54 protein-coding genes (1 of these 54 only partly in view) are annotated in these 55,837 nt (G+C 68.3%); 24 read left to right on the top strand and 30 right to left on the bottom strand.

The genetic code is table 11. From position 1 onward, the window contains the following. Positions 1-2,600: the 3' portion of a hypothetical protein gene (locus V5F61_RS10810; RefSeq protein WP_393990358.1), read on the top strand. 715 nt of this gene lie to the left of the window's left edge; the window shows 2,600 of its 3,315 coding nt (coding positions 716-3,315); the start codon falls outside the window, past its left edge; its stop codon occupies positions 2,598-2,600. Positions 2,601-2,652: 52 nt separating this feature from the next. On the opposite strand, the gene V5F61_RS10805 is transcribed toward V5F61_RS10810, so the two are convergent. Next, the gene (locus V5F61_RS10805; protein WP_393990359.1) at positions 2,653-3,402 is read right to left on the bottom strand and encodes a sulfite exporter TauE/SafE family protein; all 750 of its coding nucleotides are present in this window, start codon (positions 3,400-3,402) and stop codon (positions 2,653-2,655) included. A gap of 200 nt (positions 3,403-3,602) precedes the next feature. Between V5F61_RS10805 and V5F61_RS10800 the strand changes: the two genes are divergently transcribed. After that, a complete protein-coding gene (locus tag V5F61_RS10800; RefSeq protein WP_393990360.1) occupies positions 3,603-4,490 on the top strand; it encodes a LysR family transcriptional regulator in 888 nt (295 codons plus the stop codon). 56 nt (positions 4,491-4,546) lie between these two features. After that, positions 4,547-5,380 carry an aldo/keto reductase gene (locus tag V5F61_RS10795; protein ID WP_393990361.1) on the top strand — a complete coding sequence of 278 codons (834 nt, stop codon included), beginning with the start codon at positions 4,547-4,549 and terminating at the stop codon, positions 5,378-5,380. Positions 5,381-5,404: 24 nt separating this feature from the next. Here the strand turns inward: V5F61_RS10795 and V5F61_RS10790 are convergent, their stop codons facing one another. Continuing rightward, complete coding sequence (locus tag V5F61_RS10790; protein WP_393990362.1) at positions 5,405-6,133, bottom strand: retropepsin-like aspartic protease family protein; 729 nt, start codon at positions 6,131-6,133, stop codon at positions 5,405-5,407. A 167-nt stretch (positions 6,134-6,300) separates the two neighbouring features. Continuing rightward, the gene (locus V5F61_RS10785; RefSeq protein WP_393990363.1) at positions 6,301-7,092 is read right to left on the bottom strand and encodes an adenosylcobinamide-GDP ribazoletransferase; all 792 of its coding nucleotides are present in this window, start codon (positions 7,090-7,092) and stop codon (positions 6,301-6,303) included. Positions 7,093-7,319: 227 nt separating this feature from the next. On the opposite strand from V5F61_RS10785, the gene V5F61_RS10780 reads away from it, so the two are divergent. The 9 genes from V5F61_RS10780 to surE all read left to right on the top strand — a co-directional run bounded on the left by V5F61_RS10780 (position 7,320) and on the right by surE (position 15,457). Next, a complete protein-coding gene (locus tag V5F61_RS10780) occupies positions 7,320-8,552 on the top strand; it encodes a peptidoglycan DD-metalloendopeptidase family protein (RefSeq protein ID WP_393990364.1) in 1,233 nt (410 codons plus the stop codon). 101 nt (positions 8,553-8,653) lie between these two features. After that, positions 8,654-9,664 (top strand): beta-N-acetylhexosaminidase, encoded by a 1,011-nt coding sequence (gene nagZ, locus V5F61_RS10775; protein ID WP_393990365.1) that lies wholly within the window; start codon positions 8,654-8,656, stop codon positions 9,662-9,664. 1 nt (position 9,665) lies between these two features. Beyond that, positions 9,666-10,496 carry a segregation and condensation protein A gene (locus V5F61_RS10770; RefSeq protein ID WP_393990366.1) on the top strand — a complete coding sequence of 277 codons (831 nt, stop codon included), beginning with the start codon at positions 9,666-9,668 and terminating at the stop codon, positions 10,494-10,496. After that, positions 10,493-11,200, top strand: a complete 708-nt coding sequence (gene scpB / locus V5F61_RS10765) for an SMC-Scp complex subunit ScpB (protein WP_393990367.1) — start codon at positions 10,493-10,495, stop codon at positions 11,198-11,200. Before V5F61_RS10770 ends, scpB begins: the two co-directional genes overlap by 4 nt. A 124-nt stretch (positions 11,201-11,324) precedes the next feature. Further along, on the top strand, positions 11,325-11,558 hold the full coding sequence (locus V5F61_RS10760) for a twin-arginine translocase TatA/TatE family subunit (RefSeq protein WP_393990368.1): 234 nt from the start codon (positions 11,325-11,327) through the stop codon (positions 11,556-11,558). A gap of 62 nt (positions 11,559-11,620) precedes the next feature. After that, on the top strand, positions 11,621-12,145 hold the full coding sequence (gene tatB, locus V5F61_RS10755; protein WP_393990369.1) for a Sec-independent protein translocase protein TatB: 525 nt from the start codon (positions 11,621-11,623) through the stop codon (positions 12,143-12,145). Continuing rightward, positions 12,142-12,948, top strand: a complete 807-nt coding sequence (gene tatC / locus V5F61_RS10750; RefSeq protein ID WP_393990370.1) for a twin-arginine translocase subunit TatC — start codon at positions 12,142-12,144, stop codon at positions 12,946-12,948. Before tatB ends, tatC begins: the two co-directional genes overlap by 4 nt. Before the next feature lie 198 nt (positions 12,949-13,146). Beyond that, positions 13,147-14,616 carry a serine--tRNA ligase gene (serS, locus tag V5F61_RS10745; RefSeq protein ID WP_393990371.1) on the top strand — a complete coding sequence of 490 codons (1,470 nt, stop codon included), beginning with the start codon at positions 13,147-13,149 and terminating at the stop codon, positions 14,614-14,616. A 73-nt stretch (positions 14,617-14,689) separates the two neighbouring features. Then, on the top strand, positions 14,690-15,457 hold the full coding sequence (gene surE / locus V5F61_RS10740; RefSeq protein ID WP_393990372.1) for a 5'/3'-nucleotidase SurE: 768 nt from the start codon (positions 14,690-14,692) through the stop codon (positions 15,455-15,457). Between the two features lie 44 nt (positions 15,458-15,501). Here the strand turns inward: surE and V5F61_RS10735 are convergent, their stop codons facing one another. Further along, complete coding sequence (locus V5F61_RS10735; protein ID WP_393990373.1) at positions 15,502-16,230, bottom strand: SDR family oxidoreductase; 729 nt, start codon at positions 16,228-16,230, stop codon at positions 15,502-15,504. Between the two features lie 155 nt (positions 16,231-16,385). Between V5F61_RS10735 and soxR the strand changes: the two genes are divergently transcribed. The 3 genes from soxR (at position 16,386) to mfd (ending at position 20,873) form a co-directional block, all read left to right on the top strand. Then, entirely contained in the window at positions 16,386-16,853 is a 468-nt protein-coding gene (gene soxR, locus V5F61_RS10730) for a redox-sensitive transcriptional activator SoxR (protein ID WP_393990374.1), read from the top strand. Positions 16,854-17,009: 156 nt separating this feature from the next. Then, complete coding sequence (locus V5F61_RS10725; protein WP_393990375.1) at positions 17,010-17,306, top strand: FAD assembly factor SdhE; 297 nt, start codon at positions 17,010-17,012, stop codon at positions 17,304-17,306. A 54-nt stretch (positions 17,307-17,360) separates the two neighbouring features. Next, the gene (gene mfd, locus V5F61_RS10720) at positions 17,361-20,873 is read left to right on the top strand and encodes a transcription-repair coupling factor (protein ID WP_393990376.1); all 3,513 of its coding nucleotides are present in this window, start codon (positions 17,361-17,363) and stop codon (positions 20,871-20,873) included. Positions 20,874-21,034: 161 nt separating this feature from the next. On the opposite strand, the gene V5F61_RS10715 is transcribed toward mfd, so the two are convergent. From V5F61_RS10715 to V5F61_RS10705, 3 genes are all read right to left on the bottom strand, one after another. Beyond that, a complete protein-coding gene (locus V5F61_RS10715) occupies positions 21,035-21,388 on the bottom strand; it encodes a hypothetical protein (protein ID WP_393990377.1) in 354 nt (117 codons plus the stop codon). 84 nt (positions 21,389-21,472) lie between these two features. Beyond that, positions 21,473-22,216 carry an SH3 domain-containing protein gene (locus tag V5F61_RS10710; protein WP_393990378.1) on the bottom strand — a complete coding sequence of 248 codons (744 nt, stop codon included), beginning with the start codon at positions 22,214-22,216 and terminating at the stop codon, positions 21,473-21,475. A gap of 196 nt (positions 22,217-22,412) precedes the next feature. After that, positions 22,413-24,251, bottom strand: a complete 1,839-nt coding sequence (locus tag V5F61_RS10705; protein ID WP_393990379.1) for an extracellular solute-binding protein — start codon at positions 24,249-24,251, stop codon at positions 22,413-22,415. Positions 24,252-24,487: 236 nt separating this feature from the next. Here V5F61_RS10705 and V5F61_RS10700 point away from each other — a divergent pair, with 236 nt between their 5' ends. Then, positions 24,488-25,234, top strand: coding sequence for an invasion associated locus B family protein (locus V5F61_RS10700; protein WP_393990380.1), 747 nt, complete (start codon positions 24,488-24,490; stop codon positions 25,232-25,234). Between the two features lie 255 nt (positions 25,235-25,489). Here the strand turns inward: V5F61_RS10700 and hspQ are convergent, their stop codons facing one another. From hspQ to gltX, 4 genes are all read right to left on the bottom strand, one after another. Next, positions 25,490-25,813 (bottom strand): heat shock protein HspQ, encoded by a 324-nt coding sequence (hspQ, locus tag V5F61_RS10695; RefSeq protein WP_393990386.1) that lies wholly within the window; start codon positions 25,811-25,813, stop codon positions 25,490-25,492. A 139-nt stretch (positions 25,814-25,952) separates the two neighbouring features. Next, positions 25,953-26,993, bottom strand: coding sequence for an HpcH/HpaI aldolase/citrate lyase family protein (locus tag V5F61_RS10690; protein ID WP_393990381.1), 1,041 nt, complete (start codon positions 26,991-26,993; stop codon positions 25,953-25,955). Between the two features lie 146 nt (positions 26,994-27,139). Further along, positions 27,140-27,397: a sulfurtransferase TusA family protein gene (locus V5F61_RS10685; RefSeq protein ID WP_393990382.1), complete on the bottom strand. Its 258-nt coding sequence runs from the start codon at positions 27,395-27,397 to the stop codon at positions 27,140-27,142. After that, complete coding sequence (gene gltX, locus V5F61_RS10680; protein WP_393990383.1) at positions 27,394-28,809, bottom strand: glutamate--tRNA ligase; 1,416 nt, start codon at positions 28,807-28,809, stop codon at positions 27,394-27,396. Before gltX ends, V5F61_RS10685 begins: the two co-directional genes overlap by 4 nt. Positions 28,810-29,024: 215 nt before the next feature. On the opposite strand from gltX, the gene V5F61_RS10675 reads away from it, so the two are divergent. Continuing rightward, entirely contained in the window at positions 29,025-31,250 is a 2,226-nt protein-coding gene (locus V5F61_RS10675; protein WP_394104036.1) for a ComEC/Rec2 family competence protein, read from the top strand. A gap of 143 nt (positions 31,251-31,393) precedes the next feature. Here the strand turns inward: V5F61_RS10675 and lexA are convergent, their stop codons facing one another. The 8 genes from lexA to V5F61_RS10635 form a co-directional block, all read right to left on the bottom strand. Further along, positions 31,394-32,107 carry a transcriptional repressor LexA gene (gene lexA, locus V5F61_RS10670; RefSeq protein ID WP_393988405.1) on the bottom strand — a complete coding sequence of 238 codons (714 nt, stop codon included), beginning with the start codon at positions 32,105-32,107 and terminating at the stop codon, positions 31,394-31,396. A gap of 169 nt (positions 32,108-32,276) precedes the next feature. Next, complete coding sequence (locus tag V5F61_RS10665) at positions 32,277-33,491, bottom strand: molybdopterin molybdotransferase MoeA (RefSeq protein ID WP_393988404.1); 1,215 nt, start codon at positions 33,489-33,491, stop codon at positions 32,277-32,279. Between the two features lie 32 nt (positions 33,492-33,523). Then, entirely contained in the window at positions 33,524-34,003 is a 480-nt protein-coding gene (gene moaC / locus V5F61_RS10660; protein WP_393988403.1) for a cyclic pyranopterin monophosphate synthase MoaC, read from the bottom strand. Positions 34,004-34,121: 118 nt separating this feature from the next. After that, a complete protein-coding gene (locus V5F61_RS10655; protein ID WP_393988402.1) occupies positions 34,122-34,544 on the bottom strand; it encodes a DUF2147 domain-containing protein in 423 nt (140 codons plus the stop codon). A 79-nt stretch (positions 34,545-34,623) separates the two neighbouring features. Beyond that, positions 34,624-35,415 (bottom strand): indole-3-glycerol phosphate synthase TrpC, encoded by a 792-nt coding sequence (gene trpC, locus V5F61_RS10650; RefSeq protein WP_393988401.1) that lies wholly within the window; start codon positions 35,413-35,415, stop codon positions 34,624-34,626. After that, entirely contained in the window at positions 35,415-36,446 is a 1,032-nt protein-coding gene (gene trpD, locus V5F61_RS10645; RefSeq protein WP_393988400.1) for an anthranilate phosphoribosyltransferase, read from the bottom strand. The genes trpC and trpD overlap by 1 nt, the downstream gene beginning before the upstream one ends. Positions 36,447-36,455: 9 nt before the next feature. Further along, entirely contained in the window at positions 36,456-37,073 is a 618-nt protein-coding gene (locus tag V5F61_RS10640; RefSeq protein WP_393988399.1) for an anthranilate synthase component II, read from the bottom strand. A 390-nt stretch (positions 37,074-37,463) separates the two neighbouring features. After that, positions 37,464-38,465, bottom strand: coding sequence for a 2-hydroxyacid dehydrogenase (locus V5F61_RS10635; protein WP_393988416.1), 1,002 nt, complete (start codon positions 38,463-38,465; stop codon positions 37,464-37,466). Positions 38,466-38,619: 154 nt separating this feature from the next. Between V5F61_RS10635 and V5F61_RS10630 the strand changes: the two genes are divergently transcribed. After that, positions 38,620-39,168: an SH3 domain-containing protein gene (locus V5F61_RS10630; protein WP_393988398.1), complete on the top strand. Its 549-nt coding sequence runs from the start codon at positions 38,620-38,622 to the stop codon at positions 39,166-39,168. Between the two features lie 124 nt (positions 39,169-39,292). Then, a complete protein-coding gene (locus V5F61_RS10625; RefSeq protein ID WP_393988397.1) occupies positions 39,293-40,588 on the top strand; it encodes an NCS2 family permease in 1,296 nt (431 codons plus the stop codon). Between the two features lie 38 nt (positions 40,589-40,626). Here the strand turns inward: V5F61_RS10625 and V5F61_RS10620 are convergent, their stop codons facing one another. Continuing rightward, positions 40,627-41,367 carry a hypothetical protein gene (locus V5F61_RS10620; protein WP_393988396.1) on the bottom strand — a complete coding sequence of 247 codons (741 nt, stop codon included), beginning with the start codon at positions 41,365-41,367 and terminating at the stop codon, positions 40,627-40,629. Between the two features lie 329 nt (positions 41,368-41,696). Here V5F61_RS10620 and secG point away from each other — a divergent pair, with 329 nt between their 5' ends. The 4 genes from secG (at position 41,697) to V5F61_RS10600 (ending at position 45,568) form a co-directional block, all read left to right on the top strand. After that, positions 41,697-42,101, top strand: a complete 405-nt coding sequence (secG, locus tag V5F61_RS10615; RefSeq protein ID WP_393988415.1) for a preprotein translocase subunit SecG — start codon at positions 41,697-41,699, stop codon at positions 42,099-42,101. Between the two features lie 111 nt (positions 42,102-42,212). Beyond that, a complete protein-coding gene (locus V5F61_RS10610; RefSeq protein WP_393988395.1) occupies positions 42,213-43,841 on the top strand; it encodes a CTP synthase in 1,629 nt (542 codons plus the stop codon). Between the two features lie 376 nt (positions 43,842-44,217). Beyond that, positions 44,218-45,099, top strand: a complete 882-nt coding sequence (locus tag V5F61_RS10605) for a VOC family protein (RefSeq protein ID WP_393988394.1) — start codon at positions 44,218-44,220, stop codon at positions 45,097-45,099. Between the two features lie 151 nt (positions 45,100-45,250). After that, positions 45,251-45,568 carry a DMT family transporter gene (locus V5F61_RS10600; protein ID WP_393988393.1) on the top strand — a complete coding sequence of 106 codons (318 nt, stop codon included), beginning with the start codon at positions 45,251-45,253 and terminating at the stop codon, positions 45,566-45,568. Between the two features lie 23 nt (positions 45,569-45,591). Here the strand turns inward: V5F61_RS10600 and V5F61_RS10595 are convergent, their stop codons facing one another. The 5 genes from V5F61_RS10595 to V5F61_RS10575 all read right to left on the bottom strand — a co-directional run bounded on the left by V5F61_RS10595 (position 45,592) and on the right by V5F61_RS10575 (position 49,238). After that, positions 45,592-46,602 (bottom strand): hypothetical protein, encoded by a 1,011-nt coding sequence (locus tag V5F61_RS10595; RefSeq protein WP_393988392.1) that lies wholly within the window; start codon positions 46,600-46,602, stop codon positions 45,592-45,594. 45 nt (positions 46,603-46,647) lie between these two features. Further along, positions 46,648-47,097, bottom strand: coding sequence for a preQ(1) synthase (queF, locus tag V5F61_RS10590; protein ID WP_393988391.1), 450 nt, complete (start codon positions 47,095-47,097; stop codon positions 46,648-46,650). 101 nt (positions 47,098-47,198) lie between these two features. Beyond that, on the bottom strand, positions 47,199-47,720 hold the full coding sequence (locus V5F61_RS10585; protein WP_393988390.1) for a chromate transporter: 522 nt from the start codon (positions 47,718-47,720) through the stop codon (positions 47,199-47,201). Further along, complete coding sequence (locus V5F61_RS10580) at positions 47,717-48,331, bottom strand: chromate transporter (RefSeq protein ID WP_393988389.1); 615 nt, start codon at positions 48,329-48,331, stop codon at positions 47,717-47,719. Before V5F61_RS10580 ends, V5F61_RS10585 begins: the two co-directional genes overlap by 4 nt. Next, positions 48,324-49,238: a hypothetical protein gene (locus V5F61_RS10575; RefSeq protein ID WP_393988388.1), complete on the bottom strand. Its 915-nt coding sequence runs from the start codon at positions 49,236-49,238 to the stop codon at positions 48,324-48,326. The genes V5F61_RS10580 and V5F61_RS10575 overlap by 8 nt, the downstream gene beginning before the upstream one ends. A gap of 342 nt (positions 49,239-49,580) precedes the next feature. On the opposite strand from V5F61_RS10575, the gene eno reads away from it, so the two are divergent. Continuing rightward, positions 49,581-50,864 carry a phosphopyruvate hydratase gene (eno, locus tag V5F61_RS10570; protein ID WP_393988387.1) on the top strand — a complete coding sequence of 428 codons (1,284 nt, stop codon included), beginning with the start codon at positions 49,581-49,583 and terminating at the stop codon, positions 50,862-50,864. A gap of 92 nt (positions 50,865-50,956) precedes the next feature. Here the strand turns inward: eno and V5F61_RS10565 are convergent, their stop codons facing one another. From V5F61_RS10565 to hemB, 5 genes are all read right to left on the bottom strand, one after another. After that, a complete protein-coding gene (locus tag V5F61_RS10565; protein WP_393988386.1) occupies positions 50,957-51,640 on the bottom strand; it encodes a MarC family protein in 684 nt (227 codons plus the stop codon). A 139-nt stretch (positions 51,641-51,779) separates the two neighbouring features. Further along, the gene (locus tag V5F61_RS10560; protein WP_393988385.1) at positions 51,780-52,529 is read right to left on the bottom strand and encodes an arginyltransferase; all 750 of its coding nucleotides are present in this window, start codon (positions 52,527-52,529) and stop codon (positions 51,780-51,782) included. Between the two features lie 79 nt (positions 52,530-52,608). Further along, positions 52,609-53,163 carry an RDD family protein gene (locus V5F61_RS10555; protein ID WP_393988384.1) on the bottom strand — a complete coding sequence of 185 codons (555 nt, stop codon included), beginning with the start codon at positions 53,161-53,163 and terminating at the stop codon, positions 52,609-52,611. 66 nt (positions 53,164-53,229) lie between these two features. After that, positions 53,230-54,483: a threonine ammonia-lyase gene (locus V5F61_RS10550; protein WP_393988383.1), complete on the bottom strand. Its 1,254-nt coding sequence runs from the start codon at positions 54,481-54,483 to the stop codon at positions 53,230-53,232. Between the two features lie 126 nt (positions 54,484-54,609). After that, a complete protein-coding gene (gene hemB, locus V5F61_RS10545) occupies positions 54,610-55,650 on the bottom strand; it encodes a porphobilinogen synthase (protein WP_393988382.1) in 1,041 nt (346 codons plus the stop codon). Positions 55,651-55,837: the final 187 nt, after the last annotated feature.

The raw sequence follows: 55,837 nt of genomic DNA, 5'->3' as shown, positions 1-55,837 counted from the left end.
CCTACTACGCGTACACGCTGAGCTGGGACCCGACCCACCAGAATATCGACGGCACCACTGGAACCTTCTGGCTTTCTCCCACTGAGGAAAGCCAGGTCAAGGGCTATATCCAGATCTCGCCCGAGCAGCTCGCCAACAGCATCTACTCGACCCTCGGGGACGCGTACGTCTATTCAAGCCCTGACGCTCAGACGCCTTACACCATCCTGCACTCCGGCTCTGAGGCTATGAACACGGGAGCCAACAACCAGTGGGGGACGGTCTTTACGCAATTCCTTACTGGGTTTTCCGCGGGATATTACAATGTAGAGGGTGCATCTCCCAATAGTTCCGTCACAACAGCGATTAATCTCAACACGAACATTAATTGGGATCCGACCTATGCCTTCGGTCGATCCTTGGCGGGAACTGCTACCCCGCTATATATGGATCATTATTCGGAAGTATTTTTCCTCAACTCGAATTCCTATGGCTCGAATTATTCCGACAATTTGATGAGCCACTATAGCCAGGGCGGGCCCCTGGTGTCGCTTTATGACGGCTCCGGCAATGTCGGAAACGTCAATCTCACCATCTATGACGATAGCGAGACGCCCAGCGGTTACACCACGCCGAGTATCGCGAACTACATTTCCGGAGCGACTTTCTCGCCTGTGGTCGCGAATACCAACGGTCTGAACATCGCGCTCTCCCTCGCGAACCAGACCATGGTGCTCGACGAGACGGAAGCCAGCATCACCTTCCGCTTCCAGACCGCAACGGGTGTGTGGTCGCAGGTCGAGCTCTCGGCGGAGGGCAACACCGCGAACGGTTCGCTCTGGGATGTGTGGACCATCACGCAGAATGCCGACGGCACCTATTCGGCGAGCGCGGCAGGCGTGGATGAACCGGCCGGCACGCTGTTGATCAACAACATGCCGACACCGGCCTCTGGCACTGCATGGTACCAGCTGGTGGTGCACGACGTGAATGACCCCGCGGGCACTGCGGCCTCCGCGAAGACCTACAATCTCTACACCACCACCACCGACACGGGGAGCGGCGCGCAGTTCGTGAACCCTGAGAGCAGCGCCGGCTCCCTCGCGGTGGATGGCCTTGCGCTCATCAGCGTTCCCACTGGAGAAGGCGCGACACTGCCGACCTTTTCGCTCTCCTTCCTCTACAGCGGCACGTCCACCATCGATTCTTCGCTGCTGACCACGAATGTTTCTTCCTCGCTGCTGCAGGGCGCGGCGCAACCCACCTCGCCTTTGGTCGGGGACATGTCCACCGGGGTGTTCACGCTGCTGAGCGGCCAGACCACGACGACAAACGTCTCCGCGACCGCTACCGCCTCGGGGGTGCTTGCCTTCGGTTGGACCGGCGAAAATCCCGCCTTCTGGTGGTCGGCATCCGACAACGCGACGCAGGGCGGCCCGCCGCCGATCGCGGGCTACACCAACAAGATCGGCGCCGAAAATATCGCACACATCTCCATTTCCGGCACCGGCGGCTCAAACATCGCCCCTGTCAACGCGACCGCGGATCTCGACGGCCAATGGGTGTCGCCCAATGTGCAGCTGGGGAACGGCACCTACACCATCACCATGCAGGAGTTCCTGCCCGGCGACAGCACCTATTCCAATCCGGTGACCCCCGTTTCCAGCACGCTGACGCTCAACGTGGCATTGCCTTCCCTTGGGCTCGGCGCCGCCGGCGGTAACGCGCTGGTTCTCGACAATTCGAGCCACCCGGACGCTACGGGCAACTGGATCCGCTTCCAGGCCGCCGGCGGCCAGTCCGCGTTACCGAATGATGCGACGCTGCTGCTTTACGCCACCGACGCTTCCGGCAATCTGGTCGCCCGCGACGGCCACACGGGCGCGGATGTCACCCTCTCCGATGCGACGCTGGGGAAGATCGGCTCGATCTACAGCGATGCCGGAGCAAATCTCCTGGATGGCGTCCAGCAGGTGTACCTGGGGAGCGGCCTGCAGCTGCATTTCGCGGTGCTGAGCGGCTCCGGCGCCGTCAACATGTCTCCGGACATGCAGGTGAACACGGGTGCCTTCGGCGCGGCTTCGGTGACGGTCGGGGGATTTTCGCTCACGGCGGAGACCGACAACGACCTGTCCCTTGCCGCGCAGCTGGCCGGCACCCAGAGGGAAACCAATCAGCCGTTGCTCTACCTCAACCATGGGGAGGTGATGACTCTCGACATTACCGGGAGCGGCGCCAACACCAACACCCTCGGCTTCGTGCACGTGAACGTGGATCCCGCCGGCAACTGGAGTGTCGGCGGCGTGGCCTATGGCGACACGGCGGAGTTCCACGCGGCGCTGATGGCCAACCTGGATAGCGGCATGACTGTCGTGCGGGGGGGCAACAATTCGTTCGAGACCAATTGGACCGTCCAGGGTAGCGACGGCTATTACGCACCTGTGCTTCTGACGCAGAACGGCGACGTTCTGTTCATCGGGGACAGCAACCCCGGCGGGTATGAATATATCCGTATGTACGGCGAAAACACCTTCGCCTTCGAGGACCTCACCTACGCGCAGCACTCCGACTTCGACTACAACGACATGGTGATGAAGATCACGCCAAGCGGTCTGGTCTAGCGCCTGCGCCATGTCGGGAATGCGGCATGCTCTGGGCGCGGCTCGGTCGCGTTCAGAGGTGCAGCTTCAGCAGCAGCTCGATGCCCAGCGCCATCAGGCAGACCAGGAAACCGCGGCGAAATACCCGCGGGCTGAGGACCCGCCGCAGGACCTGGCCGACCCACATTCCGGCGAGCGCGGGGACCACCGCGAGCGCCGACGGGGCAAGGTGGTCCAGGGGGAAGGCGCCGCGCAGCCCGAGGCTCAGCGCCAGGGCCAGGGTGGAGATGGTGAACGACAGCCCCAGCGCCTGCACGAGGTCGTCTTTCTCCAGCGCGAGCGCCTGCAGGTAGGGCACCGCGGGCAGCACGAACACGCCGGTGGCGCCGGCCACCAGACCCGTCAACGCGCCGACGAGCGGCGACAGCCATGGCTCGGCATGGCGGGGCACATGAAGCTGGTGCGCGAGGAGCGTGTACGCGGAATAGGCGATCAGGGCGCCGCCGAGGGCCGAGGAGGCCGTGCCGGCGCCGGCCTCCGCAAGCCAGGAAGACCCCAGCAGCGTTCCGAGGACGATGGCCGTCATCATCGGCCACAGCCTGCGCAGCAGCGGGCGCAGCGCCGGGCCGGCGGAAAGCTGCCAGACGTTGGTGATGAACGAGGGCACGATCAGCAGGCTTGCGGCGGCGAGCGGCGAGACCAAGGTGCCAAGAATGCCCATCGCCATGGTCGGCAGGCCCATGCCGGTGACGCCTTTCACCACGCCGGCCGCGAAGAACGTCGCGGCGACCGCGGGAATAAGCGAGGTCGGGAATTCCATCATGCCTCCTGTCTGAAGCGTTCTCCGTCCGCCTGAACTCCCGGCGAACGCTCGAGGTTCTTGAGTCCGCGCATCTTCTTCACGCGAACCCGTGTCCACTTCGCCGGCAAATGCTCTAGGCGCCCTTGGTGGATGGACAATGCGGATGTTCCGTTGGCTGCCTTCGGCTGGCCCGAAGGCAGCCAACCGGCTATGCTGCCCTCATGCGGTTCGACCTTACGGATCTGCGCCTGTTCCTCGCCGTGGTGGAGGCAGGCAGCATCACCCATGGCGCGGCGGAGGCCGGTCTTTCGCTGCCCGCCGCGAGCGAGCGCCTGCGCGAGATGGAAGCCACCGGCGAGGTCGTGCTGCTCACGCGCGGCCGGCGTGGTGTGGCACCGACGGCGGCGGGGGAGGCGCTCGCCCACCATGCGCGCGCCGTGCTGCACCAGATGGCCTGCCTGCGCGGGGAGCTCGGGGAATATGCCAGGGGGCTGCGCGCCACCATCCGCCTGCTGGCCAACACCGCCGCCGTCACGGAGCTGCTGCCGGAGCGCCTTGCGCCCTGGATGGCCGCCCATCCGCAGGCGGATGTGGAGCTGAAGGAGCGACAGAGCGGGGAGATCGCGCGGAGCATCGCTGCGGGGCATGCCGAGATCGGCATTCTCTCCGATGCGGTGGAGCCCCACGGGCTCGATCTTCGTCCCTTTGCCGTGGATCGCCTGGTGGTGGTGGCCGCGCGCGCTCATCCGCTGGCAGGGCAGGCGCGCCTGGGGTTCACCGATCTGCTGGAGCAGCCCTTCGTCGGCCTCTCCGACGGCGCCCTGCAGGAGCATCTGGAGATGCAGGCGGCGCGGCTTGGGCACCGGCTCAAGATGCGCGTGAAGGTGCGCACCTTTGAGGGCATCTGCCGGATGGCAGGGGCGGGCGTGGGGATCGGCATCGTTCCTGAGAGCGCGGCCCGTCGCTGCCGGCGCGCCGCGCAGGTCGCGCCTGTCCGCCTCGACGACCCATGGGCGACACGACGGCTGTCCGTCTGCGTGCGTCACGAAGGCGAGCTTGCCGCGCCCGCCCGCAGCCTGTTCCTGCATCTGGCGGCGGGGCTTCGGTGAATCGGCCGGATGCCCTATCTGTAAGGTCGACCTTGGCAGCGACAGGATGATCGCCGATGCGCAAGACAGTTCACCTTCCCGGCGGCGAGGCCGTCGGCGCCCTCGGGCAGGGCACGTGGTACATGGGCGAGCGGGCGGAGCAGCGCGCGGCGGAGGTCGCGGCTCTGCGCGCGGGGCTCGATCTCGGCATCGACCTCATCGATACCGCCGAGATGTATGGCGAGGGCGGTGCGGAGGACGTCGTGGGCGAGGCCATCGCCGGCCGGCGGGATGGTGTGTTCCTGGTGAGCAAGGTCTACCCCCACAACGCGAGCCGCGCGGGCGTGGCGGCGGCCTGCGAGCGCAGCCTGAAGCGCCTGCGCACCGATCGCATCGATCTTTATCTCCTGCATTGGCGCGGGGAGCACCCGCTGGTGGAGACCATCGCCGGCTTCGAGGCGCTCCAGCGGGCGGGCAAGATCCGCCATTGGGGCGTAAGCAATTTCGATGTGGCGGACATGGAGGAGCTGCGCGCGGCCGGCGGCAGCGCCTGCGCGGCCAACCAGATTCTGTATAATCCCAGCCGGCGCGGGCCGGAGTTCGACCTCCTGCCCTGGCTTTCGGCCGCCGGCATCCCGTCCATGGCCTACAGCCCCATCGAGCAGGGGCGCCTGCCGCGCGAAGGCGCGCTCGGTCGCGTGGCCCGCAAGCACGCCGTGGACCCGTTCCAGGTGGCCCTTGCCTGGGTGATGCGGCGGCCGGATGTCATCGCCATTCCCAAGGCGACCCGCATCGCCCATGTGGAGGCGAACGCACGCGCGCGCGAGATCGTGCTCGACGCGGAGGATCTCGCCGAGATCGACCGGGACTTTCCCCCGCCCGCCCGCAAGGCGGAGCTGGAGATGATCTGACGCCCGTGTGCCGCGCCGCCGCCTTCAGGGCGCGCGGGCGCCGCGCATGATGAGCCGGTTGCCGCGGAACTCGAAGGCTTCGAGGCGGGACAGGAAGGTCATGCCCAACAGCGAGCTGCGGAGCGCGCCGGCCGGAGAGACCAACGCCGGCACCCGCCGCTCCACGATGCCGCCCACGATGATGTTGTCGATTAGCACCGAGGCGGCCTTCACCCGGCCGTTGGCGGTGTCCACCGGCACGTCGTAGGTGAGAAACTCGATGGGCAGGCCGGCGGCGCGGGCGGCCTCCTGGCTCAGCACCACGGAGGAAGCGCCGGTGTCCACGAGCATGGCGGTGCTGGCCCCGTTCACGCTCGCGGAGACCGAGAAATCTCCACCGGTGCCGCGCTCGATCTCCACCGTCACCTCGCCGCCGTTCCGGACCGTCAGTGCATGGCCCGGAACGAGTTGAGACATGAGGCGCTGGCCGAAGGCGCTCAGTGGCTCACGGTAAGTGTAGACCCCGCCCAGCAGCACCGCCACCAGCAGCCAGAACACGCTCGCGAGCAATGCTTCGGCAAACCTGCCGTGGAAGCGCGAGAGCAGGCCCCAGCCGATCCAGATGCCGATGGAGCCCAGCGCCACCAGGGCGCCGAACTGGTCGAGCCCCATGCCCGCTACCTCGCCCTGGTCGTGATGCGCCACCAGCACCACCAGGCCGATGAGCAGGATAACCAGGAGAACCCAGAGCAGTCGGTCGCTGCGATTGGCCATGGCGTCTCCCATTCTCGGTCCGCGGCCACCGCGGCGTTGCGGGCCCGGCGGGCGCGGGCTCTCCGTGATCGGCGCTCTCGCCCCGGCAGAGAGGGAAGACCAGGAGACAATCTCGTTCAAGCCGGGCGAACGGCCCGTGCACAGGTGCCGCCGGGTGGAAAGGGTGTTCAGCCGCGTGCGAAGATGAGGACCGCCAGGAGAAAGGCGATTTCGCAGGCCTGCTGGGTCGCGCCCGCTACGTCCCCGGTCTGCCCCCCCACCAGTCGCGCTGAGAGCCAGCCCATGGCGGCGAGCGCGAGAAGCGGCGCGATGAGCCCGGCGAAGGCCGCGCCTACGCCGAACGTGGGCACGACGATCACGACCACCACCAGCGCCGCGACGAGCCCGCAGGCGAGCGCGGCTGCCGGCGTCGGCTGCCCCACGGAGGCGGAAGCGCCGTCCGCCCGCGCCGAGGGCAGGGCGCGCAGAAGCAGGATGCCGGCCGCGCGCGCTACCGCCGCGGCTGCCGCGAATGCGAGGGCCGCCCGCAGCGCGCCGCTGGCCTCGATTACCGCCACCAGGGTGCCCACGCGCAGCATCAGCGCCAGAATGAGCGCCGTGGCCCCGAAGGAGCCGACCCGGCTATCGCGCATGATGGCAAGGCGGTGCTCGCGATCACGCCCGCCGCCGAAGCCGTCCGCGGTGTCCGCGAGGCCATCTTCCTGCAGGGCGCCGGTGATCACGACGAGAACTGTCACCGCCAGTGTGGCGCCGAGATAGGCTGGCAGATGAAGGCCCGTGGCGAGCAGCAGCGCCAGCCCGCCGATAGCGCCGAGCACCAGCCCCGCCAGGGGCACGGCATAGGCCAGCCGGCTCATGTCCGGGGCGGCGTGGGGCGCGGCGCCCCATTCCGGCAGCGGCAGCCGCGAGTAGAAGCGCAGCGCGGCGACGAGATCCTCTGCGATCGGCTTCAAAGCCATCTGCGGGGCACATCCTTGGATGGGGCGGGCGGGGGCGCCGCCCTAAAGAGCGTGAATGTGGGAGCCTGATTTGGCCTTCGGGTCAAGGCCTGCCTCCCTTCTGTGTCGAATCTGCAACGCCGGCAGAAATCCGTGCAAAGCCGCGCTGACGCAGGGTCGGCTTAAGTCCGCATTTACGCCTGGGGCCTCTAATGGGCGACAGTTCTGTTGCGTGCGAGTACGGTCACATGCGTAATTTCAGCGAGACCAAGGGGCGCCGCGTCGTCGCGCGACTGGCCGTGATCGGGCTCATGTCCGGTGCCGTAGCCGGTTGCAGTTCGGATTCGACGCGTTTTGCCGGTTTACCTGACTTCAATTTCGGCAACACCCAGCCCCAGGGGGCGGCGCCCGAGGTCACTGGCTCCCTGCGCCCCGCGCCTACGGGGCGGGTGGATTCCGCGGCGCTGCCGCCGCCCGGGCCTGCCGGCATGCCCAATTCCTACGCCGCCTCCGCTCCGGCTCAGCCCTACGGCTCCGCGAACTACGCGGCCGGCGGCAACTACGTTGCGCCGGGGTACACGCCTCCGTCCGCGCCCGCGGCGCCGCGTGTGGCCGGAGGCACCCATGTGGTGCAGGGCGGCGAGACGCTCGCCTCCGTGGCGCGCCTTTATAATGTGACGCCAGCGGCTCTCGGCGCCGCGAACAATATCGCTCCGGGCATGACGGTGCGCACCGGGCAGTCGCTCGTGATCCCCACCGGCGCCGCCGCTGCCACTGCGGTGCGTGCGGCTGTTCCCGCGACGCCCTCCGGTGGCACCCTGGGAACCATGCCCGCGCCGTCGCCCGTCGTGGCCTCCACGCATCCCGCTCCGCCGGTCACCGCTGCCGCCAAGCCCACCCAGGCCCCGGCACTCATGGCATCTGCTCCGGTGCCCTCGACGATGGCGCCAATGAAGACGGCTGCCGCGCCCGCGCCTGCCGCAAGTGCTCCGGCAAAGGTTGCTGCGGCACCGGTCGCCGAGCCCAAGATCGAAACCGCCGCCAAGGTCACCGCTGTGGCTGACGCGGGGGCCGATGACGCGCCCCGCGCGACCGGCGGCGGCCCGCAGTTCCGCGCCCCGGTGCGCGGCCGGGTGGTTTCCTCCTTCGGTCCGAAGCCGGGCGGTGCCCGCAACGATGGCGTGAATTTCGCGGTTCCGGAAGGCACCTCGGTGCGCGCCGCGGAAGACGGCGTCGTGGCCTATGCCGGCAACGAGCTGAAGGGCTACGGCAACCTCGTGCTCATCAAGCACGCCGACGGATATGTGACCGCCTATGCCCATGCCAGCGAGCTGGACGTGAAGCGCGGCGACACGGTGCGCCGTGGCCAGATCATCGCCAAGGCGGGCCAGAGCGGCAGCGTGCAGAGCCCGCAGCTCCACTTCGAGATCCGCAAGGGTTCGACCGCGGTCGATCCGGCGCGATACGTGGCCGGGCTCTGAGCCGGTCCGCAACAGAACCACCTCGGCCGGGCTCGTCCCGGCCTTTTTATTTGGGGCTCCCTCGCCTTGACGGGCGGCGGAGCCGCTTATAGGGGCAGATCATGTCGTCACGGGCTTTCATCGCCGGCTGCGCCGGTCTTCGCCTCTCCGCCGAGGAGCGGCGTTTCTTCTCCGCCGCCGCGCCGTGGGGCTTCATTCTGTTCGCGCGCAACGTGGAGAGCCCGGATCAGGTGCGCGCCCTCGTGGCCGAGATGCGCGACGCCGCCGGATGGGCCGCGCCGGTGCTGATCGACCAGGAGGGGGGGCGCGTTCAGCGCCTGCGGCCCCCGCACTGGGCGGAATATCCCCCGGCCGAGGCTTTCGGCGCGCTCTACCTGCGCGCGCCGGAGGCGGCGCTGCAGGCGACGCGGCTCAACTCGCGGGCTATCGCCGCGGATCTTTCCGATCTCGGTATCGATGTGGACTGCCTGCCGGTGGCGGACCTGCGGCATCCGGACGGGCACGGCATCATAGGCAACCGGGCCTACGGAACCGAGCCGGGCGCGGTGGCGGCTCTCGCCCGCGCGGCGGCGGAAGGGCTGCTGGATGGCGGCGTGCTGCCGGTGCTGAAGCACATTCCCGGCCACGGCCGCGCCCCGGTGGACAGCCACGAAAGATTGCCCGTGGTTCATGCGCCCCGCGCCGAGCTTGAAGGGGCGGACTTCGCCGCCTTCCGCGCTTTGAAGGACATTCCCCTGGGCATGACCGCCCACGTGGTCTACGCGGACATCGACGCCGAGCGGCCAGCCACGACCTCTCCGGTGGTGATGACGGAGGTGATCCGCGGCTCCATCGGCTTCGAGGGCGCGCTGATGAGCGATGACCTTTCCATGGGCGCCCTCGCCGGAACGCTGGAGCAGCGCGCGGTCGATGCCGCCGTCGCCGGCTGCGACCTGCTGCTGCACTGCAACGGCAAGATGGAGGAGATGGTGGAGGTGGCCGCCGCCGCGCCGGTGCTTCAGGGCCAGGCGGCGGAACGCGCCGAACGGGCGCTGGCGCTGCGCCGGCCGGGAACGGGGCATGACGCGGCTGCGCTGCGGGCCGATGTGGCCCGGCTCCTTTCTGCCGCCTGAGATGGCCGCGGACGACTTCCTCGAAGGCGGCGATGAACGCCCCGAGGACGGGGAAGACGCCTTCGTGGTCGATCTCGACGGCTTCGAGGGGCCGCTCGACCTTCTGCTGGCACTGGCCCGCACGCAGAAGGTGGACCTGACGCGCATTTCCATCCTCGCCCTCGCGAACCAGTATCTGGCCTTCATCGAGGAGGCGCGGCGTGGGCGGCTGGAGCTGGCCGCGGACTATCTGGTGATGGCGGCCTGGCTCGCCTACCTCAAGTCGCGCCTCCTCCTGCCCGCGCCGCCCCAGGAGGAGGGGCCGAGCGCGGAGGAACTGGCGGCGGCCTTCGCCCGGCGCCTCAGGCACCTGGAGCGCATCCGCAAGGCGGCGGAGCAGCTGATGGCCCGCCCGCGGATGGAGCGCGACATGTTCGCCCGCGCCGAGCCGGATGCGGCCGACATGCCCCGCCGGCCCATCGCCTATACGGCGACGCTGTACGATCTGCTCTCCGCTTACGCCCGCCAGCGGCAGACGCAGGCGCTCTCCACCGTCACGCTGAAGATGCGCGCGGTGTGGTCCCTGGCCGATGCGCGCGAGCGGTTGGAGCGGCTGCTGGGCCGGGAGCTGCTTTCGGATTGGATGCGCCTCGACCAGTTCCTGGTAGAATACCTCACCCGGCCCGACCAGTGGGCGACCGCGCTCGCCTCCAGCTTCTCCGCGACCCTGGAGATGGTGCGGGAAGGGCTTATCGACATCCGGCAGGAGCGGCCGTTCGCGCCGCTGTGGCTGCGCGCCAGGGGCGGAGACCGGCAACCGGGGCGGGCGCCGGAAAGCGAAGAGGACGCATGAAGAAGCCCGCGCCGCGCATCGACCTCTTCGATGTGCGCCCCGATGACGAGCGCGCGGTCGCCTTTGTGCGCGATCTGAGGCTGATCGAGGCAATGCTGTTCACGTCGTCGACACCGCTCGATGCGCGGGCCCTGCGCCCGCGCCTTTCGGCGGGCGCGGACCTCGATGCGCTGATGGAGGCCCTTTCGGGTGACTATGCCAAGCGCGGAGTGAACCTTGCCAGGGTCGCGGGCGGCTGGATGCTGCGCACGGCGCCGGACCTTGCTCCTGAGCTTGTCGACCTCGCGCCGGAACAGCGCAAGCTGTCGCGGGCGGCGGTCGAGGTGCTGGCGATCATTGCCTACCACCAGCCCGTGACGCGGGCGGAAATCGAGGAGATCAGGGGCGTCTCCACCTCCAAGGGCACGCTGGACGTGCTGCTGGAGACCGGCTGGATTCGGTTGCGCGGCCGGCGCAAGGCGCCCGGCCGCCCCGTGACCTACGGCACCACCCCCGCCTTCCTCGTACAGTTCGGCCTCGACGCCGTTTCCGACCTGCCGGGCATCGACGAGCTGAAGGGCGCCGGGCTGCTGGACGGGCGCATCCCGGCCGGCTTTGCCATTCCTCTTCCATCCGACGATCCGGACCTGCGGGAGGACGAGGAAGCACTGGAGCCGGAGCCGCTGGACTTCACCCTCTCGCCGCCGCCCTCCGATGACGAGTGAGGCAAGGCGACCTGTGGATGCCGGGGGCCTCCTTGTTTTCGCCGCGGGCGGGGCCTAGTGTCGGCGCCCGAGTGCCCCGAGGCCGTCGCCGCCGGGGGGTTTGACCTTTCGGAGGATGACCGGAATGGGTTCGATGAGCATCTGGCACTGGATCGTGGTGCTGGCCGTGGTGCTCCTGTTGTTCGGCCGGGGGAAGATCTCCGACCTCATGGGTGACGTGGCGAAGGGCATCAAGTCCTTCAAGAAGGGCATGGCCGAGGACGAGGAGCCGGTGAAGCCGGCGGCTTCCGAGACGCCGCGCCCGCTGCCCGGCCAGACCACCAGCGCCACCGCCGAGGGTGAGAAGAAGGCCGTCTGACGGCCTATTCCCCTTATCCTCTTCGAGAAGGGCGGCCGCGCGGCCGCGGGCGTGAGGCGTTCATGTTCGAGATCGGCTGGTCCGAGCTGATGCTGATCGGCATTGTGGCGCTGATCGTCATCGGCCCCAAGGAGCTGCCTTCGGTGCTGCGCACCGTGGGGCGGACCGTGGGGAAGCTGCGCCGCATGGCCGGCGAATTCCAGGGGCAGTTCCAGGAGGCCCTGCGCGAGGCGGACATCGCCGAGATGCGCAAGGAGATCTCCGACGTCACGGACACCGCCCGCTCTTCATTGACGAGTGTCGGCGCCGGGCAGGCTTTCGATCCCCTGAAGTCCATCCGCGACGAGATCCGCGCGACGGTGGAGAACGCCGCCAAGCCCAAGGCGGAGGCTCCCGCCACGCCCGAGGTCGGGGAGGGGCCCCTACCGGCGACGCCGGTGGAGGCTCTGATTCCACCGCCGCCTGAGGAGCCGCTTCCACCGCCGGTCTTCCCCATCGAGAGCGCGCCGGCCGCCGCGCTGCCTGCATCCTCCGCACAGACCCCGGCGCCCGGACCGGCGCAGGCGCCCACGGCGAGCCAGCAATGAGTGACGAGGACGATATCGAGGCGTCGAAGGCCCCGTTGATCGAGCACCTGATAGAGTTGCGCGCGCGGCTCATAAAGTCGCTCATCGGGTTCCTTGTGGCGTTCTTCGTGTGCTTCACCTTCGCCAAGCAGATCTACAACATCCTGCTGTGGCCCTATGAGTTCGCCTCTGGCTTCGCGCCGGGGATCAAGCTCATCTACACTGCACCGCAGGAATTCCTCTTCACCCAGATCAAGCTCGGCATGTTCGGCGCGGCATTCCTGTCGTTTCCGCTGGTGGCCGCGCAGGTCTATGCGTTCGTCGCGCCGGGGCTCTACAAGCACGAGAAGGCCGCATTCCGGCCCTATCTCATCGCCACCCCCATCTGCTTCCTCATCGGCGCGGCGTTCGTCTATTTCATCGCCATGCCGCTGGCGATGACCTACTTCCTGAACATGCAGCAGGCGGGCGGCGACGGGCGGGCGGAAATCTCGCTGCTGCCGCGGGTTTCCGAATATCTTTCGCTCATCACCACGCTGATCCTGGCGTTCGGCATCTGCTTCCAGCTTCCCGTCATCCTCACCCTGCTCGCCCGCATCGGAGTGGTCACGCAGGACATGCTGCGGAAGGCGCGGCGCTATGCCATCGTCGGCGTGTTCATCCTGGCGGCGGTGCTCACGCCGCCGGATGTGATCTCGCAGCTCTCCCTTGCCCTGCCGACGCTGCTTCTCTACGAGGTGTCCGTCTATCTGGTGGGCGCCGTCGAGAAGCGGCGGGCGGCGGACGAGGCGGCGCGCGACGCGGCCGATTCCACCGCCGGCTGAGTCGGGCGGGCGCCCTCCTCATCTTCGGAATTTTCCGGGAACGCGACGGGTCGGCCCGCTGCGTCACGGCCGGGTTGGCCCGGCCATCCATGAGAGCGGCGCCAAGGGTGGCGCGGCATGGGTATCCGGCTTTGGGCCGGGTGTGATGGCAGTCACGGGGTCGACACGTCCGCGCTCTCCCCGCCGCGGAGCCTCGCCATGCACGACATCAAGTGGATTCGGGAACAGCCGGAGGGCCTGGTGGACGCCCTCGCACGGCGCGGCGGCGACACGCAGGAGGCGCGCCTTGCCGCCGACCTGCTGGTGAAGAAGCTCATCGGCCTTGATGAGCAGCGCCGCACCGCCCTTACCGGGCTGGAGGGCTTGCTGGCGCGGCGCAATGCCGCGTCCAAGGAGATCGGCCAGGCCAAGGCGCAGAAGGACGAGCCCCGCGCCCAGGCCCTCATGGCCGAGGTTGCGAAGATCAAGGAGGATGTGCCGGCGCTCGAGGCCGAGGTGAAGGCCGTGGAGCAGGAGCTCGAAGGAGAGCTCGCGGCCATCCCCAACGCGCCCCTGGCGGACGTGCCCCTCGGCAAGGACGAGCACGAGAATGTGGAGCGCCACCGCCACGGCGCCCCGCGCGGCTACGCCTTCACCCCTAAGCAGCATTTCGAGGTCGGCGAGGCCCTCGGCCAGATGGACTTCGAGACCGCCGCCAAGCTTTCCGGCGCGCGCTTCGTGGTCAACAAGGGCCCGCTGGCACGGATGGAGCGCGCGCTCGGCCAGTTCTTCCTCGACACCCACACCGGCGAGCACGGCTACACGGAAGTTAACCCGCCCATCCTGGTGCGGGACGAGGCCATGTACGGCACCGCCCAGCTCCCGAAGTTCGAGGACGACCAGTTCTCCACCACCCGCGCCGCCGATTTCGCGGCCGCCGTCGCCGAGGCGCAGGCCGCCGCCGCGCAGGAGATTGCCGCGCTGCTCGCCTCGGGCCTCGACGCGCCGAGCGCGCTCGACCGGGTGAACCTCTCGGCCCACATCCGCAAGGTGCAGGTGGCGAACCGCCTGTGGCTGGTGCCCACTGCCGAGGTGCCGCTCACCAATCTGGTGCGCGAGAGCATCCTTGCCGAGGAGGAGCTGCCGCTGCGCCTGACCGCGCTCACCCCCTGCTTCCGCGCCGAGGCGGGCGCGGCGGGGCGGGACACTCGAGGCATGATCCGCCAGCACCAGTTCAGCAAGGTGGAACTGGTCTCGGTCACCACGCCGGAAAAGTCGGGCGAGGAGCACGAGCGCATGCTCGCCTGCGCCGAGGCGGTGCTGCAGAAGCTGGACCTGCACTATCGCGTGGTGACGCTCTGCACCGGCGACATGGGCTTCGGCTCGCGCAAGACCTACGACATCGAGGTGTGGCTGCCGGGGCAGGGGGCGTTCCGCGAGATTTCCTCCTGCTCCGTGTGCGGCGATTTCCAGGCGCGGCGCATGAACGCGCGCTACCGCCCGGCGGACGGCAAGGACGGCAAGGCCACCCCGCGCTTCGTGCACACGCTGAACGGTTCGGGGGTCGCCGTGGGCCGCGCCCTGGTGGCGGTGCTGGAGACCTACCAGCAGGAGAGCGGCGCCGTGGCGGTGCCGGATGCGCTCGCCCCCTACATGGGCGGGCTGAAGCTGATCGAGAAGCTGAAGTAGGGAAGGGCGTCGTCCCGCCCCTTTCCCCGGCGGGGAGAGAGGCGGGACGGCAACGGCGGAGCGAGGCGAATTCATGCGTATCCTGGTGACCAACGACGACGGCATTCACGCCCCCGGCCTTGATGCCTGCGCCCGCATCGCGCGCACCTTCTCCGAAGACGTGTGGGTGGTGGCGCCGGAGTTCGACCAGTCGGGCGTCGCCCACTCCCTGTCGCTCTCGGACCCGCTGCGCCTGCGGCAGATCGAGGAGCGCCGCTTCGCCGTGAAGGGCACGCCCACGGACTGCGTCATCATGGCGGTGCGACATATCCTGGCCGACCGGCCGCCGGACCTCGTGCTTTCCGGCATCAACCGGGGCCAGAACATCGCCGAGGACGTGAGCTATTCCGGCACGGTGGCGGGAGCCATCGAGGGCACCATCCTCGGCATTCCCTCCGTCGCGCTGTCCCAGGCGTTCGGCATCAAGAGCCGGGAGAACCCCAGCTACATCACCGCCGAGACGCATGCGCCCAAGATCATCCGCACGCTGCTGGAGGAGGGTATTCCGCCCGGCATCGTCATGAACCTGAATTTCCCCGACCGCGCGCCGGAGGAGATCACCGGTATCGCCGCCACCGCCCAGGGCAAGCGCGACCAGAAGCTCATGCGCATCGAGGCGCGGCGCGACGGGCGCAACAATCCCTATTACTGGATCGCCTTCGAGCGCCGCATCTTCGAGACCGCCCCGGGCTCGGACCTGCGGGCGCTGGACGAGGGCCGCATCTCCGTGACCCCGCTGCGCCTCGACATGACCGACGAGCCGCTGATGACGCGGCTCGCCCTGCTGTTCGAGGGCAAGTAGCGCCGATGCTCCGCCCCCGTCGGCGGGGGTGGCGTTTCATGTTCTCACCAGGGCAGTTCGCGGCTGTCGTTTACGAAGGCGCCCGAGGGCCCCTCGGCGTCGAGCAGAGCGAACATGACGGCGATGACGGCGGCCTGTTCCGGCGTCTTCGTCCCCATGAAATGGGTGGCCTCGGTGGCCGTATAGCCCGGGCAGATGGCGTTCACCTTGATGGCTGTGTCGGCGAGCTGCTGCGCATAGCTCACGGTCAGCGCGTTCACCGCGGCCTTCGAGGCCTGGTAGGTGGGCATGGAGAATGCCGCATAGGGCCAGTCTGGGTCAGCGCGCAGGCCGAACGACGCCAGCTCCGACGACACGTTGACGATCCGCCCCTGAGGCGCCTTTCGCAGCAGGGGCAGCATGGCCTCGGTCAGGCGCGCGGTGCCCGTGACGTTCACGGCCAGCGTCTGCTCCAGCTTCTCCGTGACGGAGAGGCCGGGAGCGTGGTCGATCCCGATGCCGGCGTTATTGATGAGAATGTCGAGCCGCCCATGCTGCTCGGTAACGCGACGGGCCAGGGCGGCGACGCTGGCATCATCGGTGGTGTCGAGCTGTACGGCGCGGACGTCACGCCCGCGCGCCGCGAGAGCGGCCGCCGCCGCCTCGCCCTTCGCAAGGTCCCGCGCGCCCAGCAACACGCGCACGCCGCGCGTCGCGAGCCCGTCGGCGATGGCGAGACCAATCCCGCGGTTGGCTCCGCTGACGAGGGCGACGAGGGGAAAAGTATCGGTCATGAATGCGCTCCAGGAAATGCCGCGCATCCCTGGGATATTCACCGGGCGCGTCGGCTGCTGCGGCTACCGGTCCCGCGGACCGGAGGCGCTTGCAATGGCAAGCCGACACCTCGTATAAAACCTCAGGCATACTTGAGGTCAAGATGGTATCCTCCATGCTGGGCGCGGCAAAGCGCACCTCTCTCCTGTCAGTCGGCGAGGTGTCGCAGCGCAGCGGGGTGAGCATCTCGACCCTGCATTTCTATGAGGCCAAGGGGCTGATCGGATCGCTGCGCAGCACCGGCAATCAGCGCCGGTATTCCCGCGATATCCTGCGACGGATCGCCATCATCAAGGTGGCCCAGCGCCTGGGGATCTCGCTGGGCGAGATTTCCGATCTCCTGCGCCCCATTCCGCCCGGCACGATCCCGTCGGCATCCGAGGTCCGCGCCATGGCGGAGGGATGGCGCGCCGCCCTCCAGGCGCGCATCGACGGCCTCACCGAGCTGCGCGACCATCTCGATGGCTGCATCGGCTGCGGGTGTCTCTCGAAGGACGAGTGCCCGCTGCGCAATCCGCAAGATGAACTGGGGGCTGCCGGCAGCGGGCCGATGCTGCTGACCCACGCACGCGGCGGGGGGTGATGCGCCCCGGAGCGCCCTAAGACGCCGCAACGCGCTGGGCCAAAGGCGATGCTGGCCAAGCGAGGGCCCTTGCCTCTATAAGCGGCGTCACTACAGGAGCGGACGCCTCTTTCGCGGGGGCGGCCGTCCGTGCCGTTCCATCCGTGAGGTCTTCCCATGTCGGGCACCCAGCGTTCCAGCGCCGATCTCGATCCGCGCCGCCGGCGCCTCCTCTATCGCGCCTGGCACCGGGGCATGCGCGAGATGGACCTCATCATGGGCAAGTTCGCCGATGCCGAGATCGCCAACTTCTCCGATGCCGAGCTCGACGCTTTCGAGGCGCTCATCGACGCCCAGGACCACGACATGTTCTCGTGGATTTCCGAGACGAACCCCGTGCCGGCTGAATACGACACCCCGTTGTTCGCCCGCATGAAGGCGTTCCATGTGGAAGGGCGTGGCCTGCCCGAATAGGCCCCGCGCCCTCCTGTTCGCTTACGCGCACCCGTTCTGCTGGAGTTTCCTGAAGTGAAGCGTCCCCGCCTGCTTGCCGATGCGCTGGTGCAAGGCCGGCCCCTGACCCTTTCCCGCGTCGCGGAGGGCATGGAAGGCCTGGTGGTGGGGGATCTCGCCCGCGCCGTGGCCGCGGAGAAGAATGCGCCGTGGCCGAGCCTCACGGTGGTCTGTCGCGACGGCCAGCGCATGGCGGCGCTGGAACGCGGCCTCGCCTTCTTCGCGCCGGAACTCGATGTCCACAGCTTCCCGTCGTGGGATTGCCTTCCCTATGACCGGGCCTCCCCCAACGCCTCCATCGTGGCGCGGCGCATGGCGACGCTTGCGCGCCTCGCCCGCGTGAAGGGCGGCAAGGCGAGCGTGCTCCTCACCACCGTCAACGCCACCGTGCAGCGGGTGCCGGCGAAGGCGCTGGTGGCGGCCCAGTCGCTTTCCGCGGCGCCGGGCAACGCCATCGCCCTCGACGGGATCGTGGAATGGGCAGAGCAGAACGGCTTCCTGCGCACCCCCACCGTGCGAGACACCGGCGAATATGCAGTGCGCGGCGGGCTGATCGATCTCTACCCTCCGGGCCTCGACGCGCCCATCCGCCTCGATTTCTTCGGCGACACGCTGGAGAGCATCCGCGCCTTCGATCCGGAAACCCAGCGTACCACCGGGCAGCTGCGCTCCCTGGATCTCCTGCCCATGGCCGAGTTCCAGCTCACCACCGCAACCATGAAGCGCTTCCGCATGGCCTATGTGGCGGAGTTCGGCGCGGCGCAGAAGGGTGACACGCTCTACGAGGCCGTGAGCGAGGGCCGCCGCCACGCCGGCATGGAGCACTGGCTGCCGCTGTTCCATGAGCACATGGACACGCTGTTCGATTATGTCGCGGCGAGCCCCCTGGTGCTTGATCCGCTGGTGGAGGAAGCTGCCGGCGAGCGCATCGCGCAGATCGGCGATTACTACGCCGCCCGCAAGGAGGCGCTGGAGCTTCCAGCCGGCGGCTCCATCTACAATCCGCTGCCCACCAACCGCCTCTATCTCACCGGTCCGGAATGGACGGCCCGCATCGGCGCCGCGCGGCTGGCGCATTTGTCGCCCTTCGCGATGCCGGAGGGCGCCGCGAAGGGCGAGGTGATCGACGTGGGTGGCGTGAAGGGCCGCTCCTTTGCCGCCGAGCGGGCGGACCCCGAGGGCAATGTGTTCGACGCCGCCGTCGCCCATGTGCGGGAGCTGCAGAAGGACAAGAAGGTCATCCTCGCCGGCTGGTCGGAGGGCTCGCGCGAACGGCTCGGTACCGTGCTGGCGGACCACGACCTCACCGGCACTGCGTCCATCTCCCGCTTCGAAAGCCTCGCCGCCCTGCCCAAGACGCAGGCCGCGCTTGCCGTCTACGGCGTGGAGGCGGGGTTCGAGACGCCGGATTTCGCCCTCATCGGCGAACAGGACATCCTGGGCGACCGGCTGGTGCGCCCCAAGCGCAAGGCCCGCAAGCCCCAGGACGTCATTTCCGAGCTGACGGCGCTGACGCCCGGCGATCTCGTGGTTCACGTGGACTACGGCATCGGCCGTTTCGTGGGCCTGCAGACGGTGGATACCGGCGGCACCAGCCACGATTACCTGGAAATCCACTATGCCGAGAGCGCCAAGCTCCTGCTGCCGGTGGAGAACCTGGAACTGCTGAGCCGCTATGGCTCGGAGGAGACCGAGGCCCAGCTCGACAGGCTGGGCGGCGGCGCCTGGCAGGCCCGCAAGGCGCGGATGAAGAAGCGCATCCGCGAGATGGCTGCCCAGCTCATCAAGATCGCGGCGCAGCGCCAGCTCGGCGAGGCGCCGAAGCTCACGGTTGCCTCCGGTGTCTACGACGAGTTCCGCGCCCGCTTCCCCTACGAGGAGACCGACGACCAGGAAGCCGCCATCGACGCGGTGATTGATGATCTCGGCTCCGGCCACCCCATGGACCGGCTGGTGTGCGGCGACGTGGGCTTCGGCAAGACGGAGGTGGCGCTGCGCGCGGCCTTTGTGGCGGCGCTTTCCGGCAAGCAGGTGGCGGTGGTGGTGCCCACGACCCTGCTCGCGCGCCAGCACTTCAAGACCTTCTCCGAGCGCTTCAAGGGCCTGCCGGTGAACATCGCCCAGGCCTCCCGCATGGTGACGGGCAAGGCGCTGACGGCGGTGAAGAAGGGCCTCTCTGATGGCACCGTGGACATCGTGGTGGGCACCCACGCGCTGCTCGGCAAGAGCATCCAGTTCCGGGACCTGGGCCTCGTCATCGTGGACGAGGAGCAGCATTTCGGCGTCGGCCACAAGGAACGGCTGAAGCAGCTGCGGGCCGAGGTGCATGTGCTGACGCTCACCGCGACCCCCATTCCCCGTACGCTCCAGCTCGCCATGACCGGGGTGCGCGAGCTTTCCATCATCGCGACGCCGCCCGTAGACCGGCTGGCTGTGCGCACCTTCGTGACCCCGTTCGATCCGCTGATCGTGCGCGAGGCGCTGCTACGCGAGCGCTATCGCGGCGGCCAGAGCTTCTACGTGGTGCCGCGCATCGAAAACCTGGCGGAGGTGCAGGAGTTCCTCTCGGCCTCCGTGCCGGAGGTGAAGGTGGCGGTGGCCCATGGCCAGATGGCGGCCGGCGCCCTCGAAGACATCATGACCGCCTTCTACGATGGGCAGTATGATGTTCTGCTTTCCACCACCATCGTGGAATCCGGCCTCGACGTGCCCAATGCCAACACGCTCATCGTGCATCGGGCAGACATGTTCGGCCTTGCCCAGCTCTACCAGCTCCGGGGCCGGGTGGGCCGCGCCAAGGCGCGCGCATACGCCATCTTCACGGTGCCGGCCGCGCGGGCGGTGACGGCGCAGGCGGACCGGCGGCTCAAGGTGCTGCAATCGCTGGAGACGCTCGGTGCGGGCTTCCAGCTCGCGAGCCACGACCTCGACATCCGCGGCGCCGGCAACCTTCTGGGGGATGAGCAGTCGGGCCACATCAAGGAAGTGGGCTACGAGCTGTACCAGGAGATGCTCCAGGAGGCGATCGCCCACATCAAGGCGGGCATTACCGACTACGTGGACGACAAGTGGTCGCCCAACATCACCATCGGCACGCCGGTGCTCATTCCCGAGGATTATGTGGCGGACCTGCATGTGCGGCTCGCCCTTTACCGGCGGCTGGCCGACCTTCAGGAAGACCAGGAGATCGACGGCTTCGGCGCCGAGCTCACGGACCGCTTCGGTTCGGCGCCCGCCGAAGTGGGGCACCTGCTCCAGCTCGCCAAGATCAAGGCACTCGCCCGCGCTGCCAATGTGGAGAAGGTGGACGCCGGGCCCAAGGGCGTTGTGCTCGGCTTCCGCGGCAACGAGTTCGCGGATCCCTCCGGCCTCGTGAAGCTGATCGCCCAGGAAGGCTCGCAGGCCAAGGTGCGGCCCGACTTCAAGGTGGTGTTCCTGCGGGAGTGGCCCAGCGCGGAAGCGCGTCTGAAGGGCACGCTGGCCGTGCTCAAGAAGCTCGCCGCCCTGGCGCAGAAGAAGAGTCTCTAGGGCCAGCTCCTGGGGCGGTTCCGGCTTGGCGGTCACCGCGGGAGGCGAGCTTTACACGGCCTCCGTGCCGCAATGAAAAGCGCCGGTCCGCCCCCTCGACGGGGCCGGCCGGCGCGACTTGATCGGGACCGGTGCGGAATATCCGCCGGTCGGCCCGGACTTCACTTCTTGCCGTCGACGCCCAGCACGCCACCGACGGTGCCGCCTACGGCACCCACGGCACCGCCCACGACCGCGCCCACGGGGCCCGCGGCCTTCTCGCCGGCCTTCACGCCCTGCTGTGCGCCTTCGCCGGCACCCTTGACGCCGCCGACCACACCACCGGCCACGCCGCCGCCGACGGCGCCCACGGTGCCGCCCACCGCGCCGCCCACGGGACCCGCCGCCTTGTCGCCGGCCGCCACGCCCTGGTTCGCGCCCTGCTGGGCGCCCTGGACGACGCCCTGCGCCGAAGCCGTGCCGGAGGCCAGGGCCAGAGCCAGGAGAGCTGCTCCTGCTGCAATGCTCGTCTTCATGGCAGATCCTTTCCCGTTCCTCGTTTCGGGCGCCTGCGCACCACCGGCGATCTCACGCCGACGGGAAAGGCGCTCCGTGGCGGCTCATTGATCTACCGCCCGACGATACACATAGCCCCGCTTGTCCCCGGCCGCCACCTCACACCAGGACTTGCAGGAAAAAACGGTGACCTTGGTGCCGGCCTCCAGGGTGGCGAGCACGGAAGCGCCGCGCTGCGGAGCGGAGCGCAGGTTGATGGCCGTGGTGAGGCGTCCGTTGCGGCCCGCTGCGGGACTCTGCCCGTCCTGTGCGGAAGCCTCGGCCTTCGCGCTCTCGGCCGAAGCGTTCGGCTCCGGAACGGGATCGTCCATCGCGTCGGCATCGGCATTGTCCGCCGCGCGTGGCTCAAGGAAGGCGGGCCGGCTGAAATCCGCCGGGGTCGGCGCGGGCGCGGCAGGCGCCGGCTCCGCGGCAGGCATGGCGGGAGGGGCCACCGGCGCAGGTGACGCGGGAGCTGCGGCGATGGTGGGGACGAGCGAGGCTCTCGCCGTCGTCTCCGGGGCGGGCAACTCCGCCGCCTCCTCGGAGCGCCCGAGGCCAAGGCTGTGCAGCAGGAAGAACCCGCCCAGCACGAAGGCGGCCACGGCGCACGAGACGAGCAAAGCCCGCAGCATCACGCCACGGTCGATCTTGGTGCTGACACGCCCCTTCGCGCGGCCAGGTCCATGGCCGATGCGCGGGCGAACCGCCTGCGTGGAGCTGGAGCGACGCTCGGGGGAGGTGGAATGGGGCGGCACGAGAATCCGTTCGGATGCGGGCGCTTCGGATGCACGTCGAGGGTCGGCCATTACTCCCCTCCTCGGCGGCGGGCGCAATGGCCGCCGGATGATGTCTTTTCAAGCCCAGGGGCTTCGTTGTGCTCCACGAAGACATCCGGGCGGCCGACGCTCCGGCCCTTGCGTGAAGAACGTTCCCACCTTGGTTGCCCATTGCGGCCGATCTGTGCCGAAGTGCGGTGCCATGGTACGCGGCATGCGCGTATGGTCAACGCGCCTCATTGCGCCACCACGTTTCGGCCAGGGAGCCGTAGAGGGACGGGCGCTCGGGCCGCGCGATGCGGGTCCATCGGGCGAGCCACTGGCCAGGCGTGTGGAAGAGGGGGACACCGTAGGCGCCGGAAATCAGTGCCCTGTCGAGGGCACGCGCGGCGGCGATATAATCTTCCTCCTCATGGGCGGCGATGAGCGCCGCGATCGCGGCATCGACCGCCGGATTCTTCGCGCCCATGTAGTTGCGGGTGCCCGGCGTGTCGGCGGCGGCGGAGCCGAAGTAGAAGGCCTGCTCATTACCCGGGGAAAGGGACTGGCCCCAGATGAAGGGCACCATGTCGAACTCATAGGCGTTACGCCGCGCATCGAACTGCACCGCATCCACGAAGCGCACATTGGCGGTGATGCCGGCGCGCTTGAGCTGGGCGGCGTAGGCGAGGGTGAGGCGCTCCTGGTCGCGGGTGGCGACCATGATCTCGAAAGCGAAGGTCGCCCCTTCGGCATTCACCAGGGCGCCCTGGTGCAACTGCCACCCCGCGACGCCGAGCAGGGACAGCGCCGCCCGCAGCCGCTCGCGGTCGCGCCCGCTGCCATCGGAGACCGGCGGGCGGTAGGTGCCGGCGAGGACATCAGGCACCACGGCGTCGGGATAGGGGGCGAAGATGGCCTTCTCCCGCGCATCGGCGGGATGGCCGAGGGCGGAAAGCTCGGAGCCCTGGAAGAAGCTCGCCGTGCGCTGGAACAGGCCGTGATAGAAACTGCGGTCGAGCCATTCGAAATCGAACAGCTCGATGAGCGCCTGCCGCACCCTCTTGTCCGCGAACAGCGGCCGGCGGGTGTTGAACACCAGCGCGGAATAAGGCTTCGGCGTGCCGGTGGGGATCAGCTCCTTCACCACCTCGCCGGCGCGGGCGGCGGGAAAGTCGTAGCCGGTTTCCCAGCGGGCGGGGTCGGTCTCGAAGCGGGCATCGATCAGCCCCTTCTTGAAGGCCTCGAATTCCGAGTTCGCGTCGCGGAAGTAGGTGAAGCGCAGCTCGTCGAAATTGTAGAGGCCCTGGTTCACCGGCAGGTCGCGGCCCCAATAGCGGGGGTCACGCACCAGCGTGACGGCGGCGCCCGCGTCCACGGTGCCCACGGTGTAGGGCCCGGAGCCGACCGGGGGCGTGAGGCTCGTCTCCTCGAAGCGGGTGGGGTCGGTGCTGCCCCGCGCCAGCACGGGCATGAGGCCCATGATGAGGGGAAGCTCACGGTCCGGTCCCGCGAAGGTGAAGCGCACGGTGCGGATGTCGCGCGCCTCGGCCTTGGCGATCTTTCCGTAATAAAGCCGGTGGTTCGGCCGCCCCATGTCGCGCAGAAGGGCAAAGGAAAAGAGCACGTCGTCGGCCGTCACCGGCGCACCGTTGGAGAAGCGGGCGCGCGGGTCGAGCGTGAATTCCACATAGGTGCGCTCTGCGTCGGTGGAGAGGGAGCGCGCCAGGAGGGGGTAGAGGGTGAAGGGTTCGTCGAAGGAGCGCGCCATCAGCGGCTCGACCACGTAGTTGCGGATGAAGCCGGGCGCGGAGCCCTTCACGATGAAGGGGTTCAGGCTGTCGAACGTGCCGAGCTGGGAGAGCGTGAGCCGCCCGCCCTTGGGGGCATCCGGGTTGGCATAGGGCAGGGCCTTGAAATCGGGCGGCAGGTCGGGCGCGCCGCGCATGGCGATGGCGGGCATCTGCGCCGGGGCGGCCGGCGGCTGATTCTCCTGCGCTGCGGCGTGCCCCGGCGCGAGCCCGAGCGCAACGAAGGCCATCACGAAAGCCGCTGCCATGCGGTTCGGCGTCGATTCGCGTGCCATGGCCTCTCCTCTAGCGGCTTTCTGCATGCCCGCGGCTTGTTTCCGTGGAGGTCGGTCGTGTATTGGCCTTATTCGTCGGCAAGGTAGCACGCAAAGTCGAGCCCAGCAGGCACAGTTCGGGGCCCGCCACCTTCTTGCCTCAATTGGCCCGGAGAGAGCGCGGGTCATGAAGCAGGTGCGGGCCAGCCGTCGTGCGCAAAGGCGGACGATCGGCAGGCAGCACAGGAAAGGCCACAATGACCAAGACCCATTCCATCGCGCGGCTCACGGCGGGTGTCGCCGCAACGCTGCTCTCCGTGGCGTTGGCCGGCCCGGCGTTCTCCCAGGCGCAGCCCGCGAAGCCCGCTGCCCCCGCTCAGTCCGCCCAGCCCGCTCAGGGCGGCGCGGCTGGCGAGCCGGACGTGAAGTTCTCCGCCTCGCCGTGGCAGAAGATCTGCCAGGAAAATCCGGAGAACAAGAAGCAGGTCTGCGTGCTCACCCAGATCCTGGGGGTCGAGAACCAGGCCATCGCCAAGATCGACATCGTGGAGATGAAGGACGAGGCCAAGAAGCGCCTCAACGTCTCCGTGCCGCTCGGCATGCGCCTGCAGCCGGGCATGCGCGTGACCCTCGACAAGGACCCGGTTTCGGTTCCCTTCGTCATCTGCAACCCGATCCAGGGCGGCGGCGCCACCTGCATCGGCGACGTGGAAGTGGACGCGAGCTTCATCGCCAAGCTGAAGAAGGCCAATGCGGTCTATCTGCAGATGGTGAACGGCGTCGGCCGCACCCTCAGCCTGCCCATCTCCAATGCCGATTTCGGCAAGACCTATGACGGCCCGGGCGTCGACGCCAAGGTCGCCATGGAGCAGGAGCGCAAGCGCATGGAAGAGGCCCGCGTGAAGGCCCAGGCCCAGGAAGAGCAGAACAAGGCCGCTCTGCTGAAGAAGGGCCAGGAGCTGGAGAAGGCCAACGCCCAGGGGCAGGCTCCCGCCGGCAAGTGACCTTCGAGTGAGCTTTCGGGGCCCGTCCCAGCGCTTGGCGCGGGAGGGGCCCGTGAACGACCTGAACGTGCGGCACGCCTTCCGGAAGGGGCGTGCCGTTCGCGTTTGTCGGGTGAGTTTTGTGGCGTTCATGGCGAGCCGGCGGCCGCCGCTGCAACATGCTGGCGATAAAACGACGGCGAACGCGAAGGAACGGCTCACGCCGTTCGCCTCAGAGTTCTGCGCCGCGATGGACCGCCCGTTGCCGCCGCAGGATCAGTTCACCAGCCGGGGGAGCACCCGCCAGCGGCCTTCCGCGTCCTCCAGCAGCATCTCATTGACGCGAGGATGGCGCAGCGGCTCGTCAGAGCTGTCGAGCTCCAGGTTCTGCTCGGAGACATAGGCCACATACTCGCTGTCCGCGTTCTCGGCGAACAGGTGGTAGAAGGGCTGGTTCTTGTCCGGGCGGATGTCCTCGGGGATCGAGAGCCACCATTCATCGGTGTTGTCGAATACGGGGTCCACGTCGAACACGACGCCGCGGAAGGGGAAGTGCTTGTGGCGCACTACCTCGCCGATCCGGAACTTCGCCATCCGCATCTGCGGGGCCTCGACGTCCGCCGCGACCTCCACCGGCGGGGGCAGCGCCCCCACCATCTCCACAGTGCCAACGGCGGAGGGAGAGCGCGTCTTCTCCTGTGTGCTCATCTTCCGCCTCCTCATGCTTTGCCGGATTATCTCACAAACCGTAAGCCTTGCCCATTTCCGGGTCCTTGGCCGCGACGATCCGGGCGAGATCGACGATCACCTTGGCCTGCTTCCAGGTGGCGTCGTCCTGCATCTTGCCGTCGATCATCACAGCGCCGGTGCCGTCCGGCATGGCTTCCACGATCTTGAGCGCGAATGCCACCTCGCCCGGATCCGGAGAGAACACGCGCTTGGCGATGTCGATCTGGGTCGGGTGCAGCGACCAGGCGCCCACGCAGCCCTGGAGGAAGGCATTGCGGAACTGGCTCTCGCAGGCGGCGAGGTCCGAGAAATCACCGAACGGACCATAGAAGGGCTTGATGCCGTTGGCGGCGCAGGCATCCACCATCTTGGCGATGGTGTAGTGCCACAGGTCCTGCTGGTAGCCCACGCGCGGCTTGTCGCCGTCCGCGTCGGCCAGCACCTTGTAGTCCGGGTGGCCGCCGCCGACGCGGGTGGTCTTCATGGCGCGGGAGGCCGCGAGATCGGCCGGGCCGAGGCTCATGCCATGCATGCGCGGGGATGCGGCCGCGATCTCCTCCACGTTCTTCACGCCTTCGGCCGTTTCCAGGATGGCGTGGATGAGGATGGGCTTGCGCACAGCGTGCTTGGCTTCGAGCTGCGCCAGGAGCTGGTCGAGATAGTGGATGTCCCACGCACCCTCCACCTTCGGCAGCATGATGACGTCGAGCTTGTTGCCGATAGCCGAGACGATCTCGACGATGTCGTCGAGCACCCAGGGGCTATTGAGGCAGTTGATGCGGGTCCACAGGCCCGTGGAGCCGAAATCGGTGGCCTGGGCCATCTCGATGAAGCCCTTGCGGGCGGCTTCCTTGGCGTCGCTCGGGATGGCGTCCTCGAGGTTGCCGAGCACGACATCCACCTGCTTGGCGATATCCGACACCTTGGCGCGCATCTTTTCCAGGTGCGGCGGCACGAAGTGGATCATGCGCTCCAGACGCACCGGCAGCTCGCGATAGGGCGCGGGCGCGCCGATGGCGAGCGGCTTGAAGAACTGACGCGGAAGCTTCATGTCATCCCCCTGGCGCCGGACGGGGGGAAGGCTCCCCCACTGGCCGGGCACATTTCGAGCGGCACTGCACCATAGCTTGCACCGCTCCGCAACGCCGCTCACGCCGCGGCCGGCGGTCTTGCCCACAGCAGGCAGGCTTTCCCGGCTCAGCCCGCCTTGCGAAGGGTGAAGGTCAACCGTCCCGCGTCCACCACCCGGCTCTCAAGAACGGCGCCGGTCTCCTGGGCCACATGTGGAATATCGATCACCGCCATGGGGTCCGTGCAGGTCACCACCAGCCGGGCGCCCGGCGGCAGGGCCGAAAGGGCCTTGCGCGTGCGCAGGGCCGGCAACGGGCACTTCAACCCCATCAGGTCCAGCGCCACGGGCTCGGCCTCGGGCGCCGGCCTGCGCAGGCGGATCATCGCGCCTGGTCCTTCAGCCGCGCGAGGCTCTCCTCGCGGCCGAGCACGGCGAGCACGTCGAAGACGGGGGGCGAGGTGGTCTTGCCGGTGAGGGCGGCGCGCAGGGGCTGCGCCACGGCGCCGAGCTTCACGCCCGCCTGCTCGGCATAGGCGCGTACCACCGCCTCGGTGGCGGCCGCGCTCCACTCGGCGGCTTCCAGCAGCGGCAAGAGACGGCCGAGGTGCGCGCGGCCTTCCTCGGTGAGCAGGGCGCCCGCCTTCTCCTCCATGGGCAGCGGGCGCTCAGCGAAGATGAACTCGGCGTTGTCGAGCAGCTCCACCAGCGTCTTCGCACGCTCCTTCAGGCTGGGCATGGCGGCGGCGAGCTGGGCGCGGCGCTCCGGCGTCATGCGGGCGAGCCGGCGGGCGGCGTCGGGCAGGTGCGGCACCAGCGCCTCGACCGCGGCGAGAAGCTCGGCGTCGGAGGAGCCGCGCATGTACTGGCCGTTGAGGCTCTCCAGCTTCTGGAAATCGAACCGGGCGGCGGAGCGGCCCACCTTGTCGAGGTCAAAGTAGCGGACCATGTCCTCGGTGGAGAACACTTCCTGGTCGCCATGGCTCCAGCCCAGGCGCACGAGGTAGTTGCGCAGCGCCGCCGGCAGGTAGCCCATGTCGCGGTAGGCATCCACGCCGAGCGCGCCGTGGCGCTTGGAGAGCTTGGCGCCGTCCGGCCCGTGGATGAGCGGGATGTGCGCCATGCGCGGCACCTCCCAGCCGAGGGCGCGGTAGATCTGGGTCTGGCGGGCGGCGTTGGTCAGGTGGTCGTCGCCGCGGATGATGTTGGTCACACCCATGTCGTGGTCGTCCACCACCACCGCGAGCATATAGGTGGGCGTGCCATCCGAGCGCAGCAGCACGAGGTCGTCGAGGTCCTTGTTGGGGAAGGTGACGGTGCCCTGCACCATGTCCTCGATCACCGTCTCGCCCTCGCGCGGCGCCTTCAGGCGGATCACAGGAGCGCGGCCTTTCGGCGCCTCGGAGGGGTCGCGGTCGCGCCAGCGGCCGTCATAGCGCGGCGGGCGGCCTTCCTTGCGGGCGAGTTCGCGCATTTCCTCCAGCTCTTCCGCCGAGGCGTAGCAGCGATAAGCATTGCCCTGCGCCAGCATGTCTTCCACCGCCTGGCGATGCCGCTCGGCGCGGGCGAACTGGTAGATGGGGTCTCCATCCCAGGTGATGCCGAGCCAGGAGAGCCCTTCCAGGATCGCGTCGATGGCCTCCTTGGTGGAGCGCTGGCGGTCGGTGTCCTCGATGCGCAGCAGCATCCGGCCGCCCTTGGCCTTGGCATAAAGCCAGTTGAACAGCGCCGTGCGGGCGCCGCCGATGTGCAGGAAGCCGGTGGGGGAGGGGGCGAAGCGGGTGACGATCTCGGACATGGCGCACTCGAACCTGGGGCACCCGCCGCCCAAGGGCGCCCCGTGGGGCGCGGGCGGCGGAAACGGGGCAGGGCGCGCCGCAGGCTCCGCGACGAGACGACCGTGGCGCGCGCGAGGCGCCCGTGTAGCATAGCCGCACCGCACAAGGAACATGCGCGCGGGGCGGAGCAATGCGGGCGGGGTCGGGGGATGGCGAGAGAGGCCATGGAGGCGGCGTGACGCCGCGCTCCCGTGCGCGCGCCATCGCCGTGCCCATCGGCGCGCGATCTGCGAGCCTGCGCGTCGAGCCATTGTGGCATGCATTCGCCGCGAGGTTCCGCGCCGATCTCGCAGTCGAGGCCGAATCCGGCCGCCTTGTCCTGTGGCTTCCGGTAGCCTTCACCACCGGCATCCTCGCTTATTTCGGAGCTGCCCACGAACCCTCACTCGCCGCGGCCCTGGCGCTGACGCTCGCGCTTGCCGCTGCGACATGGGCCGCGCGACGGCAGGCCGTGCTTTGCGCCATACTCGCCGGCCTGTGTGCCTTTTCCACCGGGTTTTCGGCCGGCTGCGTGCGCACCAGCCTCATGATGCATGAGGCGCTGGCGAGTCCGCCGGCCTTTCCGATCCGGCTCTCCGGCTATGTGGAGCGCGTGGAGCGGCGCGTGGGCAGTGATCGCATCTTGCTGCGGCTCGATCCGGGCCCGATCCGTGGCATTGAGGGTCCGCCGCCGCGCCTGGTGCGCCTGTCGCTGAAGCGCGGCAGCGCACCCGAGGTGGGGGCGCACATCACACAGCTCGTCCGGCTGCTGCCGCCTCTCGGCCCGGCCATGGCCGGGGCGCACGACTTCGGCCGAGCGACATGGTTCCAGGGCATCGACGCCGTGGGCTTCGGGCTCGGGCCACCGAAGCTTAGCCCGGCACCGGTGGAAATTCCCATCCAGGTCCGGCTCTCGGCCCTGGTCGGCGATATCCGCGCCGCCCTTGGTGCACGCATCCGCGCCGTGCTCCACGGCACGCCGGCGGAGATCGCTGTGGCACTGGTCGCCGGGGACCGCTCGGCGATTCTCCCGCAGGTGGAGGAGAGCATGCGTGTGTCGGGCCTCACCCACGTCCTCTCCATCTCGGGTCTCCATATGGCGCTCGTGGCCGGCACCCTGTTCGCGTTGGCGCGGGGCGTGCTTGCGCTGGTGCCGGCTTTGGCGCTGGGTTGGCCCATCAAGGCCACCGCTGCGCTGCTCGCGATCTCGGGTAGCGCCTTCTACCTCGTGCTGTCCGGAAACGACGTTCCGGCGCAGCGCTCGTTTGTGATGACGGGCCTGGTGCTTGCAGGTGTTCTCGCCGGACGCAGGGCGCTCACCCTGCGAACCATCGCCGTGGCCGCCGTGGTGGTCCTGGGCCTCACGCCGGAAGCCGCCCTGGATCCGGGACCGCAGATGTCCTTCGCCGCCACGCTGGCTCTGGTGGCCGCCTATGAGCGGTTGCAGCCCCTGCGCGCCTTGCCCCGGCCCGAGGGCCTGCCTGCGCGCATTCTCATGCTGCCTTTGGTGTTCGTCGCCGGCACCGTGGTGACCGCGCTGGTGGCCGGCTTCGCGAGCGGGCCTTACGGCGCTTTCCATTTCCAGCGCTTCGCACCGTATGGAGTGCTCGCAAATCTCGTCGCGATGCCCGCCGTTTCGCTGCTCGTCATGCCCTTCGGCCTTCTCGGCGTGCTGCTCATGCCGTTCGGATGGGATGGGCTGGCATGGCCGGTGATGGGAGCCGGCATCGAGATCATGGTGGCGGTGTCCGACCGGGTCGCGGCGTTGCCTGGAGCCGATGCGCGAATCTACACCGTGAACACGGCGGCCCTTCTTTGGTTCACAATGGCGCTGCTCGCGCTCTGTCTGCTGCGCGGGCTGCCGAGTCTCCTCGCAGTGCCTGCGCTGGCTGTCGCGATCCTGGTGTCGGGCGCGCCACCCGCGCCGGATGTGTTGGTGGCGCCCAACGCTGCAGCCGTGGCCGTGCGCAGCGCCGATGGGCGCCTGTCGGTCATCGGCGCGAAAGGCCAGAAAATGATGGTGGAGCAGTGGCTCGCGCAAGAGGGCGCGCGGCGCACCGTGAACGGCACAGCCCTCGAAGCCGGTTTCACCTGCGATCCCCTGGGCTGCGTGGCCCCCCTGCCGGGAGGCGGAACGCTCGCGGTCTCCCGCAAGCCCGAGGGCCTTGCGGCAGATTGCCTGAACGCGAAGATCGTGGTGACGCAGGAAGCTCCGCCCCGTGGCTGCCCCGCCCGTGTGCTGACGCCGAAGGAGCTGGAGCGCACCGGCACGATTGCCTTCTTTCTGGAGCAGGGAGCTCTGCGCGAGCAGCCCGCCCGTGATCCGGCGGTCCACCGCCCCTGGATGCCGCCGCCGGCTGCTCCCCGAATGCCGGAAGGGAGGAGCAGGGGCGCCGAGGTCGACGACGCAGCCAGCGAATGAGCATCCCCTCAATCGCCGCCCACAGCCGTGCTCGAAGGCGACATCCTGTGGCTTCTGGAGGCCGCCTGGCCATGTCCCTGGCAGGAGGCCGGAGGAGGGTTCGCCCGCGACGGCCCGGGCCTGGTGAACGCGGCCTCAAGATATCAGTATCGCCGCATGAGCCCCACGAGCCTGCCCTGGATGCGCACGCGATCCGGCCCGAATATGCGCGTTTCATAGGCGGGGTTCGCGGCTTCCAGCGCAATGGAGGCGCCCTTCTTGCGCAGGCGCTTCAAGGTGGCCTCCTCCTCGTCCACCAGGGCGACGACGATGTCTCCCGTGTCCGCGCTGTCACACTTGCGGATCAGCACCGTGTCGCCGTCCAGGATGCCGGCCTCGATCATGCTGTCGCCGCGCACCTCAAGGGCGAAATGCTCGCCCTGGCCGAGCATCTCCGGCGGTACGTTCAAGGTGGCGCTGCGGCTTTGAATGGCCGAGATGGGGGTGCCCGCGGCGATGCGGCCCATGACCGGCACCACGACGCTCTGGCCGGTTTCCTCCTCGTCGTCGGCCGGGGGGCGCACCTTACCGAGGCTCCCCTCGATCACGGAGGGCGAAAAGCCGCGTCCGCCGCTGCGCTGGGTGGCGAGGCCCGGGGCGACGCTGTCCGGCAGCCGCACGACCTCCAGCGCCCGCGCCCGGTTGGGCAGGCGGCGGATGAAGCCGCGTTCCTCCAGAGCGGTGATGAGACGGTGGATGCCGGACTTGGACCGCAGGTCCAGTGCTTCCTTCATCTCATCGAAGGACGGGGGCACCCCCGTCTCCTTCAGTCGCTCATGGATGAAGCGAAGCAGATCATATTGCTTGCGCGTCAGCATCTCACCCCCCGTTTCCGGTGCTGCCGGCCAACTGCGGCGCGGGTCGTCATCCCTCCGAAAGCGGGAAGACCGCCTGCGGCAGCGTCGCAAATAATGCGAAACAAATCATGAACAGCTTCTATCTGTTCCTTTTGTGTTCCGCAAGGGTGAAGATGTGGTTAACGGTAGCCTAATCGTGGAACGGAATGATCTCGCAGGGATCGCCCGCCTTGGCCGCCGCTGCGAACGGTGCGCGGACCAGCAGGCAGTCGGCCGAGGAAAGTACGCTCAGCATGGCGCTGTCCTGCGATACGGCTGGCGTCACGCGGATGGAACCGTCGGCATCGTGCTCCATGTGGGCACGCATGAAGTCTCGCCGCTGGTCATTGGCGGGCACGTCCACGGCGAGGCGCGCCGGCGCGGTGTGCACGCCCGCGGCCACATCGCCTTGCAGGGCGCGGACCAGGGGCTCAAGGAACAGCAGCGCGCAGACGTGGGAGGAGACCGGATTACCGGGCAGGCCAAGCACGCGGACTGCGCCACGGCTGCCGTACATCAGCGGCTTGCCAGGCCTGAGCGCGATCTTGTGCACATAGAGATCCACGCCCTCGGCGCGCAGGGCCGGCGCCATGAGGTCGTGGTCCCCCACGGAGGCGCCGCCGGAGGACACCACCAGGTCGAAGGCGCCGCTCAATGCCCGCGCGACGATGGCGCGAATGTGGGCGAGGTCGTCGCCCACGAGGCCGAGGTCGGTGACCTCGGCGCCGGCCTGGGTGGCGAGGGCGGCGAGCCCGAAGGCGTTGGAAACCACGATTTCCCCCGGCGCGCCAGTTCCGCGGCCGGGCAGCACCAGCTCGTCGCCGGTCTGGATGAGGGCGACGCGGGGCCGGCGCGCCACCGGGAGGAAGGCATGGTCCATGGCCGCGGCGAGCATGATGTCGCGGCTGGTGAGGCGCCGGCCGGCCGTGAGGCCCGGCGCGCCTTCCTGGAAATCACACCCACGCTTGCGCACGTTGCGCAGGGCGGCCGTGGGCGCCGTGGTGGCCACGCGATCACCCTCGCGGGTGGTGTTTTCCTGGATCACCACCGTGTCGGCCCCCTCGGGAACCACTGCGCCGGTGAAGATACGCACGGCCTCCCCCGCGCCGACGCTGCCGCCGAAGGGACGGCCGGCGGCGGATTCGCCGATGACCGTGAGGGACGCGGGTGTCCGCGCGATGTCAGCGCCGCGCACGGCATAACCGTCCATGGCCGACATGTCGGCTGGCGGCTGCGTGCGGCGGGCGATCAGATCCGCGGCCAGGACGCGGCCGGCGGCCACCTCCACCGGCACGTCCTCCACTGAGAGGGTGGTGACCTCGTGGGTCACGCGGCTCATGGCCTCCTCAACGCTCATCAGCGCCATGGCGCGCTTCCTCTCTTCTGCAGGGGCGGGGTTCAGCCTTCGGTCTGCCACAGGCCGCTGCGCCCGCCGGATTTCTCCAACAGCCGCACGCCTTCTATGCGCATGCCGCGATCCACGGCCTTGGCCATGTCATAGACGGTGAGGCACGCGACCGAAACGGCGGTGAGCGCCTCCATCTCGACGCCGGTCTGGCCGGAGGTCTTCACCCGCGCTGTGACGACGAGGCCGGGCAGGGCGGGATCGGGTGCGATCGCCACCTCGACCTTCGAGAGCATCAAAGGATGGCACAGCGGCACGAGCTCATGGGTGCGCTTGGCGGCCATGATGCCGGCGATGCGGGCGACGCCCATCACATCGCCTTTCTTGGCATTGCCGGCGAGGATCATGTCGAGCGTGGCGGGCGCCATGGAAACGCGGCCCTCGGCCACCGCCTCGCGGGTCGTGACCGCCTTTTCGGAGACGTCCACCATGCGCGCCGCGCCCTGGTCGTCGAGATGGGTCAGGCTCGCCATCGGGGCGCCGCTCTCCGGAATCGCTTTCGGGAGCGGAAAGATGGGGCCGGCGGGCGGGCGTGTCCACCTCCCGGGCGCCGGAAGGCTCCTCCCTCGGCGGGAGGAGCGTGGCCGTGCGTCAGTGCAGGCGGGTCCAGGTCTGCGTCTTGCAGAGCGGCGCCATCACGCAGCCCTTCAACTTCAGCGTGTTGTCGCCGTCGAGGGTGATGGTGCCGGAATAGGTCTTGCCGTCCTCGGCATTGTAGATGCTGCCACCGGTCCATTCGGTGGGGCCGCCGGAAAAGCCGGTGAGGATGGTGAGGCCCTTCAGCGCGCGACCGCGCAGGCCGGCGTCGGTGTTGTGGACATCCTTCAGGGCCGGGTCCGCCTTCAGCCCCTCGGAGGCGACGAGTCGGCCACACAGGCTCGCCCCACACTTGGAAATTTCCACCTGACCGCCGCGCGTGGGCGTCTGCCACAGGCCGGTGGGGTCGGCGGCGAGCGCCGGAAGGGAAACGAGGCACGCGGCACCCAGCATGGCCGCGGCAAATGCCAATTTCATCACGATCCTCCCATATATGCGCCGGCCTCTTCAGGGGCCGGTGCACACATTAAGGCTGAAAGTGACGTATAGGGCAAGCTCAGGACGCAAGCAGAAGGGATGTCGCGCTTGCGACATCATCCTGCCGCATGAGACTTTCGCCCACCAGGATGGAGTGGATGCCCACCTTCGCGAGCCGCGCCACGTCGGCGGCCGTGAAGATGCCGCTCTCGCCGATGACCAGCCGGTCCTCCGGCACCCGCGGAGCGAGGCGCTCGCAGGTGGCGAGCGTGGTCTCGAAGGTGCGCAGGTCGCGATTGTTGATGCCGATCAGGCGACTCGGTAGCTTGAGCGCGCGCTCGAGCTCATCGTCGTCGTGCACCTCGAAGATGGCGTCCATGCCATAGGCGGCGGTCGCGGCGGAGAGGTCACTCGCCAGGGCGTCGTCCACCCCGGCCATGATGATGAGGATGCAGTCCGCTCCCCAGGCGCGCGCTTCCGCAACCTGGTAGGTGTCGTACATGAAGTCCTTGCGCAGCACCGGCAGCTTCACCGCGGCGCGCGCGGTCTTCAGGTATTCCGGCGCGCCCTGGAAGGAGGGCGTATCGGTGAGCACGGAGAGGCAGGTGGCACCGCCGCGCTCATAGGCGCGGGCGAGGGCGGGAGGATCAAAATCCGGCCGGATCAAGCCCTTGGAGGGGCTCGCCTTCTTGATCTCGGCGATGAGAGCGGTCTGCCCATCGGCGATGGTGCGGGCCAGGGCCTCTGCAAACGGGCGTACGCGCGGCGCCGCCTTGGCTGCGGCCTCGATCTCGGCCAGCGGGTGGGCGCGTTTCGCCGCGGCGATCTCCTCGCGCTTGTAGGCTTCGATGCGGGTGAGGATGTTGCTCATCACACCGCCTCCGCCGCATGCGCGGAAATCGCCACGAGCTGTTCCAGCTTTGCCTTCGCCGCGCCGGAATCGAGGCTGGCGCTCGCCATCTCCACGCCCGCGCGCAAGTCCTTGACGCGGCCGGCCACCACCAGGGTCGCGGCGGCATTGAAGAGGGACACGTCGCGATAGGCGTTGCGGGCGCCGTCCAGCACGGCGGTGAGGGCCGCCGCGTTCACCTTGGCGTCGCCGCCCTTCAGGGCTTCGGCGGGCGCGCGGGCAAGGCCCACGTCCTCCGGTGTCACCTGGAAGGTGTGGATGCGCCCGTCTTCAAGCACCGCGATGTCGGTGGTGCCGGAGATGGTGATCTCGTCGAGGCCGTCGGAGCCGTGCACCACGAAGGCGCGCTCGGAGCCGAGCGCCTTGAGCACCTCGGCCAGCGGCACGATCCAGGACTTGGCGAACACGCCCACCATTTGGTGCGTAACGCCGGCCGGATTGGAGAGCGGGCCGATGAGGTTGAAGATGGTGCGGGTGCCCAGCTCCACCCGGGTGGGGCCCACATGCTTCATGGCCGGATGGTGCGAGGGTGCGAACATGAAGCCGATGCCCGCCTCCGCGATGCAGCGGGAGATGCCGGCGGGCGCGAGATCAATGCGCACGCCGAGCGCGGCCAGCACATCGGCGGCGCCGGATTTGGAGGAGAGCGCGCGGTTGCCGTGCTTGGCCACCGGCACGCCAGCGCCGGCCACGATGAACGAGGCGCAGGTGGAGATGTTGTAGGAGCCGGAAGCGTCGCCGCCCGTGCCCACCACGTCCACGGCGCCGGCAGGCGCGGAGACGGGCAGCATCTTGGCCCGCATCACCGAGACCGCGCCGGCGATCTCATCCACCGTCTCGCCGCGCACGCGCAGGCCCATGAGCAGCGCACCCATCTGCGAGGGGGTGGCCTCGCCGGACATCATCTTGTCGAACACGATCGCCGCTTCGTCGCGGGTGAGGCTGGCGCCGGTGGCGACCTTGCCGAGCAGCGGCTTGAACTCGTCCGTCATGTCTGGTCCTCAGCCTTTGGCCGGTGTCGCGTTGGCTTTGGCCGCGTTGAAGGCGGTCGCGATCTCCAGGAAGTTGCGCAGGAGCGCGTGGCCGTTCTCGGAGGCGATGCTCTCGGGGTGGAACTGGACACCGTGGATGGGGAGGGTCTTGTGGGCGAGACCCATGATGAGCCCGTCCGCCGTATGGGCGGTCACCTCCAGCGTGTCAGGCAGGGTGTCGCGCTTCACGATCAGCGAATGGTAGCGCGTGGCCTGGAAAGAGTGGTTCAGGCCACGGAACACGCTCCGGCCCTCATGCAGGATCTCGGAGAGCTTGCCGTGCATGGGGGTCGGCGCACGCACCACATCGCCTCCGAACACCTGGCCGATGGCTTGGTGGCCCAGACACACCCCGAACATGGGCACGCTCGCCCCCGCCTGCGCGATGAGATCGCAGCAGATGCCGGCTTCCGAAGGCGTGCAGGGGCCGGGCGAAAGCACGATGGCCTCCGGCTTCTCGGCCAGCACGTCGGCGATGGAGACGGCATCGTTGCGGTGAACGGTGACGGTGGCGCCAAGCTCGCCCAGGTAGTGCACGAGATTGTAGGTGAAGCTGTCGTAATTATCGATCAGCGTAACGGCGGTCATGATGGCTCCCTGGCGGCTCCAGGCCCGATGCGTCGGGAAATTGCGGCCGGTTAAAGCGATCCGGGCGGATGGGGTCAAGCGAAGGCGGCAAGCCCGCTCAGCGCGCGTCGCACCATCGGGCGGACGCCGGAGCGGCGCCGGACGCAGGCGGCGGGAGCCATCCACTGCGGAATTCGATGGAGAAAGGCATCACGGTCATCAGTCGTCCCATCGCGCCATGGCTCATGGGCCACGAAGCGGTTCCGCGCGGAAGATTACGCCGCGGGTGCGGCCAAGGGAAGCGCTGTGAAAGCGCGCCTTGGAAGGCGCCCCCCAGGCGGCAGGGCGATCGCGCCTCAAAGAAGAACGGCCGGGACGAGCCCGGCCGTTGGTACTTGTGAGGCGCAGCCCTCACAGCATCGCGGGCAACACGCGATCCGGCGGGCGGTGGCCATCCATGAAGGTCTTGATGTTCACGATGACCTTCTCGCCCATGTCGATGCGCCCTTCAAGAGTGGCCGAGCCGAGGTGCGGCAGCAGCACCACCTTGCCCTGCCGGGCGAGGCGCACGAGCTTGGGGTTCACCGCCGGCTCCTGCTCGAACACGTCGAGGCCGGCGCCCGCCAGCTCTCCGGCCTCCAGGAGGCGGGTGAGGGCGTTCTCATCGATCACCTCGCCGCGCGCGGTGTTCACCACGTAGGCGTCGTTCTTCAGCAGCTTCAGGCGGCGCGCCGAAAGCAGGTGGTAGGTGGCCGGCGTGTGCGGGCAGTTCACCGAGATGATGTCCATGCGGGCCAGCATCTGGTCCAGGCTGTCCCAATAGGTGGCGTCCAGCATCTCCTCGATGCCGGAGGGCAGCCGGTGGCGGTTGTGGTAGTGGATCTGCAGGCCGAAGGCCTTGGCGCGCCGCGCCACCGCCTGGCCGATGCGGCCCATGCCGATGATGCCGAGGCGCTTGCCCCAGATACGCCGGCCGAGCATCCACGTGGGAGACCAGCCCGGCCACTCGTCCTTTTCGGAGATCATCACCTGCGCACCCTCGGCCAGCCGCCGCGGCACGGCGAGGATGAGCGCCATGGTCATGTCGGCGGTGTCCTCGGTGAGGACGCCGGGCGTGTTGGTGACGGTGATGCCGCGGTTGAGCGCGCTCGCCACGTCGATGTGATCGACGCCGTTCGAGAAAGAGGCGATCAGCCGCAGGTTCTCACCTGCCTGCGAGAGCAGTGCGGAATCGATCCGGTCGGTGACGGTGGGAACCAGCACGTCGGCTGTCTTCACCGCCTCGATCAGCGCCGTCTGATCCATGGGCGTATCGTCCACGTTCAGGCGGGCGTCGAACAGCTCCCGCATGCGGGTCTCGACCGATTCGGGCAGCTTGCGAGTGACGACGACCAGCGGTTTGCGGCGCACGATGGGCAATTCCCGTTCCCCATTTCTTAACCCTTCTCGTTCCGTCTATCAGACAGGCGGGGAAACACAAGGCGTCCGGCGCGACGTGCGCTTGACGACGTCTCCGCGCGGGCGCACTGCCTCTGCCCCGAAACCCCGACTGCGAAAGGACCGGCCGATGCTGTCGATGGCGCGAGCGCTTCCCTCGAAAGCCCCCCTGCGGAACCTTGTGGCCCTGGCTGTGGCCGCCGTGGTGACGCTCGGCGTGGCAGGGACGGCAGGCGCCGCCGAGGACGGCACATCGGGCCTGCCGGTGCCGCGCTTCGTCTCGCTGAAGGCGGACAAGGTGAATGTCCGCAACGGGCCCAACAAGGACCAGGACGTGGCCTGGGTGTTCTCCCGCGCCGGCCTGCCGGTGGAGGTGACCGCCGAGTTCGAGACCTGGCGGCGCATCCGCGATGCGGACGGGGCGGAGGGGTGGGTCTACCACTCCATGCTCTCGCTGCGCCGCACCGCCCTGGTGGCGCCCTGGCTGAAGAACGAGACCGTGGTGATGCGCGCAGAGCCGAACGCCGACGCCAGGGTGGTGGCGCGCCTGGAGCCCGGCGTGCTCGGCACCGTCAAGAAGTGCGACGGCAAGTTCTGTCGGCTCGTGGGCGAGGGCTTCGACGGCTACGTGCAGCAATCTCAGCTGTTCGGTGTCTACCCCGACGAGAAGGTGGAATAGAGAGCAGGCGGGTCTCCCGATCGCCGCACCGATTTGCAGATTGCGAAGCGTGCGAGGCGATTTGCCTGTTTCTCTCTGCCCCTGAAACGCTCTAGCTTCAGGGAGGCTGCGGCGGGGGCAGGGGATGGGCACGATCGAGCGCTTCTTCAGGCTGAAGGAGAATGGAACCTCCGTCTCCCTCGAGGCGACGGCGGGCCTCACCACCTTCCTCACCATGAGCTACATCATCGTGGTGAACCCGCAGATCCTCGCGGCGGCGGGTATCGACCCGGGGGCGGCCTTCGTCGCCACGTGCCTGGCGGCGGCGCTCGGCAGCCTCGCCATGGGGCTCATCGCCAATTATCCCATCGCGCTCGCGCCGGGCATGGGCATCAATGCCTATTTCGCCTTCACCGTGGTGGGCGCCATGGGCGTGCCCTGGCAGACGGCGCTGGGGGCGGTCTTCCTCTCGGGGTGCCTGTTCCTTGCTGTCAGCCTGCTGCGCATCCGCGAATGGCTGGTGAATTCCATTCCCTTCTCCTTGAAGCTCGGCATCGGCGCGGGAATCGGCCTGTTCCTCGGTCTGCTGGGGCTGCACGGCATGGGCGTGGTGGTGGCTAAGCCCGAGACGTTGGTGGCCCTCGGGCCAATGGGAACCCCCTCCACCCTGCTTGCCTGCCTCGGGTTCGTGCTCATGGCGGGGCTCGCGGCGCGGCGGGTGCCGGGCGCCATCCTCATTGCCATCGGCCTCGTCACGCTCGCCGCGCTTCCGCTGGGACTGGTGACGTTTCATGGCGTGGTGGCACCGCCGCCGGCGCTTTTGCCCACGCTGCTCCAGCTCGATATCGCAGGAGCGCTGAAGCTCTCACTCGTCTCCGTGGTGCTCGCCTTCTTCCTGGTGGACCTGTTGGACAACATGGGCACCCTCATCGCCACGCTGCACCGCGCAGGGCTGATGCGGGCCGATGGAACGGTGCCCCGCCTCGGGCGGGTGCTGCTGGCGGATTCGGGCGGGGCCGTCGTCAGCAGTCTTCTGGGCACCTCGCCCACGGTGTCCTACATCGAGAGCGCATCCGGCATTGCGGCGGGCGGGCGCACCGGTCTGGTGGCGGTGACGGCCGCAGGTCTGTTCCTGCTCAGTCTGTTGTTCGCGCCGCTGGCGTTGGCGGTTCCCGCTTTCGCGACCGCACCGGCGCTGCTGTTCGTCGCCTGCTCCATGCTCGGCGCACTGCGCGACCTGGAATGGGGAGATGGTACGGAGGCGCTGCCGGCGGCAGTGACGGCGCTGGGAATTGTCTTCACCTTTTCCATCGCCACCGGCATCGCGCTCGGCTTCGCCGTCTATGTGGGCGTGAAGGTCATAGCCGGGCGCTGGCGCGACATCTCAGGCGCGGTTTGGCTGATCGCGGCGGCCTCGACGCTCATGCTCGCGATTGAATGATCGAAGGACGCCGCCTTCCGCCCCTCGACCGGAGCCCCTCAGCTGAGCTCGATGCGCTGGGTCGAGGTGCCGTCTTCGGCGTAGACGGTCTTGATGGCGACCCCGCTGCCGTCGTGGCTCCAAACCGCACCCGTCGACCCGTTGGGCAGGGTGACCACGATGGTGAATTGCCCGAAGCTGAAGGAGCCGTCCGAGTTCCTCGTATAGACAGTGCCGGTCACGTTGCGGGTGCGCTGCAGCTCTGAAAGCCCGTCGGCCACGGCGCCCGGAGTATTGGCGATGACCGAATGAGCGTTTTTGATCTCATTGGTCACGGCGGCGATGACGCGGCTGAGATACGCCACCATCTGGTCGTCGCCGACGGAGCTGAGCTGCGACTGATAGCCTTCCAGCTGCTGCTGCAGGGAGGGCAGGGCCCGCAGGCTCTGGTTATAGGTGATCATCGCGCTGATGAGCATGTCCTCGCTTGCAACGGCGAGCTTCCGCGAACGGGTCGGCCCAGACGAGGACGCGCTGTCGAGACCGGCCGAGGATTTCGATTCGCCGACCTCGGGAATACCGGAACTCTTCTCCGCCCCACTGGGTTCCGAGGTGCTCGCGATCCAGGCATTGGTAGCGAGGCTTGTGCCTCGCATCCATGCCGCGCTGGCCCTGGCGGCGATCTGATCGCCGAGGGTTTGAAGCGCGTCGCTTGCCGCGTCGGCCGCAGCGGTCGTGATGTCCGGCGCTGCCTGACGCGCGGACATAAGGCTCATGGAAGCATCGACACTCGTCACCATGCGCCCCTCCCAGGAGGCGGGGGAACCACGGTGCACCTCATGTGCGCGTGGGTCCGGAAACCAGTGCCGACTTCATGTCGGCAGACGGGAAAGCGAGTAGCTTTTTGCAACGAAGTGGTACTTTACCACAGTTTCGCGCGCGTCCACAGCCCGGATCGCTCTGGAAGTCAAGATTTTCCCGGCTTTACGTTGCCCGTTGCGCCTGGGATGGAGACAGGGAGGGGGCACCTGGGCCCGCGCGGGCCTTCCCTCTCGTCCCGTGTTCGTGTAGATGACCCGACAACTGGCGTGCCCGGCCCTCCGGTCGTGGCGCGAACATGATGGATTCCATGCAAACGGTTCTGATCGTCATTCACCTGCTGGTGGTGCTCGCGCTTATCGGTGTCGTGCTGATCCAGCGCTCAGAGGGCGGCGGGCTCGGCATCGGGGGCGGCGGCGGAGGTGGCGGGTTCTTTACCGCCCGTGGCACCGCCAATGTGCTGACCCGCGCGACGGCTATCCTGGCCCTGCTGTTCTTCATCACCTCGCTCGCGCTCACCATTGTCGCGGGCTGGGGTCGTGGTCCTCGCTCCATCCTGGCGCCGGCTGGCCAGACCCAGAGCGCCCCGCAGAGCGGCGGTACCATTCTCGATCAGATTCGCCCGCAGGGCGGTGCTGGCGGCGAGGCTTCGTCCCCTGCAGCTACGCCCGCTCCCGTCGCGCCGACGGGTCCGCAGGTTCCGCAGTCCCAGTGAGTGTGCCGCCGCGGCCCGGCCGCGGCGCCGTTCCTTCTTCACGGGCGAGGCGAGGTCGGATACGGCTTCGCCCTCGCCGAATCGCGTTTGCACGAGGTAAGGTCGAAGCCCATGGCGCGCTATATCTTTATCACCGGCGGCGTCGTGTCTTCCCTGGGCAAGGGTCTCGCGTCCGCGGCCCTCGGCGCGCTTCTTCAGGCGCGTGGCTATACGGTGCGCCTGCGCAAGCTCGACCCGTATCTGAACGTCGATCCGGGGACCATGAGCCCGTACCAGCACGGCGAGGTGTTCGTCACCGACGACGGCGCCGAGACGGACCTGGATCTTGGCCACTACGAGCGCTTCACCGGCCACCCCGCCACCAGGCAGGACAACATCACCACCGGTCGCATCTATCAGGATATCCTGACCAAGGAGCGGCGCGGTGATTATCTGGGCGCCACCATCCAGGTGATTCCCCACGTCACCAACGCCATCAAGGACTTCGTTCTCGAAGGCAACGAGGGCTTTGATTTCGTGCTGGTGGAGATCGGCGGCACGGTCGGCGACATCGAGGGCCTGCCCTTCTTCGAGGCCACCCGCCAGCTCAAGAACGAGCTGCCGCGCGGCCACGCCATCTTCATCCACCTCACCCTGCTGCCCTATATCCCCTCGGCGGGCGAGGTGAAGACCAAGCCCACCCAGCATTCCGTGAAGGAGCTGCGCTCCATCGGCATCCAGCCGGACATCCTGCTGTGCCGCACGGATCGCGAGATCCCGCGCGAGGAGCGGCGCAAGCTTTCGTTGTTCTGCAACGTGCGAGAGAGCGCGGTGATCGAGGCGCGGGACGTGGACAATATCTACGCCGTGCCCTCCGCTTACCACGCCGAGGGGCTCGACAAGGAGGTGCTGGCCGCCTTCAACATCGAGCCGGCGCCGGCGCCGAACCTCAAGCGCTGGACCGATATCGAGAAGCGCGTGCGCAACCCCGAGGGCGAGGTCACCATCGCCATCGTCGGCAAGTACACGGGGCTGAAGGACGCCTACAAGTCGCTCATCGAGGCGCTGGCCCATGGCGGCATCGCCAACCAAGTGAAGGTGAACCTGGACTGGATCGAGAGCGAGACCTTTGAGCGGGAGGACCCCACGCCCTTCCTGGAGCATGTGCATGGCATTCTGGTGCCGGGCGGCTTCGGCCAGCGCGGTGCAGAGGGCAAGATTCGCGCCGCGCAGTTCGCGCGCGAGCGTCAGGTGCCCTATCTCGGCATCTGCTTCGGCATGCAGATGGCGGTGATTGAGGCGGCCCGGAACCTCGCCGGTATCGAGAAGGCCAATTCCACCGAGTTTGGTCCCACATCGGAGCCGGTGGTGGGTCTGCTCACAGAGTGGCTGCGGGGCAATGAGCTGCAGCGGCGCACGGAAGCGGGGGACCTCGGGGGCACCATGCGCCTCGGCGCCTATGCGGCCCACCTCGAACCCGGCAGCAAGGCCGAAGCGATCTACGGCAAGCGCAACATCTTCGAGCGTCACCGCCATCGCTACGAGGTGAACACCGCTTATCGCGAGCGGCTGGAGCAGTACGGCCTGAAATTCTCCGGTATGTCGCCCGATGGGCTGCTTCCGGAGATCGTGGAGCACCAGAATCACCGCTGGTTCGTAGGCGTGCAGTTCCATCCGGAGCTGAAGTCGCGGCCGTTCGAGCCGCATCCGCTGTTCGCTTCGTTCATCGGCGCCGCTATCGAGCAGAGCCGCCTCGTCTGAGGACGGAGCGGCGCTGGCCGTTGGTGCGGGGGCGAATCTCGGCCTCCATGCCGTTGCGTCATGGCCAGGGGCGGCATTATGGTACCACCCTGTTTGGTGCGACGCCGCATTTTCATTTCCCAAACAGCATATGCGGCCGCTAAGCTCGGGGCAGGAGGGCATGCGCTCATGCGCGAGGACGCGGTCAGGGGACCGTCGTTCGCCTTTCGGTCGCGCCGGTGGCGCGCGCAGCGGCGCGCGTGGGCATGGAGCGTTCGCGGCCTTTCGCGGGGCATTGCGCCCGACGCCTTTAAACCAGCGTTCGCGGTTCGACCTTTCCGTCTCCAGCCCGGTTTTCCCCTCCAGGAGCCGCGACGCCTTCCATAAAGGAGATGCCATGCGACGCGGCCTCGATCACGTGGTTCACCTCGTTCGTGACATCGATGCGGCAGGCGAGACCTACGACCTGCTCGGCTTCACCGTTGGCGCTCGGAACGTGCACCCATGGGGCACCGAAAACCGTATCGTCCAGACCCCAGGCTTCTTCATCGAGCTCCTGCAGATCACAGACCCCGCGAAGATTCCCGCAGCGGGGCCGGGCCTCTTCTCCTTTGGCGCCTTCAATACCGATTTTCTCGCCACCTGCGGCGAGGGTTTCTCCATGATGGTCTTTGAGGGATCCGACGCCCGGGCGGAAAAGGATCTGCTCGATCAGGCGGGCTTCGGGGGATTTGATGTGTTCGATTTCTCCCGCAAGGCCCGGCGCCATGACGGGCAGGAGGTGGAGGTGAGCTTCTCCCTCGCCTACGCGCAGGACCCCGCCTCGCCGCACTTTTCGGCCTTCACCTGCACGCAGCACCATCCTGAGAATTTCTGGTCCGCCGATCTTCAGCGCCATGCCAACATGGTTTCGGGACTGAAGGGGGTGGTGCTGGTGGCGGATACGCCGGCGGAACATCGGCGCCTTTTGGAAACCCTTGCGGACGTGCCGGTGCTGCGGGCGGTGGATGACTGGCTGGTGGCCCAGACCCCGCGCGGCGCGATCGACGTGATGAGCCGCGCGCTCTTCACCGAGCGCTATGGCGTGGCCGCGCCGAAGGGACCGGGCCTGCGGGTCGCGGCCGTGCGCTTCTCCACCCCGGGCGCCGAGGAGCTTCGCCGGTCGCTGGCCGCGCGGCGCATGGTGGAGGAAACCATCGCAGGCGTCGTGGTTGTGCCCCCGCGCGCGGCAGCGGGAGCGACCCTGGTGTTCGAGGTGGACGCGGATCAGAGCGAATAGTGCTGTACATTTGTGCAGCGTTTCGTCTGGCCGTCGGGGCCGGATCGGTTAAAGGGAAAGGGCGGGGGCAGCCGGCCCCCGCCGGGCGCGGACGGCCGTGCCCCTTTGCATCGCGCGGCGGGGACGACCCCGCCTCCCGGATATTCAACCCATGGCATGGGCGTATCTGTTCGCCGCCGGCCTCACCGAGATCGCGTGGGCCCTCGGCATGAAGCATACGGAAGGCTTCACGCGGCTCTGGCCAAGCGTGTTCACCATCGGTGGCATCGGCATCAGCCTGCTTCTTCTCTCGCTCGCGCTGCGCGGCATCCCCATCGGTACCGCCTATGCGGTGTGGGCGGGCATCGGCACGGTGGGCACGGCCATCGCGGGGATCGTGTTCTATGCCGAAAGCGCCGACGCGCTCCGGCTCCTTTGCATCGCCCTGGTGGCGGCGGGCATCGTGGGCCTGAAGTTCGTCGCGCCTTGAGGGTTGAGGCGGCTACGGCCGCCTCAATTCGGCGCGAGCAGCTCGCGGCGGGCGCGGTCGTAACGCCACATGGCACCGGGCATCACCCGGAAGCCGCCCATGGCGCGCTCCACGGTATTCTCGCAGGCGTGGTCGAAGCGCCCCTTCAGCGCGGCGGTACCCGCATTCGTGAGCTGGATTTCCGCCGCCGCATAGGCGCGGTAGCTGCGCTCAGCCGGGCTGTCGTCTCCCGGCGAGAAGGAGAGCGGGCCGCATTCGCTGGTGGGGAAGGGCAGGCCGGAGATGAGCGGCTCGTGCGCGAAGGCGAGGCCGTCGAGCCGCAGGAAGAAGGGCAGGTCGGCCAGGAACTGTGCCTCGTCCATGGAGTGCACGGCGGCGAACAGGTGCGCCACTTTGCGCGGGCCGTCGGCCAGTTGCTCCAGGATGCGCTGTTCCGTGAGGGACAGGCCCGAGCGCGGGGCAGGAAGCTCCGCCAGCAGGCGCCGCAAGGCGGGGACGAGATAAGGCAACGCCTCATGCTCGTGGGCGGCGAAGGCGGCGAGGGCCGTCGGCGTCGCTGCGGTGAATGCCTTCCAAGCCTCGCGTGCGGTTTCTATCTGGAGGGTGGTGACGGGGGTGCGGCTCTGGGCCAGCGCGTGCACCTCCCGGCCTTCCATCACTCCGATGTAATGCCCGGCCTGAACCAAAAAGAGGCCCATCCGCTCAGGCTCATGGGAGAAATAGTGCAGGAGCTGGATCAGCTGGAGCTGGTCGTAGAGGTCGTGCTCAAACCAGAGTTCCACCTCGCCGTAAGCGGAATGCACGTCGAGCTGCGCGTCGCGATGGGCGAAATCGGCACGCACGCTGTCGAGGGGCAGGCCGAGGGCGGCGGAAAGGAAATCGGCCCGCGCGTCCGAGACATCGTCGAGAATGTCACCGCCGGGCACCGGGCCGTCATGCAGCATATCCTGCCATGGCAACAGGTGGCCGGCGACGTGCGCGGCCTTCAACCGCTCCACGGCCGCGTCGCCGTTGGTGACGATGAGCTTCGGCATGAACCTCTCCTCCTGCGGTCGGAGCCCGGCGCGCCCCGCGACCGCTCAGCCGCGGCCGCGATAGGGCGCGACGCCCGTTTCCGGTAACCACGCGCCCGCCGGAAGGGTTCCCGTCTGCCAGAAAACATCGATGGGAATGCCCCCACGGGGATACCAATAGCCGGCAATGCGGAAGAAGCGCGGGGCCAGGAGCGCAACCAGCCTCTTGCCGATGGCCACCGTGCAATCCTCGTGGAAGGCGCCATGGTTGCGGAAGCTGGCGAGGTAGAGCTTCAGCGACTTGGACTCCACCAGATACCGGTCCGGCACATAGTCGATCACGATATGGGCGAAGTCCGGCTGGCCGGTCACCGGACACAGGGACGTGAATTCCGGGCAGGTGAAGCGCGCGACGTAATCGGTGTCGGCGTGGGGATTGGGCACCCGGTCGAGCACTGCGGCTTCGGGGGTGGAGGGCATCTCGGTCTTGGTGCCGAGCTGCAGATGATCGGTCATGGAACGTCCTTGGCACTGCGGGCGCGGCGTGCCGCGCGTTCGCGCCTGTTCTAGAGCAGGATGACGCCGGCCCCAACCTTCCGCCTCCGCCGACGCCGTCGCTACCGGAAGATGAAGAAGCCCAGGGCCGCCGAAGCCGCGATCAGGGGCACCGGGTTCATCCGCGTCGCCAGCAGGATGCCGAACACACCCGCGGCCAGCATCGCGGCCTCCCAGCCGGTGACGGTACTCCTGGCGATGCTGATGGCGCCCGCCAGCAGCAGCCCGATGGAAACGGGCGCGAGCCCGCGCTGGATGGACGCACGCCACGGCCAGTGGTCCAGCCGCTTCCACAGCCGGCCCACCCACAGGGTGAAGAGCCCGGTGGGCAGGAAGAAGGCGAGCACCACCACCAGCGCGCCGAGGGGCCCCGCCACCCACTGCCCGATGCCGGCGATCATCATCATGTTGGGGCCGGGCGCCATCTGCCCCACTGAATACATGTGCACGAGCTGGGGAACGCTCATCCAATGGAAGGTGTTCACCACCAGCGTCTCCATCTCCGGAAACGCGGCCATGCCTCCGCCCACCGTGAGCAGGGAGAGGTAGGCGAAGACGGCGATAAGCGCGGGAATCTGGTTCACGGCCGCTGCCCCTCCGATGGCGGAAGGTGGCCCGGCCGGTACCAGAAGATGGCAAACGCACCCACCACGATCAGCACGGTCAGCACTGACAGGTGCAGCACGTTCACGCCGATCACCACCAGTCCCACGAAAAGGAAATCTGCCCACCGGGCCAGCATCTTGCGGCCAAGCTGGAAGGTCACGGAGAGAACCAGGCCGACGGCTGCTGCCGAGATCCCGTGCAGAGCGGCGCCGATGCCCGCATGGGTACCCTGCGAGGCCGCATAGGCGATGGCCGCCACCGTCATCATGAGCCCGCCCGGCAGGCAGATGCCGGCGAGCGCCACCGCCGCCCCCGCGGTGCCGCGCAGGCGGTCGCCCACCAGGATCGCCATGTTCGAGGCGTTGAGCCCCGGCAGGGTCTGGCAGATGGAGAGCAGTTCCACGAAGGTCTCGTCGGCGATCCATTTGCGGCGCCCCACGAGCCCCGATCGCAGATAAGCCACCACGCCCCCGCCGAAGCTGGTGGCGCCGATGACGAGGAAGCCGACGAAAATCTCGCGCAGCGTCACCGCTGGCACCGCGATGGCCCCCTGCGGAGCGGCGGCCGCATCCGGCTGGATCTCACTCATGGCTCTGCGGCGGGTTGCCCTTGAGGCGGTACACCGCCGCGGTCTTGGTGGTGCCGAGCAAAACCCAGTCCCTGGCCTCGTCCTGCAGGGCACGGAAGAAGGCGTCGCTGCGCTGGAGCGCCTTCGCGCTCAGGTCCTCGCGGCGCAGGTAGTGGACCTGATAGGCGAACTCCCCGACCAGCTGGAACTGCTCGCCCCGCGTGCGCCACACCGAGACATTGCAGGGCGCGATCATGCCCTTGCCGAAATCCAGCGTGCCGAGCTGCTGGAGCACTTCCTCCACTGCCGTGTGGTTCACCAGCTCCACATGCTCCCCGGAACTGCCGAGCAGCGGCTGAAGGGCCGGGAACACCCGGGTGAGGGTTTCCGGCGCTGTGGGGTCGGCGACGCCACGCGGATGATAGGGGAACTCCACATTGTGCGAGAACAGCGCACGCACCCCGCCCAGGCGGTTCTTGAGGGGGAGGATCTCCTCCTTGAACTTGATGCGGTAGCTGCCCGGAACCTGCGGCCGCACGTCGAGCGCTGCTGCGGTGTCGCGGTCCGGATGGCGGAACTTGAAGACGATCTCCGGATCGCCCACCGGGAAGCCGTCCTCGTAGGTGAAGCGGCGGCGCAGGATGAAGGCGTTGTTGTAGAGGCTGAAGTTCTTTGTATCGAGGAACAGCACCTCGCGAATCTGCGGCCTCAGCCCCTTGGCGGGGCGGGGGTCGAAATCCACGTCGTGCTGCTTGGCCACCCGCGCGACGATTTTCGCGAAATCGAAGAAGCTCTGGAGAGAGGTGAAGCGCAGGCCCTGGAGGATGATCTTCGCCTCCAGGTAATGCACATCATCGAAGGGATGCCCATCCGCATAAAGGCGCTCGGAGGCGTCCGGCCCTCCGGTCATGGTTTCGTCGCTGGTCACGGCCGCCCTCCCCAACTGCGTTTCCGCCGCTGCACAAGTGCTTATCAACCTGCGCGCGCAGGCTTCAAGCGGATTGTGGTGCGCCGGCCCATTGCGCCCGCTGCTGTGTCCGCGGGGCCTCGCGTTCCCATGCGCAAGGCTCCTTCACGCAGGGCGGGTGCGGGCGGCATTTTGGCGATACAAAGACGCGCCGAAATGATCTAGAAGCGGCGCGCCCGGCGCCTGCACGAAAATTTCGCTCCGGCGCCGCGTGGAATGGATCTGCGACGGATCGCTCGCGCGAAGGCGGAACTGCCGCCTTCCGGCATCCGGCGCATGCACGAGATGAGGGAAGGACCGTTCATGACCGCCATCGTCGACATCATCGGCCGGGAAATCCTGGACAGCCGGGGCAACCCGACGGTCGAGGTGGATGTGGTGCTGGAAGACGGCTCCATCGGCCGCGCCGCGGTGCCCTCGGGCGCCTCCACCGGCGCCCATGAGGCGGTGGAGCTGCGTGACGGTGACAAGGGCCGCTACCTGGGCAAGGGCGTGCTCCAGGCCGTGGATGCCGTCAACGGCGAGATCTACGACGCCATCGGCGGCTTCGAGGTCGAGGACCAGGCGAAGATCGACGCCACCCTGCTCGCCCTCGACGGTACGCCGAACAAGGCGCGCATCGGCGCGAACGCCATCCTGGGTGTTTCCCTCGCGGTGGCCAAGGCCGGTGCGCTCGCCAACAACCTGCCGCTGTACCGTTATGTAGGCGGCGTGAATGCACGCACGCTGCCCGTGCCGATGATGAACATCGTCAACGGCGGCGCCCATGCGGACAACCCGATCGATTTCCAGGAGTTCATGATCCTGCCGGCCGGCGCCGAATCGTTCGCCGAGGGCCTGCGCTGGGGCGCCGAGATCTTCCATACCTTGAAGAAGGGCCTGAAGGACGCGGGCCACAACACCAATGTGGGCGACGAGGGCGGTTTCGCCCCCAACCTCGCCTCCGCCGAGGCCGCGCTCGACTTCGTGCTCAAGGCCATCGAGAAGGCCGGCTTCAAGCCCGGGGAGGACGTCTATCTCGGCCTCGACTGCGCCTCCACCGAGTTCTTCAAGGACGGCGCCTACCGCTATGAGGGCGAGGGCAAGGTGCGCGACATCGAGGCCCAGGTGAAGTACCTGGCGGATCTCGTCGCCGCCTACCCCATCGTCACCATCGAGGACGGCATGGCCGAGGACGACTGGGCCGGCTGGAAGCTGCTCACCGACACCATCGGCTCCAGGTGCCAGCTGGTGGGCGACGACCTGTTCGTGACCAACGTGGAGCGCCTCTCGCGCGGCATCAAGACGGGCGTGGGCAATGCCATCCTGGTCAAGGTGAACCAGATCGGCTCCCTCACCGAGACCCTGGACGCGGTGGAGCTCGCCCACAAGAATGCCTATCGCGCCGTGATGTCCCACCGCTCGGGCGAGACGGAAGATTCAACCATCGCCGACCTCGCGGTGGCCACCAATTGCGGGCAGATCAAGACCGGCTCGCTGGCCCGTTCGGACCGCACCGCCAAGTACAACCAGCTGCTGCGCATCGAGCAGGAGCTGGGCGACACCGCCCGCTACGCCGGCAAGGCCGCGCTGAAGGCGCTGGCCTGATCGTTCCGAGCGCCCCGGCCCGTTTGGCGGGGCGCTACGGCGGGGGAATGGAAGGGGGGCTTCGGCTCCCCTTTTTCTTTGGGCGCGCGCCGTCAGGCTGCCGTCTGCAGATCCACGATCAGCTCGTGCAGGCCGAGCCAGACGATCTGAAGCCCGATGGCCAGCAGAATGAAGGCGAATAGGCGAATCAGCACGCTGGTGCCCGTGTGCCCCAGCACCCGCTCAATGGTGGGCGCCTCGCGGAAGCAGAAATAGACCGTGAGGGAGATGGCGAAGAGGCCCGCCAGCGCGCCGAGGATCTGGCCCATGATGTCAGGCAGGTCGTGGGCGGCGATGCTCGCCGGTCCCGCAGAAAGGGCGATGGCGGTGGCGATGGCGCCGGGCCCCACGGTGAGCGGCAGGGTGAGCGGATAGAACGCCTGGTCGAGCGCCTCGCTGTCGTCCAGTGCATTGTCGTCGGTCTGACTGGCGGTCTTGTCGGCGGGCTTGTCCTGCTGGTGCAGCATGCTCCAGCCCACCGATGCCACCACGATGCCGCCCGCCACCCGCAGCACCGGCAGCGTCACCCCGAAGAACAGCAGCACCTTGGCGCCGACCGCCATGGTGGCCACCAGCAGCAGGAAGCCGAAGATGGCCACCTTGCGCGCCACCAGCTCACGCGTCTGCGGCGAGCAGCGCTGCACGAACGTGAGAAAAATAGGCGCGCTGCCCAGCGGGTTCACGATGGGAAACAGGGCTGCATACACCGCCACGAACACATGGAAGAAAGCGGTCATTCCGTCCTCATGGCTCATTTCCCGGCGTGCGGGACGGAACTTTCCGCAGGGCTCAAGCCCAGGACCGCGCCGCGCCGCCTGCTCAGATCCGAATACCTGCGGGATTCGCTCCGCCCGAACAAGCGCCTGGGAGCACGCCTCACCCCTCGACGCGCTCCCAGCCGCTTGGCGAGAGGCGCTCCTGCGGCAGGAAGCGGCGCTTGTAGTCCATCTTGTGGGAACCCTGCACCCAGTAGCCGAGATAGACGTAGGGCAGGCCGAGTTCCCGCGCACGTGTCACATGGTCGAGGATGAGGAAGGTGCCCATAGAGCGGTGGGGCACCTGCGGATTGTAGAAGGAATAGACCATGGACAGTCCGTCGGAGAGGACGTCCGTCAGCGCCACCGCCATGAGATCTCCGGTGCCGCGCCCGAGGAACCGCGAATCGACGTTACGGTTGCGGTATTCCACGAGGCGGGTGTCCACGTGGGTGTCCTCCACCATCATGGCGTAGTCGAGCACGCTCATGTCGGCCATGCCGCCGTCGCCATGGCGGGTCGTCACGTAGGCGCGGAACAGGCTGTACTGCTCGGAGGTCGGGGATGGCGGACGCACTGCGCCGATGAGATCCGCATTGGTCGCCCGCACGCGCCGGAAGCTGCGCGTCTCGTGGAAATCCTCCACGCGGATGCGCACGGAGACACAGGCGCGGCAGCCCTCGCACGCCGGACGGTAGGCGATGGACTGGCTGCGGCGGAACCCCCCCTGGGTGAGCACGTCGTTCAAGACGGCCGCGCGCTCCCCCACAAGGTGCGTGAACACCTTCCGCTCCTCCCGGTCGGGGAGGTAGGGGCAGGGAGAGGGCGCCGTCAGATAGAATTGCGGCGTGTCGCGTGGGTGCTCGCTCACGATCCTCGATCCTAGCAGGGGGATAGGATCGCGTGAGCGCGGCAGCGCGTCAAAGGCCAAATGTGCGCTGGCGCCAATTTCATTGGACGCGCCGCAACATGCGGGCCCGCGCCTGCGTGTTCACCACCACCGTGCCGGACACGAAATCATGCAGCAGCCTGCGGCGGTCATTGAAGAGCGGCACCACCAGCACCAGTGGCGTGAGCGCGCTCAGCGACACCCAGAACAGCACTGCGTGCACCCCGCCAAGCAGCGAGTAGCAGGGCGCGCCGTACCAGGTACGCATCTCGATATCCATCAGCCGCATGCCCAGGGTGGCCGAGGCCGGCGACCCGAGGGTGATGGCATTGTAGGCAATGGCCCAGATGACGAAGGCCGGGCCCAGCAGCGGGAACAGCATCCACCCCAGGCTGAGCGTGACGATGCCGAACACGAAGATGAAGATGGCGAGGCCCACGATGGGGCCGAGGATCATCACCACATCGACGCAGAAGGCGATGAGCCGGCGCGAGAGCACGCCCTCGAAATATTCCGGCTGGGTCACCGGATCATAGGCGTGGGGCTTCGCCCCGCCGGCCGCGCCGAGATAGGGGTCGCGGTAGGCATCACGTTCGGCGTCGCTGGAATTGCTCATGGCGCGGCGGCTCCTTCTGCCATGAACGTGGGGCGTGGAGCCGGCCGTCGCAAGGGATGGCGCGTCTCACCAGTCCGCGCCGCCGGCTCCCAGCCGCTGCACCGGCAGGCCCTCGTCCTCCAGCGCCTGCTGGATCGCTTCGGCGTGGGCCTGGTCGCGCGTCTCCACCGTGAGGTCGAGCCGGGTGCCCTTGGCGGGAACATCGAGGAAGGTGCGGCGGTGGTGCACCTCCAGGATGTTGGCGCCAAGCCTGCCGAGCAGGGTGGAGATGCGCCCCAGCATGCCCGGCCGGTCCAGGATGGTGAGGCGGAAGGAGACGATGCGGCACTCCCGCTCCAGCTCGCGCAGCAGGATGCCGGCGATCATGCGCGGGTCGATATTGCCGCCGCACAGCACGAGGCCCACCGTCTTGCCCCTGAAGCGCTCCGGCTCGGTGAGCAGGGCGGCGAGGCCGGCGGCGCCGGCGCCCTCGGCCAGGGTCTTCTGGTGCATCAGAAAGGCGTTCACCGCCTGCTCCAGCGCCGCCTCTTCCACCAGCACGATGTTCGGCACCAGCGCGCGGATGATCCGGGAGGTCATGGCGCCGACGTTCCGCACCGCGATGCCCTCCGCCAGGGTGGGGCCGCCGCAGGGGCGGGCGACGCCGGTGAGCGCGCTCCACATGGCCGGGTAGAGCGCGGCTTCTACGCCGACGATCTCGGTGTGCGGCGAGCGTCCCGCGAAGGCGAGCGCCATGCCCGCCATCATGCCGCCGCCGCCGATGGGGACGACGACCGCATCCAGCTCCGGGCCGTCCTCCATCATCTCCAGGGCGATGGAGCCCTGGCCGGCGATCACGTCCCTGTCGTCGTAAGGGTGGACGAAAACCCGGCCCTCGGCCTGCGCGATGCGCTCGGCCTCGGCCTGTGCGTCCGCCACGGTCTCGCCGAAGAGGATGACGCGGGCGCCGAACGCCTGGGTGGCGCTCACTTTCACCTGGGGCGTGGTTTCCGGCATCACGATGGTGGTGGATATGCCGAGCCGCGCGCCGTGATAGGCCACCGCCTGCGCGTGGTTTCCGGCCGACATCGCGACCACCCCGCGCTCGGCCTCCTCCGGCGAAAGGCGGGAGAGCTTCACCAGGGCGCCGCGCTCCTTGAAGGAGGCGGTGACCTGGAAGTTCTCGTATTTCACCCAGACCTCGGCACCGGTGAGGGCGGAGAGGCGCGGCGCGCGCAGGGTGGGCGTGCGCAGGATGGCGCCGGCCAGCAGTGGGCGTGCAGCCTCCACATCCGCGAGGGTCACGGGCAGGTCCCAGGAAAGGGGAGCGGGCTGGGGCATCTGGCGTTCCTCCTCCGCCGTGCTGTGGCGGCGGTTGCGTCGGCCCCGTATGACACGGGTTGCACGGGGCCCGCGCCCGTTTTGCCGGCTCGCCGCAATGCTGTCCATCGCGGCGAGCGAGAAACCTCAACCCTGGGCGAGGCGCTCCGCCACGCGGGGCGCAAAATAGGTGAGGATGCCGTCCGCCCCCGCGCGCTTGAAGGCGGTGAGGCTCTCCAGCACGATGCGCTCGCCGTCCACCCAGCCGTTGCGGATGGCGCCCTCGATCATCGCGTACTCGCCGGAGACCTGATAGGCGAAGGTGGGCAGGCCGAAGGCCTCCTTCAGCCGCCAGACGATGTCGAGATAGGGCAGGCCGGGCTTCACCATGAGCATGTCGGCGCCCTCCTCCACGTCGAGCGCGGCCTCGCGCAGCGCTTCCAGGCCGTTGCCGGGGTCCATCTGATAGGTGCGCTTGTCGCCGGAGAGGGTCTTGGCGGTGCCGATGGCGTCGCGGAAGGGACCGTAGAAGGCAGAAGCGTACTTCGCGGCGTAGGACATGATCTGCACGTCGGTGAAGCCGGCGCCGTCGAGGCCGGCGCGGATGGCGCCAACGCGGCCGTCCATCATGTCGGAGGGGGCGATCACGTCGGCGCCGGCCTCGGCCTGCACCAGCGCCTGGCGCACCAGGATGTCCACCGTCTCGTCGTTGAGGATGCGTCCCTCTTCCAGGAGGCCGTCGTGGCCGTGGCTGGTGAACGGGTCGAGGGCGACGTCGGTGATGAGGCCGATCTCGGGCACCTCGGCCTTGATGGCGCGCAGGGTCTGGCACACAAGATTGTTCTCGTTCAGCGCCTCGCTGCCCAACGGGTCGCGCAGGTTCGGATCGACATAGGGAAAAAGGGCGAGCGCGGGAATCTTCAGCTTGGCCGCGCGTTCGGCGGCGCGCACCGCCTCGTCCACGGTGAGGCGTTCCACGCCGGGCATGGAGGCGATGGGCGCGCGGGTGGCTTTGCCCTCCATCACGAAGATCGGCCAAATCAAATCGTCGACGGAGAGGCTCGCCTCCCGCACCAGCCGGCGCGCCCAGTCGCTCTTGCGGTTGCGGCGGGGGCGCTGCACCAGGTCGAGCCGCGGGGTGGACGCGGTTTCCGGAACCGGATGGATGCGGGGCGAGGTGAAGGCCATGGCTCAGCTCTGTGTTGCTGTGGCTGCGTCCTTGACGGCGCGGAAGCGCCGTCGCAGCCGGGGTACGGATGGCGAACCTTATAGCGCCGGGCCCTCCGACCGGCGAGCCGCGCGGCGCGTCCCGATGTCTCACGATCGCGCGCGGAGTGCCCTCCGCTCAGGCCGAGAGCTTCGCCGGAGCGGCGTT

The sequence above is a fragment of the Xanthobacter sediminis genome (genome assembly GCF_043195015.1).
Lineage (GTDB): Bacteria > Pseudomonadota > Alphaproteobacteria > Rhizobiales > Xanthobacteraceae > Xanthobacter.
The sequence above is the reverse complement of the archived record's forward strand: the minus strand, read 5'-3'. Positions and strand labels throughout refer to the sequence as shown.

Coding starts and splice junctions, on each gene's coding strand:
- V5F61_RS10805 (WP_393990359.1), bottom strand. CDS start 3,402: ATGATGGAATTCCCGACCTCGCTTATTCCCGCGGTCGCCGCGACGTTC.
- V5F61_RS10800 (WP_393990360.1), top strand. CDS start 3,603: ATGCGGTTCGACCTTACGGATCTGCGCCTGTTCCTCGCCGTGGTGGAG.
- V5F61_RS10795 (WP_393990361.1), top strand. CDS start 4,547: ATGCGCAAGACAGTTCACCTTCCCGGCGGCGAGGCCGTCGGCGCCCTC.
- V5F61_RS10790 (WP_393990362.1), bottom strand. CDS start 6,133: ATGGCCAATCGCAGCGACCGACTGCTCTGGGTTCTCCTGGTTATCCTG.
- V5F61_RS10785 (WP_393990363.1), bottom strand. CDS start 7,092: ATGGCTTTGAAGCCGATCGCAGAGGATCTCGTCGCCGCGCTGCGCTTC.
- V5F61_RS10780 (WP_393990364.1), top strand. CDS start 7,320: ATGCGTAATTTCAGCGAGACCAAGGGGCGCCGCGTCGTCGCGCGACTG.
- nagZ (WP_393990365.1), top strand. CDS start 8,654: ATGTCGTCACGGGCTTTCATCGCCGGCTGCGCCGGTCTTCGCCTCTCC.
- V5F61_RS10770 (WP_393990366.1), top strand. CDS start 9,666: ATGGCCGCGGACGACTTCCTCGAAGGCGGCGATGAACGCCCCGAGGAC.
- scpB (WP_393990367.1), top strand. CDS start 10,493: ATGAAGAAGCCCGCGCCGCGCATCGACCTCTTCGATGTGCGCCCCGAT.
- V5F61_RS10760 (WP_393990368.1), top strand. CDS start 11,325: ATGGGTTCGATGAGCATCTGGCACTGGATCGTGGTGCTGGCCGTGGTG.
- tatB (WP_393990369.1), top strand. CDS start 11,621: ATGTTCGAGATCGGCTGGTCCGAGCTGATGCTGATCGGCATTGTGGCG.
- tatC (WP_393990370.1), top strand. CDS start 12,142: ATGAGTGACGAGGACGATATCGAGGCGTCGAAGGCCCCGTTGATCGAG.
- serS (WP_393990371.1), top strand. CDS start 13,147: ATGCACGACATCAAGTGGATTCGGGAACAGCCGGAGGGCCTGGTGGAC.
- surE (WP_393990372.1), top strand. CDS start 14,690: ATGCGTATCCTGGTGACCAACGACGACGGCATTCACGCCCCCGGCCTT.
- V5F61_RS10735 (WP_393990373.1), bottom strand. CDS start 16,230: ATGACCGATACTTTTCCCCTCGTCGCCCTCGTCAGCGGAGCCAACCGC.
- soxR (WP_393990374.1), top strand. CDS start 16,386: ATGCTGGGCGCGGCAAAGCGCACCTCTCTCCTGTCAGTCGGCGAGGTG.
- V5F61_RS10725 (WP_393990375.1), top strand. CDS start 17,010: ATGTCGGGCACCCAGCGTTCCAGCGCCGATCTCGATCCGCGCCGCCGG.
- V5F61_RS10715 (WP_393990377.1), bottom strand. CDS start 21,388: ATGAAGACGAGCATTGCAGCAGGAGCAGCTCTCCTGGCTCTGGCCCTG.
- V5F61_RS10710 (WP_393990378.1), bottom strand. CDS start 22,216: ATGGCCGACCCTCGACGTGCATCCGAAGCGCCCGCATCCGAACGGATT.
- V5F61_RS10705 (WP_393990379.1), bottom strand. CDS start 24,251: ATGGCACGCGAATCGACGCCGAACCGCATGGCAGCGGCTTTCGTGATG.
- V5F61_RS10700 (WP_393990380.1), top strand. CDS start 24,488: ATGACCAAGACCCATTCCATCGCGCGGCTCACGGCGGGTGTCGCCGCA.
- hspQ (WP_393990386.1), bottom strand. CDS start 25,813: ATGCGGATGGCGAAGTTCCGGATCGGCGAGGTAGTGCGCCACAAGCAC.
- V5F61_RS10690 (WP_393990381.1), bottom strand. CDS start 26,993: ATGAAGCTTCCGCGTCAGTTCTTCAAGCCGCTCGCCATCGGCGCGCCC.
- V5F61_RS10685 (WP_393990382.1), bottom strand. CDS start 27,397: ATGATCCGCCTGCGCAGGCCGGCGCCCGAGGCCGAGCCCGTGGCGCTG.
- gltX (WP_393990383.1), bottom strand. CDS start 28,809: ATGTCCGAGATCGTCACCCGCTTCGCCCCCTCCCCCACCGGCTTCCTG.
- lexA (WP_393988405.1), bottom strand. CDS start 32,107: ATGCTGACGCGCAAGCAATATGATCTGCTTCGCTTCATCCATGAGCGA.
- V5F61_RS10665 (WP_393988404.1), bottom strand. CDS start 33,491: ATGGCGCTGATGAGCGTTGAGGAGGCCATGAGCCGCGTGACCCACGAG.
- moaC (WP_393988403.1), bottom strand. CDS start 34,003: ATGGCGAGCCTGACCCATCTCGACGACCAGGGCGCGGCGCGCATGGTG.
- V5F61_RS10655 (WP_393988402.1), bottom strand. CDS start 34,544: ATGAAATTGGCATTTGCCGCGGCCATGCTGGGTGCCGCGTGCCTCGTT.
- trpC (WP_393988401.1), bottom strand. CDS start 35,415: ATGAGCAACATCCTCACCCGCATCGAAGCCTACAAGCGCGAGGAGATC.
- trpD (WP_393988400.1), bottom strand. CDS start 36,446: ATGACGGACGAGTTCAAGCCGCTGCTCGGCAAGGTCGCCACCGGCGCC.
- V5F61_RS10640 (WP_393988399.1), bottom strand. CDS start 37,073: ATGACCGCCGTTACGCTGATCGATAATTACGACAGCTTCACCTACAAT.
- V5F61_RS10630 (WP_393988398.1), top strand. CDS start 38,620: ATGCTGTCGATGGCGCGAGCGCTTCCCTCGAAAGCCCCCCTGCGGAAC.
- V5F61_RS10625 (WP_393988397.1), top strand. CDS start 39,293: ATGGGCACGATCGAGCGCTTCTTCAGGCTGAAGGAGAATGGAACCTCC.
- V5F61_RS10620 (WP_393988396.1), bottom strand. CDS start 41,367: ATGGTGACGAGTGTCGATGCTTCCATGAGCCTTATGTCCGCGCGTCAG.
- secG (WP_393988415.1), top strand. CDS start 41,697: ATGCAAACGGTTCTGATCGTCATTCACCTGCTGGTGGTGCTCGCGCTT.
- V5F61_RS10610 (WP_393988395.1), top strand. CDS start 42,213: ATGGCGCGCTATATCTTTATCACCGGCGGCGTCGTGTCTTCCCTGGGC.
- V5F61_RS10605 (WP_393988394.1), top strand. CDS start 44,218: ATGCGACGCGGCCTCGATCACGTGGTTCACCTCGTTCGTGACATCGAT.
- V5F61_RS10600 (WP_393988393.1), top strand. CDS start 45,251: ATGGCATGGGCGTATCTGTTCGCCGCCGGCCTCACCGAGATCGCGTGG.
- V5F61_RS10595 (WP_393988392.1), bottom strand. CDS start 46,602: ATGCCGAAGCTCATCGTCACCAACGGCGACGCGGCCGTGGAGCGGTTG.
- queF (WP_393988391.1), bottom strand. CDS start 47,097: ATGACCGATCATCTGCAGCTCGGCACCAAGACCGAGATGCCCTCCACC.
- V5F61_RS10580 (WP_393988389.1), bottom strand. CDS start 48,331: ATGAGTGAGATCCAGCCGGATGCGGCCGCCGCTCCGCAGGGGGCCATC.
- eno (WP_393988387.1), top strand. CDS start 49,581: ATGACCGCCATCGTCGACATCATCGGCCGGGAAATCCTGGACAGCCGG.
- V5F61_RS10565 (WP_393988386.1), bottom strand. CDS start 51,640: ATGACCGCTTTCTTCCATGTGTTCGTGGCGGTGTATGCAGCCCTGTTT.
- V5F61_RS10555 (WP_393988384.1), bottom strand. CDS start 53,163: ATGAGCAATTCCAGCGACGCCGAACGTGATGCCTACCGCGACCCCTAT.
- V5F61_RS10550 (WP_393988383.1), bottom strand. CDS start 54,483: ATGCCCCAGCCCGCTCCCCTTTCCTGGGACCTGCCCGTGACCCTCGCG.
- hemB (WP_393988382.1), bottom strand. CDS start 55,650: ATGGCCTTCACCTCGCCCCGCATCCATCCGGTTCCGGAAACCGCGTCC.